The 56,746-nt window shown below is 72.8% G+C and carries 54 protein-coding genes, 2 pseudogenes and 1 riboswitch (1 of these 57 cut by a window edge); of the genes and pseudogenes, 14 read left to right on the plus strand and 42 right to left on the minus strand.

All coding sequences use genetic code 11. The features are described 5' to 3' along the window. A pseudogene (locus tag GA0115242_RS41255) lies at window positions 1-245 on the minus strand (hypothetical protein); the annotation flags it as partial. Between the two features lie 59 nt (window positions 246-304). Here GA0115242_RS41255 and GA0115242_RS12975 point away from each other — a divergent pair. Then, window positions 305-1,464: pseudogene (locus tag GA0115242_RS12975) on the plus strand (adenosine deaminase). 19 nt (window positions 1,465-1,483) lie between these two features. Continuing rightward, window positions 1,484-2,164 (plus strand): glycerophosphodiester phosphodiesterase, encoded by a 681-nt coding sequence (locus tag GA0115242_RS12980; RefSeq protein ID WP_093827834.1) that lies wholly within the window; start codon window positions 1,484-1,486, stop codon window positions 2,162-2,164. Window positions 2,165-2,269: 105 nt separating this feature from the next. Here the strand turns inward: GA0115242_RS12980 and GA0115242_RS12985 are convergent, their stop codons facing one another. The 7 genes from GA0115242_RS12985 to GA0115242_RS13015 all read right to left on the minus strand — a co-directional run bounded on the left by GA0115242_RS12985 (window position 2,270) and on the right by GA0115242_RS13015 (window position 7,558). Continuing rightward, window positions 2,270-2,800 carry a hypothetical protein gene (locus GA0115242_RS12985; RefSeq protein WP_176729805.1) on the minus strand — a complete coding sequence of 177 codons (531 nt, stop codon included), beginning with the start codon at window positions 2,798-2,800 and terminating at the stop codon, window positions 2,270-2,272. Then, window positions 2,784-3,275 (minus strand): RNA polymerase sigma factor, encoded by a 492-nt coding sequence (locus GA0115242_RS12990; protein WP_093827836.1) that lies wholly within the window; start codon window positions 3,273-3,275, stop codon window positions 2,784-2,786. The genes GA0115242_RS12985 and GA0115242_RS12990 overlap by 17 nt, the downstream gene beginning before the upstream one ends. 85 nt (window positions 3,276-3,360) lie before the next feature. Beyond that, entirely contained in the window at window positions 3,361-4,011 is a 651-nt protein-coding gene (locus tag GA0115242_RS12995; RefSeq protein WP_093827838.1) for a class F sortase, read from the minus strand. Continuing rightward, window positions 4,008-4,391 (minus strand): twin-arginine translocation signal domain-containing protein, encoded by a 384-nt coding sequence (locus GA0115242_RS13000; RefSeq protein ID WP_093827840.1) that lies wholly within the window; start codon window positions 4,389-4,391, stop codon window positions 4,008-4,010. Before GA0115242_RS13000 ends, GA0115242_RS12995 begins: the two co-directional genes overlap by 4 nt. A 107-nt stretch (window positions 4,392-4,498) precedes the next feature. Further along, the gene (locus GA0115242_RS13005; RefSeq protein ID WP_093827842.1) at window positions 4,499-5,494 is read right to left on the minus strand and encodes a TAXI family TRAP transporter solute-binding subunit; all 996 of its coding nucleotides are present in this window, start codon (window positions 5,492-5,494) and stop codon (window positions 4,499-4,501) included. Continuing rightward, complete coding sequence (locus tag GA0115242_RS13010) at window positions 5,491-6,891, minus strand: sensor histidine kinase (protein WP_093827843.1); 1,401 nt, start codon at window positions 6,889-6,891, stop codon at window positions 5,491-5,493. The genes GA0115242_RS13005 and GA0115242_RS13010 overlap by 4 nt, the downstream gene beginning before the upstream one ends. Window positions 6,892-6,898: 7 nt before the next feature. Next, entirely contained in the window at window positions 6,899-7,558 is a 660-nt protein-coding gene (locus GA0115242_RS13015; RefSeq protein WP_093827844.1) for a response regulator transcription factor, read from the minus strand. Between the two features lie 217 nt (window positions 7,559-7,775). Between GA0115242_RS13015 and GA0115242_RS13020 the strand changes: the two genes are divergently transcribed. From GA0115242_RS13020 to GA0115242_RS13030, 3 genes are all read left to right on the plus strand, one after another. Continuing rightward, window positions 7,776-8,801, plus strand: a complete 1,026-nt coding sequence (locus GA0115242_RS13020) for an amidohydrolase family protein (RefSeq protein WP_093827846.1) — start codon at window positions 7,776-7,778, stop codon at window positions 8,799-8,801. 265 nt (window positions 8,802-9,066) lie between these two features. Then, window positions 9,067-9,969 carry an amidohydrolase family protein gene (locus GA0115242_RS13025; protein WP_093827848.1) on the plus strand — a complete coding sequence of 301 codons (903 nt, stop codon included), beginning with the start codon at window positions 9,067-9,069 and terminating at the stop codon, window positions 9,967-9,969. A gap of 35 nt (window positions 9,970-10,004) precedes the next feature. Continuing rightward, the gene (locus GA0115242_RS13030; RefSeq protein ID WP_093827938.1) at window positions 10,005-11,363 is read left to right on the plus strand and encodes an MFS transporter; all 1,359 of its coding nucleotides are present in this window, start codon (window positions 10,005-10,007) and stop codon (window positions 11,361-11,363) included. A 19-nt stretch (window positions 11,364-11,382) separates the two neighbouring features. Here GA0115242_RS13030 and GA0115242_RS13035 read toward each other — a convergent pair whose 3' ends face one another. Together GA0115242_RS13035 and GA0115242_RS13040 are read right to left on the minus strand one after the other, a co-directional pair. Further along, entirely contained in the window at window positions 11,383-12,063 is a 681-nt protein-coding gene (locus GA0115242_RS13035) for a DUF6308 family protein (protein ID WP_256089422.1), read from the minus strand. 20 nt (window positions 12,064-12,083) lie between these two features. Further along, window positions 12,084-12,692 carry a TetR/AcrR family transcriptional regulator gene (locus tag GA0115242_RS13040; RefSeq protein ID WP_093827849.1) on the minus strand — a complete coding sequence of 203 codons (609 nt, stop codon included), beginning with the start codon at window positions 12,690-12,692 and terminating at the stop codon, window positions 12,084-12,086. Window positions 12,693-12,797: 105 nt separating this feature from the next. Here GA0115242_RS13040 and GA0115242_RS13045 point away from each other — a divergent pair, with 105 nt between their 5' ends. Then, window positions 12,798-13,580 (plus strand): SDR family NAD(P)-dependent oxidoreductase, encoded by a 783-nt coding sequence (locus GA0115242_RS13045; protein WP_093827942.1) that lies wholly within the window; start codon window positions 12,798-12,800, stop codon window positions 13,578-13,580. Window positions 13,581-13,608: 28 nt separating this feature from the next. Here GA0115242_RS13045 and GA0115242_RS13050 read toward each other — a convergent pair whose 3' ends face one another. Both GA0115242_RS13050 and GA0115242_RS13055 read right to left on the minus strand, forming a co-directional pair. After that, window positions 13,609-14,799: a polyamine ABC transporter substrate-binding protein gene (locus GA0115242_RS13050; protein ID WP_093827851.1), complete on the minus strand. Its 1,191-nt coding sequence runs from the start codon at window positions 14,797-14,799 to the stop codon at window positions 13,609-13,611. Between the two features lie 226 nt (window positions 14,800-15,025). After that, window positions 15,026-16,465 (minus strand): gamma-aminobutyraldehyde dehydrogenase, encoded by a 1,440-nt coding sequence (locus tag GA0115242_RS13055; protein ID WP_093827853.1) that lies wholly within the window; start codon window positions 16,463-16,465, stop codon window positions 15,026-15,028. Window positions 16,466-16,700: 235 nt separating this feature from the next. Here GA0115242_RS13055 and GA0115242_RS13060 point away from each other — a divergent pair, with 235 nt between their 5' ends. From GA0115242_RS13060 to GA0115242_RS13085, 6 genes are all read left to right on the plus strand, one after another. Next, window positions 16,701-17,216, plus strand: coding sequence for an Lrp/AsnC family transcriptional regulator (locus GA0115242_RS13060; protein WP_093827855.1), 516 nt, complete (start codon window positions 16,701-16,703; stop codon window positions 17,214-17,216). A gap of 2 nt (window positions 17,217-17,218) precedes the next feature. Then, complete coding sequence (locus GA0115242_RS13065; protein WP_093827857.1) at window positions 17,219-18,583, plus strand: aspartate aminotransferase family protein; 1,365 nt, start codon at window positions 17,219-17,221, stop codon at window positions 18,581-18,583. A gap of 216 nt (window positions 18,584-18,799) precedes the next feature. Then, a complete protein-coding gene (locus tag GA0115242_RS13070) occupies window positions 18,800-19,540 on the plus strand; it encodes an ABC transporter ATP-binding protein (RefSeq protein WP_093827859.1) in 741 nt (246 codons plus the stop codon). Further along, the gene (locus tag GA0115242_RS13075) at window positions 19,522-21,144 is read left to right on the plus strand and encodes a hypothetical protein (RefSeq protein WP_093827861.1); all 1,623 of its coding nucleotides are present in this window, start codon (window positions 19,522-19,524) and stop codon (window positions 21,142-21,144) included. The genes GA0115242_RS13070 and GA0115242_RS13075 overlap by 19 nt, the downstream gene beginning before the upstream one ends. Before the next feature lie 114 nt (window positions 21,145-21,258). Next, window positions 21,259-21,666, plus strand: a complete 408-nt coding sequence (locus tag GA0115242_RS13080) for a VOC family protein (RefSeq protein ID WP_093827863.1) — start codon at window positions 21,259-21,261, stop codon at window positions 21,664-21,666. A gap of 338 nt (window positions 21,667-22,004) precedes the next feature. Then, entirely contained in the window at window positions 22,005-22,694 is a 690-nt protein-coding gene (locus GA0115242_RS13085) for an LAETG motif-containing sortase-dependent surface protein (protein WP_093827865.1), read from the plus strand. A gap of 76 nt (window positions 22,695-22,770) precedes the next feature. Here GA0115242_RS13085 and GA0115242_RS13090 read toward each other — a convergent pair whose 3' ends face one another. From GA0115242_RS13090 to rpsB, 9 genes are all read right to left on the minus strand, one after another. Next, window positions 22,771-23,814, minus strand: a complete 1,044-nt coding sequence (locus GA0115242_RS13090; RefSeq protein ID WP_093827867.1) for an ABC transporter ATP-binding protein — start codon at window positions 23,812-23,814, stop codon at window positions 22,771-22,773. Next, window positions 23,814-25,415, minus strand: a complete 1,602-nt coding sequence (locus tag GA0115242_RS13095; RefSeq protein WP_093827944.1) for an ABC transporter permease — start codon at window positions 25,413-25,415, stop codon at window positions 23,814-23,816. The genes GA0115242_RS13090 and GA0115242_RS13095 overlap by 1 nt, the downstream gene beginning before the upstream one ends. A 50-nt stretch (window positions 25,416-25,465) precedes the next feature. Next, the gene (locus GA0115242_RS13100) at window positions 25,466-26,539 is read right to left on the minus strand and encodes a thiamine ABC transporter substrate-binding protein (protein ID WP_093827869.1); all 1,074 of its coding nucleotides are present in this window, start codon (window positions 26,537-26,539) and stop codon (window positions 25,466-25,468) included. Window positions 26,540-26,618: 79 nt separating this feature from the next. Further along, a riboswitch (TPP riboswitch) is annotated at window positions 26,619-26,726 on the minus strand. Between the two features lie 33 nt (window positions 26,727-26,759). Beyond that, on the minus strand, window positions 26,760-27,866 hold the full coding sequence (gene rlmN, locus GA0115242_RS13105) for a 23S rRNA (adenine(2503)-C(2))-methyltransferase RlmN (protein ID WP_093827871.1): 1,107 nt from the start codon (window positions 27,864-27,866) through the stop codon (window positions 26,760-26,762). A gap of 118 nt (window positions 27,867-27,984) precedes the next feature. After that, window positions 27,985-29,109 carry a phosphatidate cytidylyltransferase gene (locus GA0115242_RS13110; RefSeq protein WP_093827873.1) on the minus strand — a complete coding sequence of 375 codons (1,125 nt, stop codon included), beginning with the start codon at window positions 29,107-29,109 and terminating at the stop codon, window positions 27,985-27,987. Further along, entirely contained in the window at window positions 29,109-29,666 is a 558-nt protein-coding gene (gene frr / locus GA0115242_RS13115; protein WP_093827946.1) for a ribosome recycling factor, read from the minus strand. Before frr ends, GA0115242_RS13110 begins: the two co-directional genes overlap by 1 nt. Before the next feature lie 144 nt (window positions 29,667-29,810). Continuing rightward, window positions 29,811-30,569, minus strand: a complete 759-nt coding sequence (pyrH, locus tag GA0115242_RS13120) for a UMP kinase (RefSeq protein WP_093827875.1) — start codon at window positions 30,567-30,569, stop codon at window positions 29,811-29,813. A 166-nt stretch (window positions 30,570-30,735) separates the two neighbouring features. Then, complete coding sequence (gene tsf / locus GA0115242_RS13125) at window positions 30,736-31,572, minus strand: translation elongation factor Ts (protein WP_093827877.1); 837 nt, start codon at window positions 31,570-31,572, stop codon at window positions 30,736-30,738. A gap of 95 nt (window positions 31,573-31,667) precedes the next feature. Further along, window positions 31,668-32,585, minus strand: a complete 918-nt coding sequence (gene rpsB, locus GA0115242_RS13130; RefSeq protein ID WP_093827879.1) for a 30S ribosomal protein S2 — start codon at window positions 32,583-32,585, stop codon at window positions 31,668-31,670. A gap of 510 nt (window positions 32,586-33,095) precedes the next feature. On the opposite strand from rpsB, the gene GA0115242_RS13135 reads away from it, so the two are divergent. Next, complete coding sequence (locus tag GA0115242_RS13135; RefSeq protein WP_370672275.1) at window positions 33,096-33,737, plus strand: M23 family metallopeptidase; 642 nt, start codon at window positions 33,096-33,098, stop codon at window positions 33,735-33,737. Window positions 33,738-34,106: 369 nt separating this feature from the next. Here GA0115242_RS13135 and GA0115242_RS13140 read toward each other — a convergent pair whose 3' ends face one another. The 18 genes from GA0115242_RS13140 to proS all read right to left on the minus strand — a co-directional run bounded on the left by GA0115242_RS13140 (window position 34,107) and on the right by proS (window position 50,150). Continuing rightward, window positions 34,107-34,664, minus strand: coding sequence for a TetR/AcrR family transcriptional regulator (locus GA0115242_RS13140; RefSeq protein ID WP_093827881.1), 558 nt, complete (start codon window positions 34,662-34,664; stop codon window positions 34,107-34,109). Between the two features lie 94 nt (window positions 34,665-34,758). Further along, window positions 34,759-35,601: an RNA polymerase sigma factor WhiG gene (whiG, locus tag GA0115242_RS13145; RefSeq protein ID WP_093827883.1), complete on the minus strand. Its 843-nt coding sequence runs from the start codon at window positions 35,599-35,601 to the stop codon at window positions 34,759-34,761. 250 nt (window positions 35,602-35,851) lie between these two features. Then, the gene (gene dprA, locus GA0115242_RS13150) at window positions 35,852-37,129 is read right to left on the minus strand and encodes a DNA-processing protein DprA (RefSeq protein ID WP_093827885.1); all 1,278 of its coding nucleotides are present in this window, start codon (window positions 37,127-37,129) and stop codon (window positions 35,852-35,854) included. Window positions 37,130-37,449: 320 nt separating this feature from the next. Continuing rightward, window positions 37,450-39,066: a YifB family Mg chelatase-like AAA ATPase gene (locus GA0115242_RS13155; RefSeq protein WP_093827887.1), complete on the minus strand. Its 1,617-nt coding sequence runs from the start codon at window positions 39,064-39,066 to the stop codon at window positions 37,450-37,452. Window position 39,067: 1 nt separating this feature from the next. Next, entirely contained in the window at window positions 39,068-39,391 is a 324-nt protein-coding gene (locus GA0115242_RS13160) for a YraN family protein (protein WP_237549020.1), read from the minus strand. 591 nt (window positions 39,392-39,982) lie between these two features. Next, the gene (locus GA0115242_RS13170) at window positions 39,983-40,291 is read right to left on the minus strand and encodes a DUF2469 domain-containing protein (protein WP_003965949.1); all 309 of its coding nucleotides are present in this window, start codon (window positions 40,289-40,291) and stop codon (window positions 39,983-39,985) included. Between the two features lie 56 nt (window positions 40,292-40,347). Then, window positions 40,348-40,872 (minus strand): NUDIX hydrolase, encoded by a 525-nt coding sequence (locus tag GA0115242_RS13175; RefSeq protein ID WP_093827893.1) that lies wholly within the window; start codon window positions 40,870-40,872, stop codon window positions 40,348-40,350. Then, entirely contained in the window at window positions 40,862-41,644 is a 783-nt protein-coding gene (gene lepB / locus GA0115242_RS13180; RefSeq protein ID WP_093827895.1) for a signal peptidase I, read from the minus strand. The genes GA0115242_RS13175 and lepB (GA0115242_RS13180) overlap by 11 nt, the downstream gene beginning before the upstream one ends. 483 nt (window positions 41,645-42,127) lie before the next feature. Further along, window positions 42,128-43,114, minus strand: a complete 987-nt coding sequence (gene lepB / locus GA0115242_RS13185) for a signal peptidase I (protein WP_093827897.1) — start codon at window positions 43,112-43,114, stop codon at window positions 42,128-42,130. Then, a complete protein-coding gene (lepB, locus tag GA0115242_RS13190) occupies window positions 43,002-44,120 on the minus strand; it encodes a signal peptidase I (protein ID WP_093827899.1) in 1,119 nt (372 codons plus the stop codon). Before lepB (GA0115242_RS13190) ends, lepB (GA0115242_RS13185) begins: the two co-directional genes overlap by 113 nt. Next, window positions 44,113-44,832 (minus strand): signal peptidase I, encoded by a 720-nt coding sequence (lepB, locus tag GA0115242_RS13195; RefSeq protein WP_093827900.1) that lies wholly within the window; start codon window positions 44,830-44,832, stop codon window positions 44,113-44,115. Before lepB (GA0115242_RS13195) ends, lepB (GA0115242_RS13190) begins: the two co-directional genes overlap by 8 nt. A gap of 45 nt (window positions 44,833-44,877) precedes the next feature. Beyond that, window positions 44,878-45,228, minus strand: coding sequence for a 50S ribosomal protein L19 (gene rplS, locus GA0115242_RS13200; RefSeq protein ID WP_010353847.1), 351 nt, complete (start codon window positions 45,226-45,228; stop codon window positions 44,878-44,880). Window positions 45,229-45,366: 138 nt separating this feature from the next. After that, complete coding sequence (trmD, locus tag GA0115242_RS13205) at window positions 45,367-46,200, minus strand: tRNA (guanosine(37)-N1)-methyltransferase TrmD (RefSeq protein ID WP_093827902.1); 834 nt, start codon at window positions 46,198-46,200, stop codon at window positions 45,367-45,369. Then, window positions 46,200-46,742, minus strand: coding sequence for a ribosome maturation factor RimM (gene rimM / locus GA0115242_RS13210; RefSeq protein WP_093827904.1), 543 nt, complete (start codon window positions 46,740-46,742; stop codon window positions 46,200-46,202). The genes trmD and rimM overlap by 1 nt, the downstream gene beginning before the upstream one ends. An 86-nt stretch (window positions 46,743-46,828) precedes the next feature. After that, entirely contained in the window at window positions 46,829-47,068 is a 240-nt protein-coding gene (locus GA0115242_RS13215; RefSeq protein WP_093827906.1) for an RNA-binding protein, read from the minus strand. A gap of 2 nt (window positions 47,069-47,070) precedes the next feature. Further along, window positions 47,071-47,499, minus strand: a complete 429-nt coding sequence (gene rpsP, locus GA0115242_RS13220) for a 30S ribosomal protein S16 (RefSeq protein ID WP_093827908.1) — start codon at window positions 47,497-47,499, stop codon at window positions 47,071-47,073. Between the two features lie 379 nt (window positions 47,500-47,878). Then, a complete protein-coding gene (locus GA0115242_RS13225; RefSeq protein WP_093827910.1) occupies window positions 47,879-48,475 on the minus strand; it encodes a hypothetical protein in 597 nt (198 codons plus the stop codon). 259 nt (window positions 48,476-48,734) lie between these two features. Next, window positions 48,735-50,150 carry a proline--tRNA ligase gene (gene proS, locus GA0115242_RS13230; protein WP_093827912.1) on the minus strand — a complete coding sequence of 472 codons (1,416 nt, stop codon included), beginning with the start codon at window positions 50,148-50,150 and terminating at the stop codon, window positions 48,735-48,737. Between the two features lie 197 nt (window positions 50,151-50,347). Between proS and GA0115242_RS13235 the strand changes: the two genes are divergently transcribed. After that, window positions 50,348-51,238 (plus strand): SAM-dependent methyltransferase, encoded by an 891-nt coding sequence (locus GA0115242_RS13235; protein WP_093827914.1) that lies wholly within the window; start codon window positions 50,348-50,350, stop codon window positions 51,236-51,238. A 64-nt stretch (window positions 51,239-51,302) separates the two neighbouring features. Here GA0115242_RS13235 and ftsH read toward each other — a convergent pair whose 3' ends face one another. The 3 genes from ftsH to GA0115242_RS13250 form a co-directional block, all read right to left on the minus strand. Next, window positions 51,303-53,246 (minus strand): ATP-dependent zinc metalloprotease FtsH, encoded by a 1,944-nt coding sequence (ftsH, locus tag GA0115242_RS13240; RefSeq protein ID WP_093827916.1) that lies wholly within the window; start codon window positions 53,244-53,246, stop codon window positions 51,303-51,305. Window positions 53,247-53,386: 140 nt separating this feature from the next. Continuing rightward, the gene (gene ffh, locus GA0115242_RS13245; protein WP_093827918.1) at window positions 53,387-54,940 is read right to left on the minus strand and encodes a signal recognition particle protein; all 1,554 of its coding nucleotides are present in this window, start codon (window positions 54,938-54,940) and stop codon (window positions 53,387-53,389) included. Between the two features lie 84 nt (window positions 54,941-55,024). Beyond that, window positions 55,025-56,746, minus strand: the 3' portion of a protein-coding gene (locus tag GA0115242_RS13250) for a [protein-PII] uridylyltransferase (protein WP_093827920.1). Its footprint extends 726 nt past the window's final position; only the last 1,722 of its 2,448 coding nucleotides appear in the window; its start codon lies off the right edge, out of view; the stop codon is at window positions 55,025-55,027.

Below are 56,746 nucleotides of genomic sequence, written 5' to 3' on the forward strand. Positions count from 1 at the left end.
GGGGCGTCCGGGGCCGTGCGGTCCGCCGGGGGCGCCGCGTCCTCGGGCGTGCTCCACGGGTCCGGGGTCGTCCCGGTCCCGCCGGGTACCGCCCCGCTCACCTCGCGTCCGGCCCACGGGTCCGCCGTCGTACCGTCCGCCGCCGTGCCGGAGACGTCCCGGCCCGCCCAGGGGTCGGACCGGTGCCCCGGGGCCGCCGCGGCGCCGTTCTCCGGCGCTGCCGGCGTCTGCGCGTCGTCGGACATGCCAGGACCCCCCTCTGTCGAACGTCCCGTCATGCTACGGCCCCCGCCGAACCCACGTAATCCGGGCCTACGATGATCCCCGAGTCACCGATCAGCCGATCACCGCGTCCCGTCCGGCCGACATCGCCGGGGACGCCGTTCCGGGGAGGAACCCTTGACCGACCACCGCTTCGAGTCCGCCGCGGCCCCGCGGGACCTGCACGCGTTCATCGCCGGACTGCCCAAGGCCGAACTGCACGTCCACCACGTCGGCTCCGCCTCCCCGCGCATCGTGTCGGAACTCGCCGCCCGGCACGCCGACTCCAAGGTCCCCACCGACCCCGAGGCCCTCGCCGACTTCTTCACCTTCACCGACTTCGCGCACTTCATCGACGTCTACCTCTCCGTCGTCGACCTGATCCGCACCCCCGAGGACGTCCGGCTGCTCACCTACGAGGTGGCCAGGGACATGGCCCGCCAGCAGGTGCGGTACGCCGAACTGACCGTCACCCCCTGGTCGTCCACCCGCCGCAACATCGACGAGCGGGGGTTCATGGACGCGATCGAGGACGCCCGCAAGGCGGCCGAGGCCGACTTCGGGACCGTGCTGCGCTGGTGCTTCGACATCCCCGGCGAGGCGGGACTCGAAGCCGCCGAGGAGACCGTCCGGTTGGCCACCGACGACCGGCTGCGCCCGGAGGGACTGGTGTCGTTCGGGCTCGGCGGGCCCGAGATCGGCGTCCCGCGGCCGCAGTTCAAGCCGTACTTCGACCGGGCGGTCGCGGCCGGACTGCGGTCGGTGCCGCACGCCGGGGAGACGACCGGCCCCGAGACGGTCTGGGACGCGCTGACGCATCTGCGGGCCGAGCGCATCGGGCACGGCACCAACTCCTTCCGCGACCCGAAGCTCCTCGCGCACCTCGCCGAGCGCCGCGTCCCGCTGGAGGTGTGCCCCACGTCGAACATCGCCACCCGCGCCGTCGCCACCCTCGACGAGCACCCGGTCAGGCAGTTCGTCGAGGCGGGCGTGCTGGTGACGATCAACTCCGACGACCCGCCGATGTTCGGCACCGACCTGAACAACGAGTACGCGGTCGCCGCCCGGCTGCTCGACCTCGACGAGCGGGGCGTCGCCGAGCTGGCGAAGAACGCGGTCGAGGCGTCCTTCCTGGACGCGTCGGGCACGGCGCTGCTGGCCGCGGAGATCGACACGTACACCGCGCGGTGGCTCTCCTCCTGAAGCCCACCACAATGGGCCCATGCAGACTCTGACTGCCGTGGGCCATCGCGGCGCCCCCTACCACGCCCGTGAGAACACGCTCGACTCGCTGCGTTCCGCGCTCCGTCTGGGCGCGGACGCGGTCGAGATCGACGTACGCCTCACCAGAGACGGCGTGCCCGTCCTGCTGCACGACGAGACCCTCACCCGCCTCTGGGAGCACGACCGTCCGCTGCACGCCCTGTCCGCGGACGAGGTGCGCGGCGTGACCGGCGGCGGGGTGCCGACGCTGGCCGAGGCGCTGGCCGCGACCGGGGACGGCCGGGTGATGATCGACCTGCCGGGGCGGCCGGACGACCGCGCGGTGGCCACGATCGTGGCGGCGGCCCGGGAGTGCGGGGCCGGGGAGCGCGTCTACTGGACCGGGGACGCGCCGTCGATGCTCGCGGTGCGCGCCGCCGACCCGTCCGCGGAGATCGCGCTGACCCGTACGACGCTGGCCCCGGCCCGCGCCGGACTGCTGGACGCGGTCAGGCCGCGCTGGCTCAACTACCGTTTCGGGCTGGTCGATCACGCCCTGGCGGAGCGGGTCCACCGGGACGGCTACCTGCTGTCGGTGTGGACGCCGGACACCCGCCGCTCGATGCGCAGGCTGATCGACGCGGGCGTCGACTCGATCACCACCAACCGGGTCGGCACACTGCACACGCTGCGGAGTTGAGGCGACCCGGGCGGTGACCCTCGTCAACCGGCCTGTTCGGAAGGGACGTTGGCGCGCTGGTCGCCGTGGCCGGAACCCACGGCGACCGGCGCGCCCCTGCCCCGGCTACGAACTCCGCCCCGACGTGCGGAGTTCGCGGGACGGCGACGGGGTGGTGGGCGTGTCCTGGACGGGGCGGGTCGGTGCGACGGACGCGATCGAGGACGGCAAGGTCGCCTCGGACGCCTCCCTCCTCGGGACAGACGTCCTGGGCTCCTTCTCCGCGCGCCGGGACGGCGGCGAGGCCACCGGCGACCCGGTGGTGTCGCGGGGCTCGCTGCGCCGCTCGGGCGCCGGGGACGCGGGCGAGGGGGTCGGCACCGTGGACCCGCTGACCGGCGGCGGCGCCATCGGGACGACCGGCGCGTCGGGGGTGCCGGGCCCCGAGGTGCGCAGCGGCAGCGCGACGAGGACGGCGACCGCGCAGGTCACCCCGGCCGTGGTGAGCGCCCGCAGCGCCTTGCGGCGGCCCGCGGTGCGGCGGATCTCCCGGTAGCGGCCGACGGGCGGGCCGAGCAGGTCGTCCGGGGGACGCAGGATGACGGTCAGCGGGTCCTCGGGGTCGGGTCCGGCGCTGTCGTCAGGGTGTGTGGTCAAGGCTTCTCCTCAGGTGGACGCGGAGCAGTTCTCTGGCCGCGTGGAGGTCGGCCTTGACAGTTCCTTCCTTGCGGCCGGTCAGTGCGGACACCTCCCGGATCGGCATGTCAGCGTAGTAGTGCAGCAGGATCGGGACCCGCAGTCGCTCCGGCAGGGACTGCACCAGCAACCGGACCGACGGGTCGGCCTGTTCGGGGTGCGGGCGGACGGCGGCCTCCGTGGTGGCCCGGCGCATCGCCCGCCGCTCGCGCTCCGTCTTGCGCCAGTGGTCCCGGACCAGGTTGGCCGCGGTGACGTAGAGGAAGCCCCGGGGCTCCTCCACGGACGCCCAGCGGGCCCAGAGCCGGGTGAACGCCTCGCTGGCGATCTCGTGGGCCGTCCCGTCGTCGTCGACGAGCCGTCGGCACCAGCCGGCCAGGCGTGGGTAGAGGGCAGCGAACAGCTCGGACGCAGCCCTGTCACGGGACCGTTTCAACGCTCTCCATGGTCGTGGGGGCACGTGGGGAAGGATGCCGGGCCGACGGCGTACGTTCCGCGGCCCTGCATCCTTCCCCCGTGGATCAGGTGGGATCGGCGGCCGGCGCGGCGAACACGATCACGTTGTCGGCGTAGCCGTCACCGTCGTGGGCGCCGCCGCAGGTGATGAGCCGCAGCTCCGGCCGGTCGACGTCGCCGTACACCTCCTGGGTGGGGAAGGCGGACTTGGCGACCGTGCGGACGGCGGTGACCTCGAAGCGGGCCGGGCCGCCCTTCTCCAGGCGCGCCTCGATCGTGTCGCCCCGGCGCAGCTCGGAGAGGTGGCGGAAGACGCCGTCCCCGAAGGAGCCGACCGTGACATGGCCGAGGATCACCGACGGTCCGGTCTGACCCGGTGCCGGTGAGTGCCGGTACCAGCCGGCCCGGTCGTGCGCGGTGATCGGCGGCACCTGGACGGTGCCGTCGGCGGCGAGACCGAGCCGCAGCAGCGGGGTGTCGACGTGGATGGCGGGGATCAGCAGCCGTACCGGCGGCGAACCGGCCGTCGGAGGCGCCGATCCGGCGGGCGCGGACGGTGAGGTGCCGGAGTTCCCGGCGCCGCTGCCGTCGCCGCCCGTGCTTCCCGCGCCGCCCTCGCCCTCCGTGCGGACGCCGGTGCCGTCGCCCGGACCGCAGCCCGCGACGAGGGACACGGCGGCCGCACCGAGGAACGCGCGCCTGGAGAACGGACTCATGCCCCGGTCGCCCGGCGGCGGCGCACGACGACGAAACCGGCACCGGCCAGGAGCGCCGTGGCGGCGGCCCCGCCGATCGCGGCGGCCGGGGTGCCGGAGTCCTGCGCGGGGCCGGTGACCCCGGTGTCGGGCGCACCGGCCGGGACCACGGAGACCTGGTCGCGGGAGGCCGGACGCTTGGTCGGGGTGGTCGCGCGGGTCGGCTGGGTGCTCGGCACCGGCGACGCCTCGGACGCGCGGTCGGTCGGCCCGGTGGCGGGCACCGGGGACGCCTCGGCGGGGCGGGTGGTCGGGGTGGTCGAGTCGGCGAAGGCGGGGACGGTGCCCAGCACGACGGCGGCGCAACCGAGGGCCGCGGCACCGATGAAGGTTCGACGCATCAGGTGGCTCTCTCTCGTTGGCGGAAAGGAATCGAGCGGAGAGACGAGGCAGCACCGGGACAGGTTGTAAAGAGATGGCAAAGTCGCGCCGGGGGGTTTCGGCGGGGTCAGCCGTGCAGTGCCCGGTAGGCGCGCACCGCGCCCGGGTGCAGGGCGATCGCGCCGGTGCCGATGAGGCTGCGGACGTCGAGGAACTGCGTGCCGACGGCGTTGCCGGGCACCAGCGCGCCCGCGCGCAGCACCAGCAGCCGGGTGAGGGTCTCGGCGACCCTGCGGTCCAGGTCGGGACGGCAGACCAGCAGGTTGGAGACGCCGATGGTGGCGACGCCCGCCGCCGCCCGGTAGGCGCCCTGCGGCAGCGACACCTCCTCGAGCCCGGCCCCGGCCCGCCCGTCCGCGCCGCCGAGCCGGGCCAGCAGCCCGCCCAGCGGCAGGAACCGCAGCCCCGGCCTGACGTCGAGGTCGGAGAGGGTGGGCAGCGGGACGCCGCCCGCCACCAGCAGTCCCTCGATCGCGCCGGTGCGCATCGCGGCGGCGGCCGTCTCCAGCGGGAGGTGCCGGACGGGGACGTCCCCCGGGGCGAGACCGGCCGCGCGCAGCAGCCGTTCGCCGAGTTCGGCGGCGCCCGATCCGGTGGCGCCGAGCGAGACGGTGTGTCCGGCCAGGTCGGCCACCGTGCGCACCGGCGAGTCGGCCCGCACGGCGAACTGGAGGTACGTCTCGTAGACCCGGCCGATGGCCCGCAGCGGCACCGGCCCGGGGAGCGGTCCGGCCGCCTGGACGGCCCGCGCGGTGTCGGTGAGGACGAGGGCGAGGTCGGCGCGGCGGTCGCGCAGCAGCTCGATGTTGGTGAGGCTGCCCGGGGTGGTCCTGATCCGGCAGACCAGCCGGGGGTGGGCGGCCTCGATCTCGGCGGCCAGGAGCCGTCCGAACGCGGCGTAGAACGCGGTGGGTTCCCCGGTGGCGATCCGCAGCACGCCGCTGGGCCCGGGGTCCTGCCGCGACCCGTCCGCGGCGAGGGCGCCGCCCAGCAGACCCCCGAGGGCGGCGCCGAGCCCGGCCCGGAGCGCCCGGCGGCGGGCGGGGTGCGGGCCGCCGTTCACCGCGCTCCTCCGGGGTGGCGCGGCACCAGGGCCCTCGCCCGCAGGCCGCGGGGACGGGCGGAGGTCAGCTCCAGGCGTCCGCCGCGGGCGGCGAGGAGCTGTTCGGCGATGGCCAGGCCCAACCCGGTTCCCTTCGTGCGGGAGTTGTCGGCCGAGCGCCAGAACCTGGTGGTGGCCAGGGCGAGTTCAAAGGGGCGCAGGCCCGGTCCGTCGTCGGTCACGGTGAGGACCGCGTACCCGCCCTCGACGCCGTGGCCGAGCGTGATCCCGGCGCCGGGGCCCGCGTACTTGATCGCGTTGTCCAGCAGGACGGCGGCGACCTGGGCCAGTTCACCGTCGGTGCAGGCGGCGACCGCCGACGGCGGCCCGGCGGAGGACGTGATGCGCAGCCCGGCCCGCCGCGCCACCGGCTCCCACCGCGCACCCTGTTCCGCGACGACCGCCGCGACCTCGCAGCGCACGTCGGGCCCGTCGGTCACGGTCAGCTCCCCGGCCCGGTGCTCGGCGGCGGCCAGCGCGAGGAGGTCGTCGAGGAGGGTCTCCAGCCGGTCGAGTTCGGTGGTGACGCCGGTGTACGTGCGGTCGGCGGCGGGCGGCAGATGGGGGTGGAGGGCGTCGACGCGCAGCCGCAGCGCGGCCATCGGGTTGCGCATCTGGTGCGAGGTGTCGGCGACCAGCCGCCGCTGCTGTTCGAGGGCGGCCGTGACGGTCCTGGCCATGCGGTTGAACCCGGTGGCGAGCTGCCGCAGTTCGGGCGGCCCGCCGGCCCTGGTCTGCTCCGGCGGCAGCCCGGCCGCGAGCTGTCCGACGGCGCGGTCGAGGCGGCGCAGCGGGCTGACCACCCAGCCGGTCGCGGCGCGGGCGAGGACCGTGCAGGCCACCGCGACCAGGGCGGTCCCGGCGAGGACGGCGGCCCAGCGGCGGGCGATGTCGTGGGCGGCCGCGCCGGTCGAGGCGCGCAGCACGACGGCGCCGGAGACCCGGGTGCCCGATCCGGCCGGTTCGGCGAACGTGCGCGACCCGTGCGACCAGGGGCGCAGCGCGGCCGAGGGGTGGGCGGTCTGGTTGCGCAGGGCCGCGTCGAGGAGGCGGGCGACGGCCGGGTCGGCGGCCCGCACCCCGCCGGTCTCGACGACGGGTCTGCGCCGGGTGTCGGTGACCACCAGCCCCTCGCCGTAGAGCTGGGTGTAGCGGCGGGCCTCGGCGGTGAGCGCTGAGGTGTCGCCGGTGGCCGCGGCCTGGTCGGTGAGGGAGGCGAGGCGGTCGAGGTCGGAGCTGCGGGCGAGGACCCACTGCTGGGTGCGGTCGGAGGCGGTGAACAGCAGCAGCGGGACGGCGAAGGCGGCCACCGCCAGCACGACGAACATCAGCAGCGCGGCCTGGACCCGGGTGCGCACGCCGCCCTCACTCCCCGAGCCGGTAGCCGAAACCCCGGATGGTGGTGAGGAGTTCGGGGCGGCGCAGTTTGGCGCGCAGCTGGGTGAGGTGGACGTCGAGGGAGCGCGAGACGGCGTGGTAGGCGTCGCCCCACACCTCGTCGAGGAGCTGCTCCCGGCTGACGGCGGTGCCCGCGCGGGCGGCCAGGGCGGCGAGGACGTCGAACTCCTTGGTGGTCAGCCCGACCGGGTCGCCGCCGACGGTGACCCGGCGGACGTCGAGGTCGATCTCGACGTCGCCGACGCGCACCGGTCCTGTCCCGGTCCCGGCGCGGCCGCGGCTGCGCCGGGTGACGGCGTCGATGCGGGCGAGCAGCTCGGCCAGCCGGACCGGTTTGACCAGGTAGTCGTCGGCGCCGAGGTGCAGTCCGCGCACGACGGAGCGTTCGTCGCCGCGGGCGGTGAGCACCAGCACCGGCAGGTCGCTGACGGCCCGCAGGGCGCGCAGGACGTCGAGGCCGTCCAGGTCGGGCAGGCCGAGGTCGAGCAGGAGCAGGTCGGAGCTGCGGTGATAGGTGAGGACGTCCCGGCCGTGGCGCACCCGCCGGGTGACGTGCCCGTGGTCGTAGAGGACCTCCACCAGCGCCGCGGCGACGCCGTCGTCGTCCTCGGCCAGCAGTATCTGCACCCCGCGGCCTCCTGTCGTCCGTGCCTTCCCGTGCCCGCGCCGCCTTCGAATGTAGACCACGCGCACCCCCTACCACCTGCGACGATGCGCGCACGGACGGTCAGCGGGCGGCAATGTTAAGGGACGGTTAGTTCTGTGCCGGGGTGTCTCGTGCGGGGCTCCGGGGCGGCGCGAGGCTGCGGCGGTCGGCGGCAACCGCGCCCCGGGAAGGACCCTCATGATCATCGACTGTCACGGTCACTACACGACCGCACCGCCCGCCCTCGCCGCCTGGCGCGAGAGGCAGACGGCCGCGCTCGCCGACCCCGCGTCCGCCCCCTCCCGCGCCGAACTCGTCATCGGCGACGACGAACTGCGGGAGAGCGTCGAGCCGAACCAGCTCCGGATGATGGACGAACGGGGCATCGACCTGACGGTGTTCTCGCCCCGGGCGTCCTTCATGGCGCACCACGTGGGGGACTTCGCGACCTCCGCCGCATGGGCCGCGCTCTGCAACGACCTCTGCCACCGGGTCGCGGGGCTGTACCCGCGGCGGTTCGCGACGGCGGCGATGCTGCCGCAGTCCCCGGGCGTCGACCCGGCCACCTGTGTCCCCGAACTGACGCGCGCGGTAGAAGAGTTGGGGGCGGTTGCGGTGAACCTGAACCCCGACCCCTCGGGCGGCCACTGGAGCGCGCCGCCGCTGACGGACCGCTCCTGGTACCCGCTCTACGAGAAGCTCGTCGAGTACGACGTCCCGGCGATGATCCACGTCAGCACCAGCGTGAACCCGGCGTTCCACACCACCGGCGCGCACTACCTCAACGCCGACACCACGGCGTTCATGCAGCTCGTGCAGGGCGATCTGTTCGCGGACTTCCCCACCCTGCGGCTGGTGATCCCGCACGGCGGCGGGGCGGTGCCCTACCACTGGGGCCGCTTCCGCGGCCTGGCGATGGCGCTGGGCAGGCCGCCGCTGGAGGAACACGTCCTGGGCAACGTCTACTTCGACACCTGCGTGTACCACCAGCCGGGCGCCGACCTGCTCTTCGACGTCGTGCCGACCCGCAACATCCTGTTCGCCTCGGAGATGATCGGCGCCGTCCGGGACGTCGACCCGTGCAGCGGCCACCACTTCGACGACACCGGCCGGTACGCGGAGGCGGCGGGGCTGCCCGAGGCGGACCTGGCGGCGATCCGGGAGCACAACGCGCGCGCCGTCTACCCGCGCCTGGACGCGCTGCTGCGCCGCCAGAACCGCTGACCCGCGGGGGGCCGTCCCGGCGGTTCCCGGGAACGCGCTCGGACGCTCACCGGCGCCCAACGGCACAGCGCGCCCGCGCCGACGCGCACCACGGCCACGTCACGCCCACGCCGACCCGCACCCGCGCCCGCGCCCGCCGCCGCACCCCGACTGCACCCGTACCCACCGCCGCACCCGGACCCCGACTGCACCCGCACCCGCCGCCACCCCCACACCCCGACCGCACCCGCACCCGCCGCCGCACCCGCATCCCGAGAGGTCCGCCATGCCCGCCCCCAAGTCCCCCGGCTGGCTCGACTGGCATCCGAGCCCGTCCGTGCCCCGCTTCACCCTGCCCCCCGGCACGGTCGACACCCACTGCCATGTCTTCGGCCCGCAGGCCCGCTTCCCGTTCGCGCCGGAGCGCAAGTACACGCCCTGCGACGGCGGACGCGACGACCTCTTCGCCCTCCGCGACCACCTCGGCATCGCCCGGAACGTCATCGTGCAGGCCACCTGCCACGGCGCGGACAACTCGGCGATGCTGGACGCGGTCCGCGCCTCCGGCGGGCTGGCCCGGGGCGTCGCGACCGTCCGCCCCGACATCGGCGAGGACGAGCTGCGCGCCCTCGACGCGGCCGGTGTGCGCGGCGTCCGCTTCAACTTCGTGCGCCGGCTGGTCGACGCCTCGCCCGCGGCGGACCTGGCCGCCATCGCGCGGAAGATCGCCCCGCTGGGCTGGCACGTCGTCCTGTACTTCGAGAGCGCGGACCTGCCCGACCTGGAGGACTTCTTCGCCTCGCTGCCGACCCCGCTGGTGGTGGACCACATGGGCCGCCCCGACGTCACCCGCCCGGTCGGCGGCCCGGAGTTCACCCGCTTCCTGCGCTTCGTCGAGGCGAACGACGTGTGGGTGAAGGTGAGTTGCCCCGAGCGGCTCAGCGTCACCGGACCGCCCGCCCTCGACGGCGAGACCCGCGCCTACACCGACGTGGTGCCGTTCGCCCGCCGGGTGGTGACGGAGTTCCCCGACCGCGTCCTGTGGGGCACCGACTGGCCGCACCCCAACCTCACCGGCCACATGCCCGACGACGGCCTCCTGGTCGACCACGTCCCGCACCTCGCGCCGACGGCAGAGCAGCGCACGAAGCTGCTGGTCACCAACCCGATGGCCCTGTACTGGCCGTGATCCCCGACCGCCCCTCCGACCCGAAGGCCGTCCCCGTGCAGAACGCCAACGCGATGAACCGGATGAACCGCCTGCCGGTCTCCGGCTTCCACAAGACCATGCTGCTCGCCGTCTCCTTCGCGTACTTCTTCGAGTTCGCGGACATCAACAGCTTCGCCACCACCGCGCCCAAACTGATCGACCTGTGGGGCGTGACGGTCGACCACGTCGCCTATGTGACGTCCCTGTCGTTCGTCGGCATGTTCGTCGGCTCGCTCGCGGGCGGCGCCCTCGCCGACCGGTGGGGCCGCAAACTCGCCCTCGTCCGCACGACGGTGTTCTTCGGCTTCTTCTCCCTGGTCTCCGTCTTCTCCTGGGACCTGGTCTCGCTGGGCGCGTTCCGGGTGCTGACGTCGGCGGGCCTGTCGGCGATGACCGTCGTCGGCGTCGTCTACATCAACGAGATGTATCCGGCCGCCGTGCGCGGCAAGTACCAGGCGTACGCGATCGTCATCGGGATCTGCGGCACCCCGGTCACCAACCTCATCGCCAGCGCGGTCGTGCCGCTCAGCGACTGGTCGTGGCGGCTCGTCTACCTCTGGGGCTCGCTCGGCCTGCTGCTCGTCCTGTTCACCCGGCACCTCAAGGAGTCGCCGCGCTGGTACGAGAGCCGGGGCGACCACGCGAAGGCCGACGAGGTGCTGCGCGAGATCGAGGCCCGGGTGACGGCCGAGCTGGGCCCGCTGCCCGAACCGGCGCCGCCGGTGGCCGAGGCCCCGGTGACGAAGGCCCCGCTGCGCCTGCTCCTGCAGCGCAAGTACCTGCTGCCGACCCTGCTGCTCACGGTCGTCTGGGTGACCCAGACCATCGGTTTCTTCGGGTATTCGAGCTGGGCGCCGACGCTGCTGGCCAAGGAGGGCTTCAGCGTCGAGAAGTCGGTGTTCTACGTGGCCCTGACGACGGTGGGCGCCCCGCTGGGCTCCTATCTGGCGGCGCTGGTCACCGACCGCTTCGAACGCAAGTGGTGCCTGGTCGCGTTCGGCACGGTGATCGCGGTCTGCGGCCTGCTGTACGGGCTGACCTTCGACCCCGTCCTGATCATCGTCTTCGGCTTCCTGGTCAACCTCTTCGAACGCGGCTACACGGCCCTCGGCTACGCCTACTCCCCCGAGGTGTTCGACACCCGGGGCCGCTCGCTGGGCACCAGCGTCTCCTACGGCCTCGGCCGCCTCTCCAACGCGGCGGGCCCGCTGATCGTGGCGTCCCTGTACACCCACCACGGCTACCGCAGCGTCTTCTTCTTCATCGCGGGGAGCTGGCTGGTGGGCGCGGTCACCCTGGCCGTCTTCGGCCCCCGCACCCGCGCGGCCCGCCTGGCCCGGACGGCGCAGCAGGAGAAGGCGGCGACGGTCTGAGGGGCGGCGGGGGAAGCCGTCACACCCCGGGGCAGCCACGCTTGCGGTGGGTGTCCCGGTGGTGCTTCCAGATCAGCACGTCGCAGACCCGCAGCGCCCCGACCGTCCCGGGCACCCCGGCACGGTCCCGCAGCTCGAGCAACCCGGTGTGCAGGGCGCGCCCGTCGGCCCGCAGCGCCCCGTGCAGCCCGAGCCAGAACTCCCGCGGCGCCCCGAGGGCACACCGGACGACGCTGTCGTAGACGGGAACCAGCCGGGGCCGCTTCCGGGCGAGGATCTTGCCCGCGACGACCCAGCCGACCTTGTCCTGTCCGCGCAGCAGCTCCCAGGCGGCGTGGGCCGGGGAGTTGCGGTCCAGGTCCGTACGGGCGGCGTCGGCCATGTCGAGGTCGCGGGGGACGCGGCGCAGCAGTTCGCGGAGGTCGCGGCCGAGCCCGCCTTCCAGGAGGTCGAGGGCGACCCGCGAGGGGACGGACACCGACAGGGTCTGCACCGCGACGAGGTCGTCGGCGGTCACCGTGTCCGCGGTCTCCGGCCGGTCCCCTCCGCCGCCGAGCCGTTCGAAGCGGCTGCCGGTGTACCCGGCCGCCTCGCCCGGCGCGACGGCGCGGAAGTACTCCGCGAGGTGCCGCGGCGCCTGGTCCGAGGCGACGAGGCCGCTCAACCACGCGCCGGGGAAGGGCCGTCGGGCTGTCGTCACGGGCTGCTCCTCGGTCGCCTTCAGCCGGGCGGCCAGTTTCGCAGGGCGAGGGCGGCCACGCGGTGCAGTTCGTCGGAAGAGGCGCCGCCGACGGCCTGGACGGCGATGCCGTTGGCGACGGTCATCAGGTAGCGGGCCAGCAGCAGGGGGTCGGTGCCGGACGGCAGGTCGCCCTCGTCGACGGCGCGCGCGAACCGTTCGCCGAGCCGGGCCACGCCCTCGTCGCGCCAGGCGACGAGGGCGTCGCGGGCGGCGTGTCCCGACTCGCCCGCGGCGAGGGAGCCCTGGACCCCGAGGCAGCCGGCGGGGCAGCCGGGCCGGGTGGTGGCCCGCACCGAGCCGTCGAGGAAGGCGGTGGCGACCCGCTGCGCGGTCGGCTCCCGCAGCGCCCGGCCCACGTACGCGGCGGGACCCTCGGAGTACCGCTCCAGGGCCTTGCGGAACAGCTCCTCCTTGTTGCCGAAGGCCGCGTACATGCTGGTGCGGGTGATGCCCATGGCGCTGGTGAGGTCGGTGAGGCTGGCGCCCTCGTAGCCCTGTTCCCAGAAGACGTGGACGGCGCGTTCGAGCGCCTCGTCGGCGTCGAACCCCCGCGGCCGTCCGACCGGGGCCCTGCGATGCGTCTCCATGCGTTCATCCTACTCTTTCTGTACCGATCGGTTCGGAAGGTGCTACGGTCCTCCGTGTCAGCAATTGGTACCGATCGGTACCGAACTTTTGGGGAGGTCATGGACATGAGCACGCAGACAGCCGCCGCGGGGACCGGCACCGGGCAGCTCGAAGGAAGGACCGCCGTGGTCACCGGCGGCGGCACCGGCATCGGTCTGGCCTCCGCCGTCCGGCTGGCGGCCGAGGGCGCGCACGTCTTCGTCACCGGCAGGCGCGCGGCGGAGCTGGACGCGGCCGTCGCCGCCATCGGCCCCGACCGGGCCACCGCCGTGCCGGGCGACGTCACGGACCCGGCCGACCTGGACCGGCTCTACGACGCGGTCCGCGCCCGGGGCCGCGGCCTGGACGTCGTGTTCGCCAACGCGGCCTACGCGGACTTCGCCACCCTGGAGGAGGTCACCGAGGAGCACTTCGAGCGGACGTTCGCCGTCAACGTGCGCGGCACCGTCCTCACCGTCCAGAAGGCGCTGCCGCTGCTCAACGAGGGCGCGTCGGTGATCCTCAACGCCTCCACCGCCGCCGACAACGGCACCCGGGCGTTCGGCACCTACGCGGCGTCCAAGGCGGCCGTCCGCTCCTACGCGCGGACCTGGGCGGGTGAACTCGTCGGCCGGGGCGTCCGGGTCAACGCCATCTCGCCCGGCCCGGTGGACACCCCCGGGATCACGGCCCTCTTCGGCGAGGAGAACGCGGACGGCGCCAGGAAGAACCTCAGCGGCGCCATCGCCGCCGCCCGCATGGGCCGCCCCGAGGAGGTCGCCGCGGTGGTGGCGTTCCTCGCCTCGCCGCAGAGCAGCTTCGTCCTGGGCGCCAACCTGTACGTCGACGGCGGCGAGAACCAGGTCTGACCCCCGGCGGCGGGCGCGGGCGCCCCCGTCACAGCCCCACGATGCGGTTCCACCGCTTCGCGAACTCCACCCGCTCCCCCGAGGTGATGTCCCGCGCGATCACCAGCCGATCGCGCATCGCGCCGTCCGGGAAGATCAGGGGGTTCTCGGCGAGCCGGGCGGTGTCCTCGTCCTTGGACGCCGCCAGCACGTCCCGGGCGGCGGGGACCGGGCAGACGTAGTTGACCCAGGCCGCCAGCTCCGCCGCCACCTCCGGCTCGTAGTAGTAGTCGATCAGCCGCTCGGCGTTGCGCTTGTGCCGGGCGCGGTCGGGGATCATCAGCGAGTCCGACCACAGCTCCGCGCCCTCCTCCGGGACGACGAAGCGGATGTCGGGGTTGTCGGCCTGGAGCTGGATGACGTCGCCCGAGTACGCCTGGCAGGCCAGGACGTCCCCGCTGACCAGGTCCTTCGTGTAGTCGTTCCCGGTGAAGCGGCGGATCTGGCCGCGGGCGACCTGCCGCTGGACCAGGTCGCAGACCCGGTGGAAGTCGTCGGCCTTCCAGGTCCTGATGTCGACACCGTCGCCCTGCATCAGGAGCGCGAACGCCTCGTCGAGCCCGGAGAGCAGGGTCACCCGGCCCTTGAGGTCGTCGGCCCACAGGTCGGAGACGCCGCGGATCTCCCGGCCCACCCGGCGCCGGTCGTAGGCGATGCCGGTGATGCCCGACTGCCAGGGCACGGTGCAGCGGCGGCCGGGGTCGAAGGCGGGCGCGCTCAGCAGCGGGTCCAGGTACCGGGCGACGTGCGGCTGCCGGGACCGGTCCATCCGCTGGACCCAGCCGAGCCGCACGAACCGCGCGCACATCCAGTCGCTGATGACGATCAGATCCCGGCCGGTCTGCTGGTGGTTCATCAGCGCGGGGCTGATCTTGCCGAAGAACTCGTCGTTGTCGTTGATCTCCTCGACGTAGTCGACGGCGATCCCGGTCCGCTTCTCGAACGCGTCCAGCGACGGCCGCTCCGTCGGGTCGTCGTCGTCCGTGTCGACGTACAGCGGCCAGTTGGCGAACCGCAGCCGCCGGTCCCGGACGGAGACGTCGGCCGCCGCGCGGTCGCCGGGCGACACGTACGCGGCCGGCACCCCGCATCCGGCGAGGCCGCCGAGGACCGCACCCCCGCCCAGCGCGCGCAGCAGGGTCCGGCGGGAGGGCGGCGGGAGCTTCGGTGTCAGGGCCATTGCGGCAGCATGCCGCTCCCCCGCGGGGCCGGACAATCGACGCTGCGTCGAGCACGTCCCGGCAGGCGGGACACCTTGTCGACCTGCGCGGCGGGGCCGTCCGGCGCCGGTGGGGCCGGGGACGCGGGACGGCCCCGGACGGGCGTCTGCCGTCCGGGGCCGCGGGGGCCGTACCGGGAGGTCCCGCCCGGAACGGGCCGCGGGGGCCCGCCGGTCGGGTCCGCGCTCACGCGTCCAGGGACGTCATCACGTGCTTGATCCGAGTGTAGTCCTCGAACCCGTACCCGGAGAGGTCCTTGCCGTAGCCGGACTTCTTGAAGCCGCCGTGGGGCATCTCGGCGACCAGCGGGATGTGGGTGTTGATCCACACGCAGCCGAAGTCGAGCCGCTTGGACATCCGCATGGCGCGGCCGTGGTCCTTGGTCCACACCGAGGAGGCGAGCGCGTAGTCGACGCCGTTGGCCCACTCCACGGCCTGGTCCTCGTCCGTGAAGGACTGGACGGTGATGACAGGCCCGAAGACCTCGTTCTGGATGATCTCGTCGTCCTGCCGCAGCCCGGAGACCACGGTCGGCGCGTAGAAGTAGCCCTGCTCGCCGACCCGGTGGCCGCCCGCCTCCACCTTGGCGTGCGCGGGCAGCCGCTCCACGAAGCCGGAGACCTGCCGGAGCTGGTCCGGGTTGTTGAGCGGGCCGTACAGGACGTCCTCGTCGTCGGGCCGCCCGGTCTTCGTCTCGGCGGCCGCCTTGGCGAGCGCGGCCACGAACTCGTCGTGGACGGACTCCTGGACGAGGACGCGGGTGGCCGCCGTGCAGTCCTGCCCGGCGTTGAAGAAGCCCGCCACCGAGATGTCCTCGACGGCCTTGGCGATGTCGGTGTCGGCGAAGACCACGACCGGGGCCTTGCCGCCCAGCTCCAGATGGACCCGCTTGAGGTCGCGGGAGGCGGACTCGGCGACCGACATGCCCGCCCGGACCGAGCCGGTGATGGAGGCCATGGCCGGGGTCGGGTGCTCGACCATGAGACGGCCGGTGTCGCGGTCGCCGGTGACGACGTTGAAGACGCCCTTCGGCAGGATCCCGCCGATGATCTCGGCCATCAGGACGGTGGAGGCCGGGGTGGTGTCCGACGGCTTCAGCACGACCGTGTTCCCGGCCGCGACGGCGGGCGCGAACTTCCAGACGGCCATCATCATCGGGTAGTTCCAGGGCGCGACCTGCGCGCAGACGCCGACCGGCTCACGGCGCACGATCGACGTCATGCCGTCCATGTACTCGCCCGCCGAGCGCCCCTCCAGCATCCGGGCCGCGCCCGCGAAGAAGCGGATCTGGTCGACCATCGGCGGGATCTCCTCCGAGCGGGTCAGCCCGATCGGCTTGCCGGTGTTCTCCACCTCCGCCGCGATCAGCTCCTCGGCCCGCTCCTCGAACGCGTCCGCGATCTTGAGCAGGGCCCGCTGGCGTTCGGCCGGGGTGGTGTCGCGCCAGCCGGGGAAGGCCGCCGCGGCGGCGGACATCGCGGCGTCCACGTCGGCCGCGCCGGACAGCGGCGCGCTCGCGTACGCCTCGCCCGTCACGGGGTTGACGACCTCGGTGGTCCGTCCGTCGGCGGCGTCGCGGAACGCGCCGTCGATGTAGTTGCGCAGACGACGCAGCTCGCTGGTCACTGCCGGCCTCCTGGGGGTGAAGCGGTCGAATGGTCGGTCACCGGAAGCGGCGGCGGGCCGTCGCCCGGCATCGGGACCCCGGACCGCCGCCTGTCCAGTCACTGAGACGCCCACCCTAATCCGCCGACCCACGTTTTCAACACCCCCGATCCCGCCAACGCTGCGAAATCCGCAGGTCTCAGTCACATAGACAACGGATTTCATCGCTCCGCCCTTGCGGAACCGACGAGACGTCGTGCACAGTGAGGGCGTGGCCAGTCGAAGCGCAGAACCGAGGGACTCCCGGGAGTCCAGGAACGGCACCCCGCACCTGGATGCCGTCTCTCTCGCCATCATCGAGCAGCTCCAGGAGGACGGCCGCAGACCGTACGCCGCGATCGGCAAGGCCGTCGGGCTCTCCGAGGCGGCCGTGCGCCAGCGCGTCCAGAAGCTGCTCGACCAGGGCGTGATGCAGATCGTCGCCGTGACGGACCCGCTCACCGTGGGTTTCCGCAGGCAGGCGATGGTCGGCGTCAACGTCGAGGGAGACGTCGAGAAGATCGCCGACGCGCTGACGGCCATGTCGGAAGTCGAGTACGTGGTGATGACCGCGGGCTCGTTCGACCTCCTCGCGGAGATCGTCTGCGAGGACGACGACCACCTGCTGGACGTCATCAACAAACGCATCCGGACACTGCCCGGCGTGCGCTCCACCGAGAGTTTCGTCTACCTGAAGCTCAAGAAGCAGACCTACATGTGGGGAACCCGATAACCGTGAGCCAGAAGGATCTCAGCAAGACCGCGTACGACCACCTGTGGATGCACTTCACCCGCATGTCCTCGTACGAGAACGCCCCCGTGCCGACGATCGTGCGCGGCGAGGGCACCTACATCTACGACGACAAGGGCAGGCGCTACCTCGACGGTCTCGCGGGCCTGTTCGTGGTCCAGGCCGGTCACGGCCGCACCGAGCTGGCCGAGACCGCGTTCAAGCAGGCGCAGGAGCTGGCCTTCTTCCCGGTCTGGTCGTACGCCCACCCCAAGGCCGTCGAGCTGGCCGAGCGGCTCGCGCACCACGCACCGGGCGACCTGAACAAGGTCTTCTTCACCACCGGCGGCGGCGAGGCGGTCGAGACCGCCTGGAAGCTCGCCAAGCAGTACTTCAAGCTCACCGGCAAGCCCACCAAGTACAAGGTCATCTCGCGCGCGGTCGCCTACCACGGCACCCCGCAGGGCGCCCTGTCCATCACCGGCCTGCCGGCCCTCAAGGCCCCGTTCGAGCCGCTGGTGCCGGGCGCGCACAAGGTGCCCAACACCAACATCTACCGGGCCCCGATCCACGGCGACGACCCCGAGGCGTACGGGCGCTGGGCCGCCGACCAGATCGAGCAGCAGATCCTCTTCGAGGGCCCGGAGACGGTCGCCGCCGTCTTCCTCGAACCCGTGCAGAACGCCGGCGGCTGCTTCCCGCCGCCGCCCGGCTACTTCCAGCGGGTGCGCGAGATCTGCGACCAGTACGACGTGCTGCTCGTCTCCGACGAGGTGATCTGCGCCTTCGGCCGCCTGGGCACGATGTTCGCCTGCGACAAGTTCGACTACGTGCCGGACATGATCACCTGCGCCAAGGGCATGACCTCGGGCTACTCCCCGATCGGAGCCTGCATCGTCTCCGACCGGCTGGCCGAGCCCTTCTACCAGGGCGACAACACCTTCCTGCACGGCTACACCTTCGGCGGCCACCCGGTCTCCGCGGCGGTCGGCCTCGCCAACCTCGACCTGTTCGAGCGCGAGGGCCTCAACCAGCACGTGCTGGACAACGAGCACGCGTTCCGGGCCACCCTGGAGAAGCTGCACGACCTGCCGATCGTCGGCGACGTCCGCGGCAACGGCTTCTTCTACGGCATCGAACTCGTCAAGGACAAGCACACCAAGGAGTCCTTCGACGAGGAGGAGACGGAGCGCGTGCTGTACGGCTTCCTCTCCAAGGCGCTGTTCGAGAACGGCCTCTACTGCCGCGCCGACGACCGGGGCGACCCGGTAATCCAGCTCGCCCCGCCGCTGATCTCCCGCCAGGAGACCTTCGACGAGATCGAGCAGATCCTGCGCGCGACGCTCACCGAGGCGTGGACCAAGCTCTGACCGCCACCCCTCCGATCAGCTGATCAACACTGGCCCCGGTACCGCCCGTTCGAGTGAGAAACGGGCGCCCGGGGCCGTGTGCTGTCCGGCCTCCCGGCCGGGGCTGCCTAGCGTGCCAGTGTCCGATCGGCCCTGCCCCGGTCGCCTCCGTTCCCCCGCACGGGGGAATCCGCGAACCGCGCACGGCGTCTCTGATCCGAACCGAGGTGTACGCCCATGGTGGCCCCGCCCGACAGCGACGTGCTCTGGGCACGCGCCCTGTACTTCCGGCACAAGGACGGCTCACCCGCGCTCGGCGGCGTCTCGCTCGGCGTGAAGGAGGGCGAGATCCTGGCCGTCGTCGGCCCGCGGGGCAGCGGCAAGACGACCCTGCTGCGCTGCCTGTCCGGGCTGCTGGGCGCCGAGCGGGGCGAGGTCTGGTTCAACGGCGTGCCGGTCCACACCCTGGGCCGCGGCGCCAGGGAACGGCTGCGCCGCGACCGCTTCGGCTGGATCGACCCGGCGCCCTCGCTGGTCCCCGAGCTGACCGTCTGGGAGAACGCGGCGCTGCCCCTGATGCTGCGCGGCACCGGCCGCGGGCGCGCCAGGGCCGCCGCCATGGAGTGGCTCGACCGCCTCGACGTCGGCGACCGGGCCCGCAGACGGCCGCACGAGCTGACCCAGGCCGAACGCCAGCGGGTCTCCATCGCCCGCGCGCTCGCCCCCACCCCGAACGTCCTGTTCGCCGACGAGCCGACCGCCCCGCTGCACCGCGCCGACCGCGCCCACGTGCTGCGCACGCTCACCTCCGCGGCCCGCTCGCACGGCATCACGGTCGTGGTGGCGACCCACGACCCGGAGACGACGGCGCTCGCCGACCGCACGGTCCCGCTGCTCGACGGACGGCGCGTCACCACCGTCCACCTGCCCCCGGTCACCGAGTCGGAAGGTCGCACGGCGTGCTCGCTCTCCGTCTGAGCCGCGGCGCCCACCCGGCCGTCCAGCTCCGCCGCCTGCTGGTGGTGGCGGCCTCGGCGGGCACCGGCTTCCTGCTGCTGTGCACGATGGGCTACGCCATGGGCCACCCCGACGACGCCTCTTCGGCGGCCCTGCTGCGCCTCGCCTGGTGTCTGACGCCGCTGGCCGCGACCGTCTACCTCGCGGTCGCCGTGGCCCGCACCGACCCCGGCGCCCGGCCCCGCACCGGGCTCGCCGCGTTCGGCCTCGGACCGGCCCGGCTGATGGCCGTCTCGGCGATCACCACCGCCCTGTCCTGCGTGCTCGGTTCGCTGCTGGCGATGCTGCTGTTCCTGCATCTGCGCGGCGACCTGACCGGCATGCCCTTCGACGGCGCCGCGGCCCAGTTCCTCGCCGCGGGACGCCCGCTGCCGCTGCCCGCGGCCCTGACCCTGCTGGTCCTCGTCCCGGCGTCGGCGTCCCTGACGGTCGCGCTCGCGCTGCGTCCGCGAGAGGTCCGATCGCCCGCGCAGGCCCGGCCGTTCGGCCGCTTCGGCGCGTACGGCAGGCCGGACCGCAACGACACCTTCGGCGCGTACGGCCGCTTCGGCGCCCGCCGCCGGGGCCGGGGACCGGCCACGGACACGGACACGGACCTGGGCCCGGGTACGGGCACCGCGGCGGGAGCGGTGGCGACGGCGGGCCCGGGGACGGCGACCGCGACGGCGGTGGCGCCGGGCGGCACACGCACCGACCACCCCGTGAGCACCGTCGGGGCCAGGGACATCATCAGCGGCGCCGGTGTCACCGGCACCGCGGGCGGCCACGGCGGCGGAGGCACGAACGGCAGCCCCGGCACCTCCGACGCCGCTGTCCCCCACGGCACCAACGGCACCTCGGGTCACCAGGGGGCGCCGGACGCTCCGGACGCGCCGGGCGGGACGGAGGCCACCGGGTCCCCCGTCACCGGCGCTCTCCACGCCATCGCCGGGCTCGCCGACGCGCCGTCCTCCCCCCGCCCCGCGCCCTCCGGGCTGCCCTGGGGGATCGCCACGCTCGCCGCGGGGCTCGCCGTCGAGTCCTACGCGGGCCGCGCCGCCCAGGGGTCCGCGCTGCCGATGCCCGGCGGTCTGGCCGGTGGCGCCCCCGCCGTGCTCCTCGGCTGGGTCCTCACCGCGACGGGTCTCGCCCTCGCCGGACCCGGGCTCACCCATCTCTGCGGGCGGCTGCTCCAGGCGTTCCGTCCGGGGGCGCTGCGGCTGCTGGCGGGACGGGTGCTGATGGACGAGGCGACCAGGATCGGGCGCCCGCTGGGCGTCGTCTGCGCCGTCGCCTCCGGCGGGTACGCGATGAGCACCCTGTACGACCCGGACGGTCCCGCCTTCGGGCCGCTCACCCTCCTCGGCACCCTGCTGGTCGCCGGGTGCGCGGTGGCGACGCTGTGCACCGCCGCCGTCGAGGCGCGGCAGTCCCGCGCGGACACCACGGCCGCCCTGGTGCGGCTCGGCGCCCCGGCGGCCACCCTGCGCAGCGCGGCCGCCGTCCGGGCGGGCGCCCTGCTGGCCCTGTTCGGCCCGCTGACGCTGGCCGTCGCGCAGTTGGCCGCGATGCCGCTGACTCGCTGACCGGCCGGGTGCGCCGCACCCGGGGAGATCGAACGGGCCCGCGCCGATGAGTTCCGGTGCGGGCCCCGGTCATTCCCCTCGAACAGCACGACGGAGACGCCCGGAGGAGACCCGATGTACCAGCAGATGATTTTCGTGAACCTGCCCGTGACCGACCTCGACGCCTCGAAGACGTTCTTCACGACGCTCGGCTACTCGATCAACGCGCAGTTCAGCAACGACGAGGCGGCCTCGGTGGTGATCAGCGACACCATCGTGGCGATGCTGCTCACCAAGCCGTTCTACGCGACCTTCACCGACAAGGAGATCGCGGACGCGTCGAAGACCAGCGAGGTGCTGATCTGCCTGAGCGCCGAGAGCCGGGAGAAGGTCGACGAGCTGGTCGACCGGGCGGTCGCGGCGGGCGGCACGGACACCGGCCGCACCCAGGACCACGGCTTCATGTACGGCCGCGCCTTCGACGACCTGGACGGCCACACCTGGGAGATCACGTGGATGGACCCGACCGCCGTCCAGGACTGACGGCCCGTCAACTTCCGTCGCGGGGGCCGGAAGGCGTGCGTCCGGGCACCCCGGCCCCGGCGGCCTCCGCACCGGCACCTCTTGCCGCCACTCGCCCGGGAACGGCCGACGGCGTCCCCTATCGCCACCGGTGACCGGATCGAGAGCACTCCCAAGCCCTTGAAACGTCCCGGTGGTTAATAACCAGGCAAAGTCAACGGCTCGAACACGCATATGCGTTGACACTCCTTATCGAACGCTTATAGACCTGTGAGACTCCTGGGGAGCATGAAGGGCTCGTCACGCGATCGCCTCATCTCCCCCTCAGCCCCCCGCAGTTCTGCATGTAAAGGACAAACGTGTCCATAACTCGCCGCAGCGCACGCCGTACTGTGCGCGTTCTGGGTGTTGCCTCCGCCACCGTCGCGCTCGCTCTGGGCGTCACCAACACGGCGCTGGCCTGCAACATCCGCGAATTCTCGGCCGAAGCCAGCTGTGTCGGCGAAAAGGGTCAGATCGTCGTCACCGACAAGGACGCCTCGGGTCAGGCGGCCGTCATCACGGTCTTCCTGGAGAACAACGGCGCCGACGCCCACCAGGTCGGTGAGGCGCAGGAGATCAAGGGTTCCCGCCAGGGCACCACGGTGACCTTCACCGAGGACTGGAAGCCGAACGCCGAGTACCGCATCCACGTCAAGGCCGGGAACCTGGTCGACGAGGACATCAAGCCGAACCTGACCACCCCGTCCGAGGCCTGCAAGAAGGACGAGACCCCGGCGCCGTCGGAGACCCCGTCGGAGTCGGCCACCCCGCCGGCCGAGGAGTCGGAGTCCCCGTCTCCCTCGGAGACCCCGTCGGAGAGCACCACCGCCCCGGCGGGCACGGCGAGCAACGCGCCGTCCCCGGCCGTCGGTGACAGCAACCTCGCCGAGACCGGTGCCAACTCCAACACCGGCCTCATCGCCGGTGTCGCGGCCGCGCTGGTCGTCATCGGTGGCGGTGCCGTGTTCTTCGGCATGCGTCGTCGTGGGGCCAACAGCGGCAGCTGATCCCCCGCAGCGCGCGCGTGCGGCCCGTCCCCGACCGGGGGCGGGCCGCACGTGTGTCCGGGGCCGCCCGGCGCTCCTACGGCGTCCGGGGCGGCCGCCCCTGGCCCAGCACCAGGACCTCCGACGGGTCGAACTCCACGCCGACCGCCTCCCCGGTCTCCGGGGCCAGGCGCAGCGGGCAGGCCGCCTCCAGGAGCGGCCCGTCCTGCGGTCGCAGCCGGACGGCGACATGGGTGCCCCGGAAGGTGCGGGCGGCGACCGTGCAGCGCAGGCCCTCACCGGCCGGGACCAGCCGCACCCCGACCGGGCGCACCAGCAGGGTGCCGGGGCCCTGAGGGGCGCCCTCCGGGACCGGGAGCTTGCCCCAGGGGGTGACGGCGGCGCTCCCCGCGACGGTGGCCTCGACCACGTTCTCGAAGCCGAGGAACCGGGCCGTGAACGCGTCCGCCGGGTGCTGCCAGACCTCCAGCGGGGTGCCGGACTGGGCGATCGCGCCGTCCCGCATCACCACCACCCGGTCGGCGAGCGCGAACGCCTCGCCCTGGTCGTGCGTGACGGCGAGCACCGTCGTCCCCAACCGGTGGAAAAGCTCCCGCAGTTCGACGACGAGCCGCTCCCGCAGCGAGCGGTCGAGCTGACCGAGCGGCTCGTCCAGCATCAGCAGCCGGGGCCGGGGCGCGAGCGCGCGGGCCAGCGCCACCCGCTGCTGCTCACCGCCGGAGAGCGCGGAGACGGCCCGTCGGGCGGCGCCCGGCAGCCCGACCAGGTCGAGCAACTCCCCCACCCGCCGCTCCTGTTCGGCCCGGCCCGCGCCGCGCATCCGCAGCCCGAACGCGACGTTGCCGCCCACGTCCCGCTGCGGGAACAGCTGGTGGTCCTGGAACATGAGGCCGACCCCGCGCCGGTGCGCGGGCACCCCCGCCTGGTCCCGCCCGTCGAGGAACACCCGCCCGCCGGACAGGGGTTGGAGCCCGGCCACCGCCCGCAGCAGCGTGGACTTCCCGCTGCCGCTGGGCCCGAGCACACACACGATCTCGCGCTCGGCGACCTGCAGGCCGACGGCGTCGAGCGCCGCGCGGGCACCGAACCTGACGCTCGCGTCGTCGAGGCTGAGCAGCATCAGAACTCCCCGCTCCGGTCGGTGCGCAGGCGTTCCAGGAGCAGCAGGGACACCGCGCACACCACCATCAGAATCGTCGAGAGGGCCATCGCCTGGCCGTAGTTGAGATCACCGGGGCGGCCCAGCAGACGGGCCACCGCGACCGGCAGGGTCGGGTTGTCCGGCCGCGCGATGAACACCGTCGCCCCGAACTCGCCGAGCGAGACGGCGAACGCGAAACCGGCCGCGACCAGCAACGCCCGCCGCACCAGCGGCAGATCGACCTCCCGCCACACCCGCCACGGCGACGCCCCGAGGACCGCGGCCGCCTCCCGGAGCCTGCCGTCCACCGCGCGCAGCACCGGCAGCATGGTCCGCACCACGAAGGGCACGCCCACCAGGGCCTGCGCGAGGGGCACCAGGATCCACGAGGAACGCAGGTCGAGCGGCGGCTCGTCGAGGGCGATCAGGAACCCGAACCCGACCGTCACCGCGGACACCCCCAGGGGCAGCATCAGCAGCGCGTCGAAGCCGCGCACCAGCCGCCCGGCGTCCCGGCGGGCCAGCGCGGCGGCGGCCAGCGCGCCGACCAGCACGGCGATCGCGGTGGCGGCGAGGGCGTACTGGAGGGAGTTGCCGACCGCCTGGATCGGCGGCACCAGGAAGGTCCCGCCGTCCTCACGGGTCAGCGCCCGGTAGTAGCCGAACCCCGGCGCGTCGAGGGAGCGGCGCACGAGCACCGCGAGCGGCAGCACGACCAGCAGGGCGACGGTGGCGAGGACCGCGCCGAGCAGCGCCCACTGGCGGGCGCCGCGCGGACGGCGGGCGGTGAGCGCGGGGTCGACCAGCCGCAGGGCGCTCTCCCGCCGCCGTACCGTCCAGGCGTGCACGGCGAGGATCGCGCCGACCGCCGCGAACTGGACGAGGGTGAGCACGGCCGCCGTCGACAGGTCGAAGATCTCGGAGGTCTGCCGGTAGATCTCCACCTCCAGGGTGGAGAAGGCCGGGCCGCCGAGGATCTGCACGACCCCGAAGGAGGTGAAGGTGAACAGGAACACCATCAGGGTGGCGGCGGCCAGCGCGGGCCCCAGCGCGGGCAGCGTCACCTTGCGCCAGGCCGCGAGGGGCGAGGCGCCGAGCATCCGGGCCGCCTCCTCCTGCCGCGGGTCGAGCTGCGCCCACAGTCCGCCGACGGTCCGCACGACGACGGCGTAGTTGAAGAAGACGTGCGCCAGCAGGATCGCCCACACGGTGGTGTCCAGGCGCACCCCCCACAGCCCGTCGAGGAGTCCGCCGCGGCCGACGAGCGCCAGGAACGCCGTCCCGACGACGACCGTCGGCAGCACGAACGGGACCGTGACCACGGCCCGCACCAGATGGCGGCCGGGGAAGTCGTAGCGGGCCAGGACGTAGGCGCCGGGCAGCGCGACCAGCAGGGTCAGGGCGGTGGAGGCGAGCGCCTGCCAGGTGGTGAACCACAGGACGTGCCGGATGCCGGGCTCGCCGAGGACGTCCGCGATCCGCCCCAGCCGCCACACCCCGCCGTCCCGCAGCCCGCGCGCGACGATCGCCGCGACCGGGTAGGCGAAGAAGACCCCGAAGAACGCGACGGGCAGGGCCAGCAGGCCGAGCCGCGCCGCGTTCCCGCTCCGGGCGCGCCGGGGGGCGTCGGCTACTTCAGTACGAGTGACGTCCACGCCTTGACCCACTGGTCGCGGTTGGCGGCGATCCGGTCGGGCGCCAGCGTCTGCGGGTGCTCGGCCTGCGGACCGTACGCACGGAACACGGACGGCACCTCGGCGCCCTCGACGACCGGGTACACGAACATGTTCAGCGGCATGTCCTGCTGGAACTCCCTGCCGAGCAGGAAGTCGATCAGCGCCTTGCCGCCCGCGGGGTTGCGGGCGTTGCTGAGCAGGCCCGCGTACTCGGTCTGCCGGAAGCAGGTGCCGGTGGCGACGCCGGTGGGCGCGGTGCTCGGCCGGGGATCGGCGTAGACCACCTCGGCGGGCGGCGAGGAGGCGTACGAGACGACGAGCGGACGGTCGCCCTTGGCCTTCCTGCCGCCGGACGACCCGGAGAACTCCTCGTTGTACGCCTGCTCCCAGCCGTCGACGACCTTGACGCCGTTGTCCTTCAGCTTCTTCCAGTAGGCGGGCCAGCCGTTGTCGCCGTACCGCGCGGCGGTGCCGAGCAGGAAGCCGAGGCCGGGCGAGGAGGTCGAGGCGTTCTCGGTGACGAGCAGATCGCGGTAGGCGGGCTTCGTCAGGTCGTCGAAGGACACCGGCGGCTTCAGCTTGTGCGCGCTGAAGTACGCCTTGTCGTAGTTGACGCAGATGTCGCCCGAGTCGACGGGCGTGACCCGGTGCTTCGATCCGTCGACCCGGTAACGCGCCTCGACGGTGCCGGCGCCCTTCGCCGTGTACGGCTGGAACAGGCCGTTGTCGAGGGCCCGGGAGAGCAGGGTGTTGTCGACGCCGAAGAGGACGTCGCCCTGCGGGTTGTCCTTGGTGAGGATCGCCTTGTTGACGGCCTGGCCCGCGTCGCCGTCCTTGAGGACCTTGAGGGTGTACCCGGACCGCTTCTCGAAGTCGGCGACGACCTTCTTGGAGACGGCCCACGAGTCGTGGCTGACGAGTGTGACGGTCCGGTCACCGGCCGCGGTGCCGCCGCCCGACCCCGAGCACGCGGAGAGCGCGACGAGGCCGATGCCGACGGCGAGGGCCGTGAGCTTCGTGGTGTGCACTGGATTCCTCCTGGGGGTGACCAGGAAGAGACGCGGCCCCGCCCGGGTCCGCGGACGGATCCCGGGCAGGGCGCAACAGCATGAGTAGTGTCCGAACTTCCTACCCAGAATGACCTGGGCGAGGTTCAGAGGGTCTGCGGCCCGATTGCCGCACTCTCAGCGCTGTGGCGCTCCCCTGTCGGAATATGAAGATGTGATCTGGCTGGATTACGAGCCCAGGTTACCGCTCGGTGGCCGCGAGCTGACCACAGGCGCCGTCGATCTCCTGCCCCCGGGTGTCGCGGACGGTCACCGGCACCCCGTGGGCGGCGATGGCCTCCACGAACGCCTTCTCGTCCTCGGGCCGCGACGCGGTCCACTTCGACCCGGGCGTCGGGTTCAGCGGGATCAGGTTGACGTGCACGGGCCTGCCCCGGAGCATCCGCCCGAGCCGGTCACCGCGCCACGCCTGGTCGTTGATGTCCCGGATCAGCGCGTACTCGATGGAGAGCCGCCGCCCGGAACGCTCGACGTAGTCGAACCCGGCCTCCAGGACCTCGCGGACCTTCCAGCGGGTGTTGACCGGCACGAGGGTGTCGCGCAGCTCGTCGTCGGGCGCGTGCAGGGAGATCGCGAGCCGGCACTTGAAGCCCTCGTCGGCGAACCGGTTGATGGCCGGGACCAGACCGACCGTCGACACGGTGATCCCGCGCTGCGAGAGGCCGAGGCCGTCGGGGGCGGGGTCGGTGAGGGCCCGGATCGCCCCGACGACCCGCTTGTAGTTGGCGAGCGGCTCGCCCATGCCCATGAAGACGATGTTGGAGAGCCGCGTGGGCCCGCCCGGCACCTCGCCGTCGCGCAGCGCCCGCATGCCGTCGACGATCTGGTGCACGATCTCGCCGGTGGACAGGTTCCGGTCGAGCCCGGCCTGCCCGGTGGCGCAGAACGGGCAGTTCATCCCGCAGCCGGCCTGTGAGCTGATGCACATGGTGACCCGGTCCGGGTAGCGCATCAGCACCGACTCGACGAGCGTCCCGTCGAAGAGGCGCCACAGGGTCTTGCGGGTGGCGCCCTCGTCGGTCGACAGATGCCGGACGACGGTCATCAGCTCGGGCAGCAGCGCCTCGCGCAGCTTCTCGCGCGAGCCGGCGGGGATGTCCGTCCACTCGGCCGGGTCGTGGGCGTAGCGCGCGAAGTAGTGCTGCGATAGCTGCTTGGCTCGGAACGGCTTCTCCCCGATCTCGGCCACGGCGTCCTTGCGCTCGGCGGGCGAGAGATCAGCGAGATGCCGCGGCGGCTTCTTGGCGGCGCGGGGGGCGACGAATGTGAGTTCTCCGGGCTTGGGCATGGTTGTTCCAGTGTGGCAGATCCCGCCCGATGCCCCGCGCGCCCTGTGGACAACCCACCCCCGGCATGCGAGAGCCCCGGCGAGGATGGCTCGCCGGGGCTCTGGACGCGGGGGTGGGTCAGCCGGAGCCCACGAACAGGACCAGGAGCAGCCAGACCACCGGTGCCGTCGGCAGCAGGGAGTCCAGCCGGTCCATGATGCCGCCGTGGCCCGGCAGCAGCGTGCCCATGTCCTTGATGCCGAGGTCCCGCTTGATCATCGACTCGCCGAGGTCGCCCAGGGTCGCGGTGGCGGCGACCGCGAGGCCGATCACCAGACCCTGCCACCAGGTGCCGTCGTCGATCAGGAACTGCACGCAGAGCGCACCTGCGACCATGGCGAAGGCGACCGCGCCGACCAGGCCCTCGCGGGTCTTGCCGGGGCTGATCCGCGGGGCGAGCTTGTGGGTGCCGAAGCGCCAGCCGACCGCGTACGCGCCCGTGTCGCTGACCACCGTCAGCAGCAGGAACGTCAGCACCCGCCAGGGCCCGTCGTGGGCGGTGAGCATCATCGCGACGAACGTGGCCAGGAACGGCACGTAGAACGCGGCGAAGACACCGGCCGTGACGTCCTTGAGGTACCCCTCGGGGGGCTCCGTCATCCGCCAGACCAGGACGGCCAGCGCGGTGAGCGCCATGGCGACCCAGGCGCCCTCGGGACCCCGGGCGTACCCGGCGATCACCATCGCCGCGCCGCCGACCGCCAGCGGCACGAGCGGCGCCTTGATGCCCTTGCGCTCCTGGAGCCGACTGGTCAGCTCCCACAACCCGACGACCACAGCGACCGTTATGACACCGACGAACACGGCCTTGACGAAGAACAGGGAGGCGACGATCACCACACCGAGTCCGACACCGACCCCTATGGCCGCGCCCAGGTCGCGGCCCGCGGTCTTCTTCTGCGGTGCGGGCGCCGGCTGCGGGGCGTCGGGCATGGGCTCCGGATTCTGCTGGGCCGCCGGGTGGGGCGGCGCGTGCGGCGTGTCGTCGCGGAACGGGGGACCGCTCCAGCGAGCGGCCCCCCGGTCGTCATCCTGGTCTCCGCCGGACGCGGGTCCCTCGGGCACGATGGGCATGGGGCGAGTCTGCTGCGCCTGTGGCGCATCGTACGCGGGACCCGCCGGGGCAGCCCCCTGGACCGGCCGCCGGTCGGGCGGCCCCCAGTACCCGGTCTGCTGCGGCGCTCCCCAGGAAGAGTCGTTCATCAGACCTCGAGCAGCTCCGCTTCCTTGTGCTTGAGCAGCTCGTCCACCTGGGCGACGTACTTCGCGGTGGTGTCGTCGAGCTCCTTCTCCGCACGGCGGCCCTCGTCCTCGCCGACCTCGCCGTCCTTGACGAGCTTGTCGATGGCGTCCTTGGCCTTGCGGCGCACGGAGCGGATCGACACCTTGGAGTCCTCGGCCTTGCCCTTGGCGACCTTGATGTAGTCGCGGCGGCGCTCCTCGGTCAGCTCGGGGAACACCACGCGGATGATGTTGCCGTCGTTGCTGGGGTTGACGCCCAGGTCCGAGTCGCGGATGGCCTGCTCGATGTTGCGCAGGGCGGTCTTGTCGAACGGGGTCACGACGGCCATCCGCGGCTCCGGCACGGAGAACGAGGCCAGCTGGTTGATCGGCGTCGGTGCGCCGTAGTAGTCGGCCACGATCTTGTTGAACATCGCCGGGTGCGCCCTGCCGGTGCGGATCGCGGCGAAGTCCTCCTTGGCGACCACGACGGCCTTCTCCATCTTCTCCTCGGCCTCGAGGAGGGTCTCTTCGATCACCACTTGCTCCTGCGTGTCTTGAGTGAGGCCCGGCTGCGGTTCCTTGTCGGGGCGGCGGCCGGCTGCGTCGCGTCTTGTTCCTGCACGGTTCCCGACCGGCGGGACATTGTCCATCCCTTGGTCAGGCTCCGCGGGTGTTGCCCGTCAGTGCCGACCGTCCTGGTCACCCACAAGCGTGCCGATCTTCTCACCCTTGACGGCGCGGGCGATATTGCCCTCGGCCAGAAGCTCGAAAACGAGGATCGGCAGCTTGTTGTCGCGGCACAGCGTGACGGCGGTGGCGTCGGCGACCTTGAGGTCGCGGGTGATGACCTCGCCGTACCCGAGCGCGTCGAACTTGACCGCGTCCGGGTTGGTCTTGGGGTCGGAGTCGTAGACCCCGTCGACCCCGTTCTTGCCCATGAGCAGCGCCTCGGCGTCGATCTCCAGGGCGCGCTGGGCGGCGGTGGTGTCGGTGGAGAAGTACGGCATGCCCATGCCCGCGCCGAAGATGACCACGCGGCCCTTCTCCAGGTGGCGCACGGCACGCAGCGGGATGTAGGGCTCGGCGACCTGACCCATGGTGATGGCGGTCTGGACGCGGCTGTCGATGCCCTCCTTCTCCAGGAAGTCCTGGAGCGCGAGGCAGTTCATCACGGTGCCGAGCATGCCCATGTAGTCGGAGCGGGCGCGGTCCATGCCGCGCTGCTGGAGCTCCGCGCCGCGGAAGAAGTTGCCGCCGCCGATGACGACGGCGATCTCGGCGCCGTCGCGGACGACGGCCGCGATCTCACGGGCGATCTTGTGCACCACATCGGGGTCGACGCCAAGGCCGCCGCCGCCGGAGAAGGCCTCTCCTGACAGCTTCAGCAGAAACCGGCCGCGTACCTTGCCGTCGTCGCTCTTCTGGGGCTTGGTGGTCATCGAGATCCGCCTCTTTCAGGTGGTGCACATACCAAGAAGGCCATTGCCGCTGGGGTGTCGTTCGCATCCCATGCTCGGCAATGGCCTCCTCGTCAGATCTACTGGCGTCCGTCACACGCGCGTGCCCTCGACCCTATCGGGAGCGGGCGTCCGTCGCGGCACGGACTCAGATGCCGACCTTGATGCGCGAGAAGCGCTTCAGGGTGACACCGGCCTCGTCCAGAACCTTCTGGACCGACTTCTTGTTGTCGAGCGCGTACGGCTGACCGAGCAGCGTGGCGTCCTTGAAGAAGCCGTTCAGACGACCCTCGACGATCTTGGCGATCGCGGCCTCGGGCTTGCCCTCGGCGCGGGTGGTCTCCTCGGCGATGCGCCGCTCGGACTCGATGACGTCGGCCGGGACGTCGTCCTTGGCCAGGTACTTCGGCGCGAACGCGGCGATGTGCTGGGCGACGCCCTTGGCGACCTCGGCGTTGGGCTTGTCCAGCTCGACGAGGACACCGATCTGCGGGGGCAGGTCGGGCATCGTGCGGTGCATGTACGCGCTCACGAAACCGCCGGAGAACTGCGCGAAGCGGTCCAGGACGATCTTCTCGCCGAGGTTGGCGTTGGCCTCGTCGACGAACGCCTGGACGGTCTTGCCGGCCTCGATCTCGGAGGCGAGGAGCGCCTCCAGGTCGGCCGGGGAGGTCTTGGCGACGTGCTCGGCGATCTGCTGGGCGACGGCCTGGAACTTCGCACCCTTGGCGACGAAGTCCGTCTCGCACTTCAGCTCGACCAGGACGCCGGAGGTGTTGTCGTCGGCGATGAGGGAGACCACGGCGCCGTTCTCGGCGGAGCGGCCCTCGCGCTTGGCGACGCCCTTCTGGCCCTTGATCCGGAGCGCCTCGACGGCCTTGTCGACGTTGCCCTCGGCCTCGTCCAGCGCCTTCTTGCAGTCCATCATGCCGGCGCCCGTGAGCTCGCGGAGCTTCTTGACGTCGGCGGCGGTGTAGTTCGCCATGATTCCTGGAATCTCTCTCGAAGTCTGAAGATCTACGGGACGAACGGCGGGGGCTTCGCGGCCCCCGCCGTTCACAACCCGAAGGGGTGAGGGGGTCAGGCCTGCTCGGCGTCCGCGGCCGGGGCCTCGGCGGGGGCCGCGGGGGCCTCCTCGGCGGCCGGGGCGGCGGCCTCGGCCTGCTCGGCGTCGGCGACCTTCTCGGTCTCGGCGGAGGTCTGCACCTCGGCGTCGTCGGCCTTCTTCTCGCCCTCGAGCAGGTCGCGCTCCCACTCGGCCAGCGGCTCGCTCGCGGCCTTCTCGCCCTTGTCGCCGGTGGCGACACCGGAACGGGAGATGAGGCCCTCGGCGACGGCGTCGGCGATCACGCGGGTGAGCAGGGTGACGGAGCGGATCGCGTCGTCGTTGCCCGGGATCTTGTAGTCGACCTCGTCGGGGTCGCAGTTGGTGTCGAGGATGGCGACGACCGGGATGTTGAGCTTCCGGGCCTCGCCGACCGCGATGTGCTCCTTCTTGGTGTCCACGATCCAGACGGCGCTGGGCACCTTCTGCATCTCGCGGATACCGCCGAGGGTCTTCTCCAGCTTGGCCTTCTCGCGCGACAGCACGAGAAGCTCCTTCTTGGTGAGACCCGAGGCCGCGACGTCCTCGAAGTCGATCTGCTCCAGCTCCTTGAGGCGCTGGAGGCGCTTGTAGACGGTCGAGAAGTTGGTGAGCATGCCGCCCAGCCAGCGCTGGTTGACATAGGGCATGCCGACGCGGGTCGCCTGCTCGGCGATCGCCTCCTGCGCCTGCTTCTTCGTGCCGACGAACATGACCGTGCCGCCGTGGGCGACGGTCTCCTTGACGAACTCGTAGGCGCGGTCGATGTACGACAGCGACTGGAGCAGGTCGATGATGTAGATGCCGTTGCGCTCGGTGAAGATGAAGCGCTTCATCTTCGGGTTCCAGCGACGGGTCTGGTGACCGAAGTGGACGCCGCTCTCCAGCAGCTCCCGCATCGTGACGACGGCCATGGCCGTTCTCCTTGGATTTCTCGGTTGTGCCGCGGATGCCGGACGGCTTCCGCGCCTGACGCCCGCGTGCGCCCTGCCACGAAGGACCGAGGGGCGCTGACACGGGCCGGTGAGGGCCTCGTGCCGGGGCGTGCGAAGTCGACCCGGTGACCCGGATCGCCAGAAGAAGTGTACGGGACCCGCGAGGTACCGGGTGACGCCGTTGTCCACAACCGACGGGTACTCCACAGGACCGGGCCGCGATCGCCCGTTCCGGGTCACGGTACGGGCATGCGACGAACGAGACGGCACACGGACGGCACGGGACCCCGGTCACGGCACGAGGACGGCGACGGCGGTGGCGGTGGCGGTGGTGTCGCCGTCGGCGGTGGTGTCGGCGTCGGCCTCGGCGAGGGCATGGCGAGCGGGCCGATCCGCCCAGGCGTCCCACCGTTCCGACGGTTCCCACGGCCCTCACAGCTTCCGCGCTTCCCCGTGCGGCCTTGGCCCTCCCGACTTCCGCGGTTCCCTGTGCAGCCGTGGCCCTCACGGCTTCCGCGGTTTCCCGCGCACCCGCCGGCCCTGTTCTCCGTACTGCTGCCGCTGGCCCTGCTGCTCCTGGCCGCCGCGTTCCCGGCGCCGTCCCAGCCGGTGTCCGGTCCGCCGACCGCAGAGGCAGCAGTACCGGCCGCAGCCCCGCTGGTCCCGGCCCTGGCGACGGCCTGGCCGGTGGGAACGCGCCCCCGGGTGACGCGCGGCTGGGAACCCCCGGCGAGCGCCTACGGACCGGGGCACCGGGGTGTGGACCTGGCGACGGCTGCGGGGGCACCGGTGCGGGCGGTGGCGGCGGGCCGGGTCTCCTTCGCGGGGCGGGTGGCGGGCCGGGGCGTGGTCTCGGTGGCCCTGGCGGGCACGGCCCTGCGCACGACCTACGAGCCGGTCACGGGGACGGTCCGGGCGGGCGACGAGGTGGCCGCGGGCGACCGGGTCGGCACGGTGGAGGCGACGGGCGGGCACTGCGTGACGCCGTGCCTGCACTGGGGCCTGCTCAGCGGCGAGACCTACCTCGACCCCCTGTCCCTGCTCCCGCCCTGGCTGCGCTCCACGGGCCCGTCGAGACTCCTGCCGCTGACGGAACCGCCGCCGGGGAGGGGCACGGGACACCTCCGGTGAGACGAAGGGAACGGAGACGGGGCGTCCGACGACGGGGGCTCAGCGTCCGCGCAAAAGCAACGCGTGACACCGCAGGGGGCACCTGAACCCGGCCACGCATATGCACCGCAGCCGAAGCACCGCCCGCCAAAGCCGCGCACCCCGCGAAGGACCCCGCCCAGGTCAGCCGAGCCCACCCCGCGGGATCACCGCAGGTCAGCCACTCACGCCCCGAGGGGTCACGCCCGGGTCAGCCGTACCCACCCCGACGAGCCGCACCGCACCCAGGCCAGCCGGGCACATCCCGAGAGGTCACGCCCAGGCCAGCCGGGCATATCTCGCGAGGTCACGCCCAGGCCAGCCGCGCACGCCCAGCGGGGTCCGCCCGGGTCAGCCGCGTACGCCCCTCAGGGCCATCGCGACCGCCGCCTCCGTGATGGTGTCCGGCTCCTCCGCCGCGCCCAGTTCGATGCGGCGCACGGCCGCGTCCACGACGCCCTGGAGGAGCATCGCGGCGAGCCGGGGTTCGGCATGCCCCAGCTCTCCGAGGGCCTCGACGATCATCGCGACGAGTCCGCCGTGCGCGGCCCGGATCTTCTCCCGGGCACCGGCGTCCAGCTCGCTCGCGGAGATCGCGACGACGGCCCGGTGACGGCGGTCCCCGACCAGCGCGAGCTGCCGGCGCACATACGCCTCGACCTTGCCCTCCGGGGTGGCCGCCCGCTCCATCGCCAGCGAGACCTCGGCCGCCCACACGGGGAAGTCGACCTCGCACAGCTCCTCGACCACCGCCGCCCGCGAGCGGAAGTACTCGTACACGGACGACCGCGCGAGTCCCGTCCGCTCGGCCAGCGCGGGGAAGGTCAGCGCCTCCGTACCGCCCTCGGACAGGAGGGACCGCGCCGCGTCCAGCAGGGCGGCTCGCTGCATCGTCCGGTGCTCGGCCACGGAGGCCGCTCGAATCCTTGGCACGTCAACCACTCTACGGACGGACCGCCCCCGACGGGAGTCGCTGCACCGGCAAGGACCACGACCACGCTGGTCAGCGGCCGAAACTCGCCAGCTTCGCGCGCAGCTGGAGCACGGATTTGGTGTGGATCTGACTGACCCTGCTCTCGGTGACGCCGAGCACGTTGCCGATCTCCGCGAGGGTGAGCCCCTCGTAGTAGTAGAGGGTGACGACGGTCTTCTCCCGGTCCGGGAGCGTGTTGATCGCCCGCGCCAGGAACCGCCGCAGCTCCCGGTCCTCGGCGACCTCCACCGGGTTGTCCGCGGCGGTGTCCTCCAGGGTGTCCATGAGGCTGAGCCGGTCGCCGCTCTCGCCGCCCACGTGCAGCAGCTCCTCCAGCGCCACCACGTTGGCCAGCGACAACTGGCTGAACACCGCGTGCAGATCGTCGACGGCGATGCCCAGTTCGGCGGCCACCTCGCCCTCCGACGGGGTGCGCCTGAGCCGCGCCTCCAGGGTCGCGTACGCCCGCTCCACGTTCCGCGCCTTCTGCCGCACGGAGCGCGGGATCCAGTCCAGCGCGCGCAGCTCGTCGATCATCGCCCCGCGGATCCGGGTGATCGCGTACGTCTCGAACTTGATCTCCCGGTCGACGTCGAACTTCTCGATCGCGTCGATCAGTCCGAACACCCCGGAGGAGACGAAGTCGGCCTGCTCGACGTTGGGCGGCAGGCCCACGCTCACCCGGCCCGCGACGTACTTCACCAGCGGCGAGTAGTGCAGGATCAGCTGCTCCCGCAACCGCTCGTCGCCCGTCGTCTTGTACGAGCGCCACAGCTCGTCGAGCGTCGAGGGAGCGGGCGGCCGGACGGCGCCACCGTCGCGGGCGGCTGGGGGGATGGCCGCCCGGTCGGACCCGGAGGTGTGCTGAGGCATTCGTCGCCTTGTGCCGTTCTGCAGTGAAGTGGGGGTGCCTGGGCTCGGTGTCGGTCTGGTGTCGGTCTGGTGTCGAGTTGCCTGTCCAGGGAGCGGTCCTTGCGAGCGTAGCGTGACTGAACCGTCGCAGTGCGCGAAGGAGCCGTCGGGAGGCGTGCGCAGATACGTTCCTCTAGGCACCCCCGCCGGGTCGCGCCGATCCCTGCGCGCGTCCCCGGCCGGAGGTCAACTGCGGGCGTTTGCAACGGTGTCAGGCTTCCCCCGGACGGCCGAACCCGCTCGGACCGCGCCGACTTCGGCGATCGCGGACGGAGATCACCGCCTGGCGTGTCAACTTCCAGCCGTCGCCATGTCGTTCGACGTACCCGAGCGAGCGGAGTTCGTACAGTCTCGCGACCGCGTCGTCCGGGGTGGTCCGCGCCCCGCGAGCGATCTCCGCGACCGTCGCCGCACCCCGGCCCGGCAGCACGGCGAGCACCTGCCGGGCAGCGGGTTCGAGCAGGTCACGGGGGAGCACGGGCCCCTTGCCCACCGGGGCCAGCTCTCCCATCTCCCCGACCACCTCGACGACTTCCGCCGCGCCGGTGACCAGCACGGCCTCCCCGCGCAGCAGTTCGTGCACCCCGGCGGAGAGCCCGCTGGTGACGGGCCCCGGCACCCCCATGACATGCCGCCCGAGCCGCAGCGCGGACCGCGCGGTGGACAGGGAGCCGCTGCGGTGGGCGGCTTCCACGACGACGGTGCCCCTGGTCAGGGCGGCGATGACCCGGTTGCGGACGATGAATCTGCCGGCCGTCGGATGCTCGCCCGGCGGCAACTCGCCGATCACCAGTCCCTGTTCCGCGATCCTGGCGAACAACTCCGTGTGCCCCGGCGGATAAGGCCGGTCCACGCCGCTGGCCAGCACCGCGACGGTGGCCCCGCCCGCCCCGAGGGCGCCCCGGTGCGCGGCGCCGTCGACCCCGAAGGCACCGCCCGACACCACCACCCAGCCGCGTTCGGCGAGGCCCGCGGCGAGCGTGGCCGCGACATGGGCGCCGTACTCGGTGCAGGCGCGCGCTCCGACCACGGCGACGGATCTGAGCGCCCACATCCGCAGGTTGGGCAGCCCGCGCACCCACAGTCCGAGCGGCCGCCCGTCCCCGAGGTCGTCCAGTTGCCGGGGCCACTCGGCGCTCCCCGGGGACACGAACCGCATTCCGGCCTCACGGACGGCGTCGAGGTCCCGCCGGGTCCCGGCCTCCCGGGCCCGTGCCAGCAGCCCGGCCCACCGCCGGTCGGTCACCCCGGCGAGCTGCGGCCCGCCGTCCCGCAGCCGCCGGGCGACCTCGACGGCACCCCGCTCCCGCAGCCACCGCCCGCCCACCTCGTCCCCGGGTTCGAGCACCCGGCTCAGAAAGGCACGGGCCTCCCCATCCACCCCGAGCGCCTCGACCCCAGTCGCAGCCCCAGCCCCGGTCGCAGCCCCAGCCCCGATGCCTCCGACCAAGGCCCCACTCCCGTCGCCCCCAGCGCCACGACCCCCCATGCCCGCAACCTCCGGACCGCCCCCGGCACCGTCACTCGCGCGCCCAGGCCCTCCCCCGTCTCCCTCGCCTCGCGCATCCCCCCGGACGCTCACCCCTCCCCCGCGCTCCCCGACACCGTCAGCCCCCGAACCCCGCTCCCCGGCACCGCCCGCCTCCGGACCGCCCCTCCCAGCACCGCCCGCCTCCGGACCGCCCTGCCCGACACCGCCCGCCTCCGAACCACCCTCCCGGCCACCGCCCATCTCCACGCCACCATGCTCCGAGTCACCGTCCTCCGTACCACCGTCCTCCGCGCCGCCCCTCACCACGGCACCGTCCCTCACCGTGACCCCCCGATGGCCATGGGCACGCCCCGGGGCACGCCCGTGCGCAGTTGGAGCGCCAGGGCCACGTCCGTCGCGTCGGGCCGGTCGTGTCCTGCCAGGTCGGCGACGCTCCAGGCGACCCGCAGCACCCGGTCCAGCCCGCGGGCCGTGAGGACCCCCCTCTCCAGACCGCGTTCCGCCTCGTCCATGGCGCCGCGCTCCGCGTGCCACCGGCTGCGCAGCTCACGTCCGGGGATCTCGCTGTTGCTCCGCCAGGGGGTGTCCCCGAGACGGGCGGCGGCCCGCTCCCTGGCCGCTCCGACCCGGTCGGCCACGGTCGCCGTGGACTCGCCCCTGGCACCGCGCTCGGTGAGCTGCGCCCTGGTCACCCGGTCCACCTGGACCCGCAGGTCGACCCGGTCGAGCAGCGGCCCGGAGAGCCGCGCCTGGTAGCGGCGGATCGCGGACGGCGGGCACTCGCAGAAGTCGTCGGTGAGGGTGAACCGGCCGCACGGGCAGGGGTTGGCCGCGAGGACCATCAGGAATCTCGCGGGGAACCGCACCACCCCCGCGCTCCGCGCGATGACGACGTGTCCCGACTCCAGCGGCTGGCGCAGCGCGTCGAGCGCCTGGCCGCTGAACTCCGGGGTCTCGTCGAGGAAGAGCACGCCCCGGTGGGCGAGGGACACCGCGCCCGGCCGCGCGATCCCGTGACCGCCGCCCACCAGCGCCTGCATGGTGGCCGAGTGGTGGGGCGCGCAGTACGGGGCGGTGTCGATCATGGGCTTGCCCGCTGGCAGCAGCCCGGCCACCGAGTGGACGGCGGTGACCTCGAGGGACTCCTGGCGGCCGAGGGCGGGCAGGATCGCGGGCAGCCGCTCGGCGAGCATCGTCTTCCCGGCACCCGGGGGCCCTTCGAGGAACAGATGATGGCCTCCGGCGGCGGCGACCTCGACGGCCGTCCGCGCCGAGAGCTGTCCGACCACGTCGGCGAGGTCGTGACCCTGGTCGTGCGGGGCCGCGTGCATCCCGGTGGCCGCGCCCGTGCCCGGCACCCGCAGGCCCGCCATGAGCGGGTCGGGGCGGCTCAGGTCGTCGGGTTCCTCGTCGGGCACCGGCTCGTCGGCGAGGACGGCGATGAGCTGCCGCAGACTGCGCACCCCGAGCACCGACACCCCCGGCACCAGCGACGCCTCCGCGGCGGCGCACTCGGGCACGACGACCTGGTCGTACCCCGCGTCGGCGGCGGCGATCACCGCGGGCAGGATGCCCCGGACCGGCCGCACCCGCCCGTCGAGGCCCAGCTCCCCGATCATCACGAGGTCCACCATCACCCGGGGGTCGATCCGCTCGGCGGCCCCGAGGATCGCGCAGGCGACGGCGAGGTCGAACCCGGATCCGGCCTTGGGGACCGAGGCCGGGCTCAGCCCGACGGTGAGTTTCTTCGACGGCCAGGCCGTCCCGGAGTTGACGACCGCCGCCCGTACCCGGTCACGGCTCTCGCTCAGACTCTTGTCCGGGAGCCCCACCAGCGTGAACGCCGCCACGCCTGGCTCCAGGTCGGCCTGCACCTCGACGACGACGCCCTCGACGCCGACCAGCGCCACCGAGCACGTCCGCGCGAACCCCATCTCAGGCCACCCCCCGCGCGTGCTCGACCACGGGCGCGCCGCGGTCCGGGAGCAGGACGCCGACGAGGTCGATCCGGACACCGCCGGGCGGGGCTCCGCCGTGGGCGTGGACCCACTGCCCGGCCAGCTCCCGCAGCCGGCGCGCCTTCTCGGGGGTCACCGCGGCCATGGGGTGCTCGTAGCGGCCGCCCCTGCGGGTCTTGACCTCGCAGACGACGAGGACTTCCCCGTCACCGGCCACGATGTCGATCTCGCCGGTCCTGCCGCAGCGCCAGTTGCGGGCCAGGACCGTCATCCCGGCGTCGGTGAGCCACCGGGCCGCCAGATCCTCGCCGTACCGCCCGAGGGCACCGCGCCGCGCGTCACCGGTGCCACGCTCCCCGGCACCACCGGCACCACCGGCACCACCGGCACCACCGGCACCAAGCACACCACCGGCCCTGCGCCGATCCGCGCCCTGCCCCGAACTCCCACCCGGGACAGCAGCCCCCGGAAGCCCCGCGCCCCCGCGCCCGTCACCTTCCTGGCGCGCCCGCGTCTCCATACGCCCCCGCGCGCACTCAGAATCTCGCGCTGCACTCCCCTGGTCCCGCTGGTCCCGGATACTCCCCTGTTCCCAGGTGCTCCCCTGGTCCCGCTGTTCCCGGGCACCCCCCTGCTCCCAGGCGCCCCTCTGGTCCCGCTGGTCCCGGACACTCCCCTGGTCCCGGGCGCTCCCTCGGTCCCGCGCGTCCCCGCGCCCCCACGTGCTCCAGCACGTCGTCCTGCCGTATGTGCTCATCGGGCACCACCTCCGGCGCCCAATGTCACGTGCCCGCCCCCAAGAAGTGGATCTTGGTGGAGAGCCCGGTGGCTGTGGACAACTCCGTCACTCGCAGGAGTGACGGTCAGCCACGCACCGCCCCTCAGCCGCCCCTCAGCCGCCGGGCAGCTCCAAGTCGCTCTTGTTCAGCTCCTCGATGTTCACGTCCTTGAACGTGAGGACGCGCACCTGCTTCACGAAGCGGGCCGGTCGGTACATGTCCCACACCCAGGCGTCCGCCATCGACACCTCGAAGAACACCTCACCCTGGACCGAGTGCACCTGCATCTCGTAGTCGTTGGTGAGATAGAAACGCCGCTCGGTCTCGATCACGTATTTGAACAGACCGACGACATCGCGGTACTCCCGGTAGAGCTTCAGCTCCATCTCGGTCTCGTACTTTTCGAGGTCCTCGGCGCTCATGGCATGTTCCCCTTCAGCCGTGCGATCCCACCATTGTGCGCCAGTACCGGGAGCCTCTAGACGATTTCCGTGTCAAGGATCTCGGGTGTGGCCGGGGGACCGTCGCCGAGCAGTCTGGTCAGCAGCTCGGCGAGTCTGGTCGGATACACCGTCTCATGTGCCTGGCTCAGTTCCCGACACGTCCACCAGCGCGCTCCGGCGACACTGCGCCGTTCCAGTTCGGTGAGCCCGGCGGGCTCCGTCTCGGTCTGGTCCGTCCGGGCCAGGAAGTACCACTCGTCCTGGTCCCAGCGCCGCCCGGCGAAGGGGAAGGAGCAGCGGCGGCGCCACAGCAGCGGGCCGAGCGCGATGCCGGTGATCCCGGTCTCCTCGCGCACCTCGCGCCGGGCCGCCTCCTCCAGAGTCTCGTCGCCCTCGACACCGCCGCCCGGGGTGAACCACCAGTCGTCGGCGACGTCGTCCGGCTCATGGCCGTGCAGCAGCAGGATCCGGTCGTCGGGGTCGAGCAGGACCACTCGGGCGACCGTCCGCAGCCCCTCGGCCGGGATGTCGGCGGGGATGTCGGCGGGTTCAGCGGGCACCCGCGGGCTCCGTCCTGGTGCGGGCCGCGCCCCGGCGGGCGGCCAGCGCGGCGATCGGTCCGTAGGCGCCGCCGCCGAGCACCAGCACCGCGCCCGCGACGATCAGGGTGACGATCAGCCGCAGCGGTCCGGGCGAGGAGAGGGCGCCCAGGGTCGCGAAGCCGGTCGGCTCGGCGAGCATGCCGCCGCTGGGCCACGCCACGGCGTCGACCCGGGCCCGCACCGCGCCGCGCGCGACCGTGCCACCGGCGGCGTCGGTGAGATGGGCGGTGGAGTCGAGGGAGCCCTGGCGCTCGTCACCGAGCAGGAACAGCCGGCCTTCGGGGACCTTCACCGTGGGGAAGTCGGTGGTCTCGGCGAGGCTCCCGGCGGGCAGGTAGGGCTCGTCGATCCGCTTGCCGTCGACGGTCAGCTTGCCGTCGGTGCAGCAGGCGACCGTGTCGCCGCCGACCGCGACCACCCGCTTGACGACGGGCGCGTTGGTGACCCAGGACTTGTCGTCGAAGACCACGACGTCACCCCGGCGCACCTCGGAGCCGTCGATCCGCTCGGCGAGGACGCGGGCGCCCGCGGCGATGGTGGGCGACATGGAGCCGGTGGGCACGGTGTAGGGGCGGTAGACCACCGCGCCCCAGGCGAATCCGCCGAGGAACATCACGATGCCGAGGCCCACCGCCAGGCCCGACAGGCGCTGTCCGAGCCTGCTGCCCACCCGCGCGGTGCCGGTGCCTCCGCCGTGCGGGGCCGTACGTGTCGTGCTCTCGCCACCCATGGATCCGCACCCTACCCGGCGGTACCGGAGCCGGTCAGCCCTTCTCCCCCGGCCATGGTCAAAGTCCGCGCAAGGCTTTCACCCTCCCGAACGGGCCACCGGGCGGATCGGGACTGACCCGGCACGACGGGCACCGCAAACGGCCGGAACCCACCGGTCACGACCCCGCCCCGCCCTACCGGACCCGACGCGCACGCCTCCACCCGGCACACACCACACAGCCCCACACGCATCACCCGACCCGACGCACACGCGCCTCCTCCCGGCACACACCACCCCGCTCCGCGCGCGTCCCCCGACCCGGTCCGGCGGACGCCACCCGGCCCGGCAGACACCGCCGGCCCCGCCCGACCCCGCGCGCACCACCCGATCCCCCGCGCAGCACCCGCCCCCGCACATACGGAGGGGGAGCCACCTCTGAAGGTGCCTCCCCCACTGTCCGGCGTCCCGGCGTCCCAGCGTCCCGGCTTCCCGCCGTCCGCCCTACCGTGTCTCGACCGGTGCGATCCGGCGTCGGCGCCACAGTGCCACCGGTACCGCGCCGACCAGGGCGACGGCGTTCGGCGCGACCGTCAGGGCCGCGGCGGACGCCTTCTGGTCGTTCAGGCCGGGCTGGTCGAAGGTGTCGGGCACCGGCAGGGTGCTCCAGCGGTTGATCGGCCAGGCGATCACGATGGCGCGGCCGACGACGTCCTTCACCGGGACCATGCCGTGGTGGGAGTCGTCCTGGTTGTAACGGGAGTCGCGGGAGTTCTGGCGGTGGTCGCCCATCACCCAGAGGTAGCCCTTGGGGATCTTGACGGTGAACTGGCCGCCCTGGTCGTCCACGCTGCACGGGGTGTTGCCCGGGTAGACGAACGACGCGTCGTTGAGCGCCTTGCCGTTGACCTTCAGCGGGCCCGTGTTCTTGCAGGAGACGGTGTCGCCGCCGACGCCGATGACCCGCTTGATGAGGTCCTTCTCCTCGGCCGACGGCATCAGGCCGATCCAGCTGAGGACCTTCTGGAGGGCGTTCGGGTTGGCCGTGGGCTCGCCCGCCAGCCAGTTGTCGGGGTCGTGGAAGACGACGACCTCACCGCGCTCGGGCTCGGAGCCGAACCACGGGGTGAGCTTGTCCACCAGCACCCGGTCGCCCTGCTGGAGGGTGTTCTGCATCGAGTCCGACGGGATCGAGAACGCCTGCACCAGGAACGTCTTGATGAGCAGAGCGAGCACCAGAGCGATGCCGATCAGGATCGGCAGCTCCTTCCAGAAGGAGCGCTGCTGCCGCTGCCGGGGGGCGTCGTCACCCGGTCCCCGGCCGTCGGACCTGGTCTGCTCGTCGGGCCCGGGGACCTCGTCGGCAGGTCGTCCGGTGTCACTCCCGGAGTTCACGGCGCCGTCCGCGGCCGGGTCCGCTGCGTCCACGGGACGTCCGCGGTGCTCCTCGCCGTCGTGTCCGGACCGTGCGCCAACCGCCACATCCCCCACGCCAACTCCTTACTCTCCGCTGCCGCCTGCCCCATACACGGTGCAGGCCCACCACTCCCATAACGAGCGGGAGTTCCGCAGGGCTCGGGAGTGGAATAGATCCGTTCGGATCGTCGGAGGCAACCCTATGCGACACCCGGGGAGCGGCGGCCGCCCCCGACACGGAGTTGGAGACCGAGGAGAAAGTTTTAGGTTCCTGGAGGCTGTTCCAGTGGCCGAAAGGCCACGCGATGACCCGGGCCCGGCCGACCACCGAGTCCTCGGAGACGGTGCCGCCGTAGTCGGTGTCCTGATGGGCCCGGGAGTCCGCCGAGTTGGCGCGGTGGTCGCCCATCACCCACAGCCGCCCCTGCGGCACGGTGATGTCGAAGGCCTGCAGGGAGGGCGCGTTGCCGGGATACAGGTAGGCGCCCTCGTCGAGCGGGACGCCGTTGACGGTCACCCGGCCCTGTGTGTCACAGCACTTGACGCGGTCGCCGCCGACCCCGACGACCCGCTTGATGAGGTCCTTCTCGTCCTCGGAGGGCAGCAGGCCGATGAAGGTGAGCCCCTCCTTGACCTGCTTGACGACGATCGGGTCGTTCTTCTTGACGGTGCTCTGCTCGTCCTGGAGCCAGCCGCCGGGGTCCTTGAACACGACGACGTCGCCGCGCTCCGGCTTGGAGCCGAACCAGGGCGTGAGCTTGTCGACCAGGACGCGGTCGCCGATCTGGATGGTCTGCTCCATGGAGCCCGACGGGATCACGAACGCCTGGAGCAGGAACGTCTTCAGGACCAGCGCTATCAGCACCGCGACGCCGACCAGCAGCGGGATCTCCTTGACCGCGCTGCGCCTGCGCCGTCGCTTGACCTTGCGCTGGAGCCTGCGGCGCTCGGCGCGGGTGCGCCCGGCGCTGCTCTGCCCGCCGCCTCCGCCCGCCCCGCCGCCGGTCCGCCGGAGGCCGGTGGGCAGGAGGTTCTCCGCCGGGCTGTTCGGCTCGCCGCGCGGTCTGCCGCGGTTACCCATGGACACCGCCGACGGCGGCGGGCACGCGCGCGTAGGCGGCGGGACGGTGCAGGCGGGTCCAGTGGGCGCGCGGCCAGACGATCCAGTCGGCCCGCCCGACGACCGCGCTCAGCGGAACCATGCCGCCGCCCGGGGAGCCGAGGTGGTCGCGGGAGTCGCTGGAGTCGCCCCGGTGGTCGCCGAGCAGGAACAGGGTGCCGGACGGCACGACCACCTCGAAGGGGACCGAGGAGGGGCTGTCGCCCGGGAACAGGAACGTCGACTCGTCGACCGCCCGGCCGTTCACCTTGATCCTCCCGTCCTCGTCGCAGCAGACCACACGGTCTCCTCCCACACCCACGACGCGCTTGATGTAGTCGGCGTCCCCGAAGTAGCCGGTGCCGTCGAAGACGACGACGTCGCCGCGGCGCGGCTCGGCACCGAAACGGTACGCCACCTTGTTTACGAGAACGCGGTCCCCGATCCTCAATCCCTGTTCCATGGATCCGCTCGGAATCTGGAACGGTTGCACCACGAACGTGTTCAGCAACAGCAGAAACACCAGGCAGAGCAGCAGGGCGAGGCTGATCAGCCCGCCGGGGAGCCACGCGGAGATCCGGTCCGCCAACGAGAAACGCGACCGTTCCTCCGGTCCGGCCGCCGCCGAGGGATCCTCGGGTGCGGAAGGGCGGGAGGAGCGGTCGCGCTCCGTCGGCTGTTCTTCGGTGTCCATCGGGGACCGATGTTATCGGCCCCCGGCACGACTCCGGGAAAGCGCTCAGTTGTCGCGCTTCTCCTTGATCTTCGCGGCCTTGCCGCGCAGCTCGCGCAGGTAGTAGAGCTTGGCGCGACGCACGTCACCGCGGGTGACGAGCTCGATCTTCTCGACGATCGGGGTGTGCACCGGGAAGGTGCGCTCGACGCCGACGGAGAAGGAGACCTTGCGGACCGTGAAGGTCTCGCGCACACCGGCGCCCTGGCGGCGGATGACGACGCCCTTGAACTGCTGCACACGGGAGCGGTTGCCCTCGATGACGCGCACGTGGACGTTGACGGTGTCGCCGGGGCGGAACGCCGGGACGTCGCTGCGCAGCGACGCGGAGTCGACGGTGTCGAGCAGGTGAGACATTTTTCGTCTGCTTTCTTCGCTGATGCCACAGGTCATCAACGGCATCTGTAACGGTCGGGAGGGCTGTCGTACGGGTCGGGGCGGACGTCGTCTCCCCCTGTGGCAGGGGCGTTCACCGGACGGCCGGACGGCAGCGTCCTATTCTTCCACGGCCGGTGGCCTGCGCCAAAATCGGCCGTGGGCGGCGCCCTCGGGATCGGGCGCCCAGCCCAGGATGGAGAGCATTTCGCGGTCCTTCTTGTCGAAGGCGGCGGGGGCGCAGCGCTCGATCAGGTCGGGCCGGTGGGCGGAGGTGCGGGTGAGCGCCTGGTCGCGGCGCCAGCGGGCGATCTTCCCGTGGTGGCCGCTGAGCAGCACGTCGGGGATGTCCCGGCCGCGCCAGAGCGGCGGCTTGGTGTAGACGGGCCCTTCCAGCAGGTTCGCCATGGCGCCGGGCGCGAAGGAGTCGTCGCGGTGCGACTCGGCGTTGCCGAGGACGCCGGGCAGCAGCCGGGCGACGGCCTCGGTGACGACCAGGACGGCGGCCTCCCCGCCGGCTAGCACGTAGTCGCCGATGGACACCTCGTATACCGGCATCCGCGTCGCGTACTCGTCGACGACCCGCCGGTCGATGCCCTCGTAGCGGGCGGGGGCGAAGATCAGCCAGGGCCGTTCGGACAGTTCGACGGCGAGTTCCTGGGTGAACGGGCGTCCGCTGGGCGTCGGCACGATCAGCGCGGGTCGGCCGAAGCCCCGCTCGTAGCCGTCGGCGAGCGCGGAGTCGAGGGCGTCGCCCCACGGCCCGGTCTTCATGACCATGCCGGGGCCGCCGCCGTAGGGGGTGTCGTCGACCGTGTTGTGCCGGTCGTAGGTCCACTCCCGCAGGTCGTGCACCTGGACGTCGAGCCGTCCGCTCGCGCGGGCCTTGCCGACCAGCGAGACGTTCAGCGGGTCGAGGTACTCGGGGAAGATCGTGACGACGTCGAGCCGCATCAGTCGTCGTCCCGGGCGGAGGCGGTCTCGGCGCGGTCGTCGACCAGGCCGGGCGGCGGGGCGATGACGGCCTTCTGCTCGGCCAGGTCGATCTCGACGACGATCTCCTCGACGAAGGGGATCATCACCTCGCTGCCGTCGGGGCGCTCCACGATGAAGAGGTCCTGGGAGGGCAGGTGGGAGATCTCGGTGATGCGGCCGATCTCCTGGCCGTCCTCGGTGACCACGTCGAGGTCCATCAGCTGGTGGTCGTAGTACTCGTCGTCGCCGTCCGGGAGTTCCTCCGGGTCGATCTCGGCGATCAGCAGCGTGTTGCGCAGCGCGTCCGCGCCGGTGCGGTCGGTGACGCCCGCGAAGCGCAGCAGCAGACGGCCGCTGTGGACACGGCCGGTCTCGATGGTGAGCGGGCCCGTGGAGGCGGGCTCGGTGGTGAGGACGGCGCCGGGCCCGAGCCGCAGCTCCGGCTCGTCGGTGCGGACCTCGACGGTGACTTCGCCGCGCAGGCCGTGGGCACGGCCGATCCGTGCGACTACCAGCTGCACTTGTGACGTTCTCCTGTTCTGGAACGACTACGGGCCGGGGACGGCCAGTTGGCCCTCCCCGGCCCGTGCCGGTGCTGCGTTCGACGTCAGCGGACGTTGTCCACGTCGACCAGGTCGACCCGGACTCCGCGACCGCCGATGGCACCCACGACGGTGCGCAGGGCGCGCGCGGTGCGGCCGTTGCGGCCGATCACCTTGCCGAGGTCGTCGGGGTGGACCCGGACCTCGAGCACGCGCCCGCGACGCAGGGTGCGCGAGGCCACCTGCACTTCGTCGGGGTTGTCGACGATGCCCTTCACGAGGTGCTCGAGAGCCTCCTCGAGCATGCTCAGGCCTCGGTCGACTCGGAGGAAGAGGACTCAGCGGCGGCCTCGTCCTTCTTCTCGGCCTTCTTCTTCTGGGTGATGGCCTCACCCTTGCCGTCGTCGTCGCCGCCCAGGGCCTCGAACGACGGACGGACCGCCTTCGGGGCCGGCTGGAGCAGCGGCGCCGGGGCGGGCTCGCCCTTGAACTTCTGCCAGTCGCCGGTCTTCTTCAGGATGGCGAGGACGGGCTCGGTCGGCTGGGCGCCGACGGAGAGCCAGTACGCGGCGCGGTCGGCGTCGACCTCGATGCGCGACGGGTTCTGCACCGGGTGGTACAGGCCGATCTCCTCGATCGCCCGGCCGTCACGGCGGGTGCGGGAGTCGGCGACGACGATGCGGTAGTGAGGCGAACGGATCTTGCCCAGACGCTTCAGCTTGATCTTGACTGCCACGGGAGTGGGTTCTCCTGGATTGACGTGATGGGGCACGGCAGGTCGGCCGCGTGGGGTTGCGGTACCCGAGTGCCCGATGGACGCGTCAGCCGGAGGAGAGAGGGGTCCTGTTCGACTGTCGAGTACAGCTTGCCATTGTGCCACACACGGGCGACGCCCCTCACCGGAGGTGTCCGGGGCGGGTCAGGGCGGGGACGGGGGGGACGCGGGGACGGGCCGGAGCAGCGGGGCCGCGCGGCGGCGGGGAGCCGTCGCGCGGGCGGGGCGGGACATGCCTGGGGGGCACCCGACGTCTCGGGTGCCCGCAGGCCGTGCACGTCCTGAAGGCGGTGGGGTCACCGGGCCCGTGAGGAGGCGGCTGCCACGAACAGCCGCCTGCTCACGCCGCGCCCACGACCTCCGGGATCCGGAACGGCTTCCCGCACCCGCCGCACACGATCGGGGCTTGGGCCAGCACGGACGGGACGACCCGCACGTTGCGACCGCAGTCGCAGACGGCCTTGACCCGGACGCCGCCCCCGGAGGAGCCGTGCCGGGCGGCCGGGCCCCGGAAGGAGCGCCCGGTGTCGGAGGAGGTGGCCGCGGTGTGGGCCTTCAGCGCGCGCTGGAGGCGTTCGATGGTGGGCCGGTAGCGGCGCTTGGCCTCGGGGTTGAGCGTGACGAGGGAGAAGCCGCTGCTCGGATGCGGTTCCTCGGGGTGGTCGAGACCCAGTTCCTCGGCGATCGCGAGGAATCTGCGGTTGTGGTACCGGCCGGCCCGGGAGGTGTCGCGCACGCCGCGTGCGGCGGCGATGCCGTGGACTGCCTCATGGAGCAGTCGCTCGAAGGAGAGCTCGTGACCGCATGCGGACGAGGACTCGCCGATCAGGGACTCTGGCGCGGCTAGATCCGGCAGTTCGGGGTGGTACCGCTGAATGTCGGCCCACGCCTGTGCCAGCTCCGCGGCGAGAACAGGTGGTGTCTGTGTCGTGCTCACGTAATGACAACGAGCGGGGGTACCGCTGTGTTCCTATTCCGGGCCATCCCAAATATTTTGCACGTACCCGTCAGTTGCCGCTGATGCGTCCTGACGAGGGCGGGTGCGCTGATCTGCGGAGAAGCCTCACAGCTCGGCCCAAGCTGGTGCGTAGCCTGACGTACGCACCGGCGTGTAGACGGTGTCCACGCGCCGGTGCGATGCCGATCGGCCGGGGCGCAAGACGCCTTTCGGCCGCTCTCCCGCGCCCGGCGCCGGATCAGTAGGCGCGTGCCACGACCGCGACGTTACCGGGGGTGTCGTCGGCCGCGGGCACCGACCCGTCCTCGGCGACCAGACAGCGGACGGTCACGCCGTGCTCACCGAGCCTCGCCTCGCCCTCGGGGCCGAGCGCCGACCACGGGAGCCGGGCCCAGCCGCCGCCGGTGGCCACCTCGACGGCCTCGTCGAACGTCGTCACGTCGCTGGTCCCGGAGATCCTGCGGTCGCGGGACTGGGCCAGCAGCAGCGCCTGGTCCGCCTCCAGGATGCCGGGCAGCGCCCCCGGCAGGGACTCGATGGTCACCGGCTCCTTGCCGCCGGGGATGCGGCGCACCAGCATCGCGGTGCCGTTCTCCAGGTCGCGGGGCCCGATCTCGATCCGGACCGGCACGCCCTTCAGCTCCCAGTCGACGGCGCGGCGCCCGAACGGGGTGTCGGTGCGGACGTCCACCCGGGCGCGGATCCCGGCCGCCGTCAGCCTGTCGCCCAGTTCGCGGACCTTCGCCAGGACCGCCTCGTCCTCCTTGACGGCCACGACGACCGCCTGGACCGCGGCGAGCCGGGGCGGCACCCGCAGGCCGTGGTCGTCGCCGTGGGTCATCACCAGGGCGCCGATCATCCGGGTGGTGGAGCCCCAGGAGGTCTGCCAGACGTGCTCCTGGCCGCCGTCCTTCGAGAGGTAGCGGGTGTCGAAGGCCCTGGCGAAGTTCTGGCCCAACTCGTGGCTGGTGGCGAGCTGGAGCGCCTTGCCGTCGCCCATCATGCCTTCGAGGGTGAGGGTGTTGATCGCCCCGGCGAACCGCTCCCTGGCCGTCTTGCGGCCGGGCACGACGTCCATGGCGAGGACGTTCGCCATGAAGTCGGCGTAGACCTCGCGGTGGATGCGGGCCGCGTACTCCCGGGCGTCCTCACAGGTGGCGTGGGCGGTGTGGCCCTCCTGCCAGAGGAACTCGGTGGTGCGCAGGAAGACGCGCGGGCGCAGCTCCCAACGGACCACGTTGGCCCACTGGTTGATGAGCAGGGGCAGATCGCGGTAGCTCTGCACCCACTTGGCGAAGTACTCGTTGACGATGGTCTCGGAGGTCGGCCGGACCACGACCGGCTCCTCCAGCTCCTTGCCCCCGCCGTGCGTGACGACGGCCAGCTCCGGCGCGAACCCCTCGACGTGCTCGGCCTCCCGGGTCAGGTACGACTGCGGGATGAACAGCGGGAAGTAGGCGTTCTGGGCGCCGGCCTCCTTGATGCGCGCGTCCATCTCCTGCTGCATCCGCTCCCACAGGCCGTAGCCGTACGGTCGGATGACCATGGTGCCGCGCACCGGGCCGTTGTCGGCCAGCTCCGCCTTGTTGATCAGATCCTGGTACCAGCGCGGGAAGTCGTCGGCCCGCGGCGTGAGAACGGGGGGCTTTGCCATGGCGCGATGGTACGGGCCCACGTTGCCGGAACGTGAATTCTCGCCACTCCCGGCGACGGGCGGCAACGGGGTGCCACAAACCCTGGACGCGGCCGACCTCGCGGAGTTATCTGGCATACGGGGAGGGAGCGTGACCGTTTGTCAGGGGGGCGACCGGGACGAGCACAGCGACATCGCTGCGGATTGGGGCGCTTGAGATGACACCTACGCTCGTGCGTGAGCACCCGTCCCACGTGGGGCAGCGCGCCCGCGTGGACCTGTGCGGACGCGCGCGTGACTGGTCCGAGATCCAGGAGCGGATGCTGGTGCCGCTCTTCGAGGCCGTCCACGAGCGACTGGAAGTGGGGGCGGACACCCGCCTGCTGGGCCTCGGCTGCGGCTCGGGGCTGGCCCTGCTGATGGCGTCGGCCAGAGGCGCCCGGGTCACCGGCGTGGAGTGCGACTCCCCCGAACTGCTGGCCCTGGCGCGCGGGCGGCTGCTCCCGGACCGCGCGGCCCGCGCGCGGTCGACGGCCCGGCTGGTCCTCGGTTCGCCGCGGGACGCGGCCGACCCCGGGGCACCGGCGTTCACCGTGGTGACCGCGTTCGACGCGGTGGGCGGCCTCGCGGCCGACCCGCGGGTCCGCGGCGAACGGCTGCGGGCCGCGGTGGCGCTGGCCGCGCCCGGGGCGGCCGTGGTGCTGACCGGCTGGGGCCCGCCGGAGCGCTGCGCCACCTCGGCGGTGCTGCGGGCGGCGGGCGTCCCGGGCCGGGGCGCGGGGACCGGCCGGGACGATCTGGAGGAGGTCGCGCGCCGGGCCGGGCTGCGTCCCGACGGATCGGGGCGGGTCGCCTGCCCGTTCGGCTACGCGGACCGGGAGAGCGCGGTGCGCGGCCTGCTGTCGACCGGCCTGTTCGACGCGGCGGTCGCGGCGGCGGACCGGACGCAGGTGGTGAAGGAGCTGACGGAGTCGCTGCATCCGTATCGGCGCCGGGACGGCACGGTGTGGATGCCGAACGTCTTCCGCTACCTGATAGCGCGCGTGCCCCCGGGACCGGTCGGCGCCACGGCGCGGGGGACCGGGCACCCGCGGGAGGCCCGCGTCTAGAGGCAGGCACCGCGACCGCGCGGTGCCCGGCACCCCCCGGAGGAGCGCGCCCGGAGGTCTCCGCCTAGAGGTCGGTGTCGGTGTCCTTGGTCAGCCGGGTGATGCCCGCGATCCGGTAGGCGTCCGTCTCCTCCAGGGTCTCGCTCTCCAGCAGGGCGGCCGCGAGGGCGTCCAACTGGCCGCGGTGCTCGCGGAGTTTGCGGCAGGCCTCCTCGTAGCACGCGTCGACGACGCGGCGCATCTCCGCGTCGATCACGTCGAGCGTCTGCGGGGCGGCCGCGAGACCGTAGGCCTGCTGGACGTCGTTCGGGAGGGCGGAGAGGCGGCCGACGGCCTCGCTCATGCCCCACCGGGCGACCATGCCGCGGGCGATGCCGGTGACCTGCTCCAGGTCGCTCTCCGAGCCGGTCGTGACGACCCCGTAGACGACCTGTTCGGCGGCCATCCCGCCGAGGGCGCCGATGATCCGGCCGCGCAGGTACTCCTCGGTGTACGCGTACCTGTCGGCGTCCGGTGTGGAGAGGGTGACGCCGAGGGCCCGGCCGCGCGGCACGATGGTGATCTTGCGGACGGGGTCGGCGCCCGGCTGGAGCATGCCGAGCAGCGCGTGCCCGCTCTCGTGGAAGGCGGTGCGCCTGCGCTCCTCCTCGGGCATGACCAGCGGCCGTTCGGCGCCGAGCTGGACCTTCTCCAGCGCCTCCGAGAGGTCGGCCTGCGTCACCTGGTCCTGCTGGTGCTTGACGGCGAGCAGGGCGGCCTCGTTGGCGAGGTTGGCCAGGTCGGCGCCGGTCATGCCGGGGGTGGTGCGGGCGACCTGGGCGAGGTTGACGTCGGGGGCGAGCGGGATGGACCGGGTGTGGATCTCCAGGATGGCCTTGCGGCCGCCCCGGTCGGGCGGTGAGACGGTGACCACCCGGTCGAACCGGCCCGGCCTGGTCAGCGCGGGGTCGAGGACGTCGGCCCGGTTGGTCGCGGCGACGACGATGACGCCCTCGGAGCCGGAGAAGCCGTCCATCTCGGTGAGGATCTGGTTGAGGGTCTGTTCGCGCTCGTCGTGGCCGCCCATGCCGGAACCGCCGCCGCGGGCCCGGCCGATGGTGTCGATCTCGTCGATGAAGACGATCGACGGCGCGACCTTGCGCGCCTCGGCGAAGAGTTCGCGGACCCGGGAGGCGCCGACGCCGACGATCATCTCGATGAACTCGGAGGCGGAGGCGGAGAAGAACGGCACCCCGGCCTCCCCCGCGACGGCCCGCGCGAGCAGCGTCTTGCCGGTGCCGGGCGGTCCGGACAGCAGGACGCCGCGGGGCATCTTGGCGCCCATCCGCCGGTAGGCGTCGGGGTTCTTCAGGAAGTCGACGACGTCGTTCAGTTCGCCCTGCACCTCGTCGATGCCGGCCACGTCCTCGAAGGTGGTGCGGACCGCGCCGGGCTCCAGCTCGACCGGCTTGGGCGGCGCCTTGCGGCCGAGCATGCCGCCCGCTCCGCCGAGGCCCGCGCTCATCCGGCGGGCGATGAAGATCCAGAGCACCACCAGGAGCAGCATCGGGGCGAGCGCGATGAGCAGATTGGCCAGAAAGCTGCGGTGCTGGACGACCGGCTCGGCGGTGACGGTGACGTGGTGCGCGGTGAGGTCCTGCCAGAGCCGGTCGTCGGCGAAGGTCGGCCGCTCGGTCTTGAACTTGGTGTACTCGGCGCCGCCGTCGGGGTTCTTCTGCTTCTTCTTCAGCTCGCCCTGGATCGCGTCGCCCTTGGCGTAGATCTTGCTGACGTTCCCTGCGGTCACCTGCTTGCTGAACTCGGTGTAGGAGACCGTCCGCTCGTCGCCCTCGTTGAAGAACGACAGCACCAGGTTGGCGATCAGGTACACGACCAGCGCGGTGAGGATCAGGCTCCACCAGCCGCCGCGCATCCGCCGTCCCCCTGGCGGCTTCGGGGGCTCGTCGGGGGCGCCCTCGGTCCGCCAGGGCTGCTCGGGCGACCGGCGCGAGGGGGCGGGTGTGCTCATACCGGGACGTTACGACAGGAAAGCGGCACGGGCATGCGGATGGACGACGCCGGGGGCGCCCCTGGAGAGGGACGCCCCCGGCGTCGGTGGTCGCGGGAGGCGGTGCCCGAGGGCGCCGCCGTGCGCGGGTGGGGCGGGTGTCAGCCCATGAACTTCTTGAACTCGTCCGGCAGCTCGAAGTCCTGTCCGGCCTGCTGGCCCGGGAGCCCGAGGGCGTCGCCGCCCTGGGACGCGGCGGCGCGGCGGGCGGCGGCCTCGGCCTCCTGCTGCTGGCGCTTCATCGGGTTGCCGGAGCGCTGCTTGCCCTTGGCCTTCTTCTGCTGCTTCTTGGCCCGGCCGGGGCCACCCCCCATGCCCGGCATCCCCGGCATGCCGGGCATCCCGCCGCCCTGCGCCATCCGGGACATCATCTTGCGGGCCTCGAAGAACCGCTCGACCAGGCCCTTCACCGCGCTGACCTCGACGCCGGAGCCCTTGGCGATACGGGCGCGGCGGGAGCCGTTGATGATGTTCGGGTCCTGGCGCTCGCCGGGGGTCATCGACTTGATGATCGCGGCGGTGCGGTCGACGTCCCGCTCGTCCAGGTTGTTGATCTGGTCCTTGATCTGGCCCATGCCCGGGAGCATGCCGAGCAGCTTGCTGATGCTGCCCATCTTCCTGACCTGTTCCATCTGGGCCAGGAAGTCGTCCAGGGTGAAGTCCTGGCCCTTCTTGGACGCCAGCTTGGAGGCCATCTTCTCGGCCTCTTCCTGGCTGAACGTCTTCTCCGCCTGCTCGATCAGGGTGAGCAGGTCACCCATGTCGAGGATGCGGGAGGCCATCCGGTCAGGGTGGAAGGCGTCGAAGTCGTCGAGCTTCTCGCCGTTCGACGCGAACATGATCGGCTTGCCGGTGATCTGCCGGATCGACAGCGCGGCGCCACCGCGGGCGTCGCCGTCGAGCTTGGAGAGCACCACGCCGTCGAAGCCGACGCCGTCGCGGAAGGACTCGGCGGTGTTGACCGCGTCCTGGCCGATCATGGCGTCGACGACGAAGAGGATCTCGTCGGGCGAGACGGCGTCGCGGATGTCCGCGGCCTGCCGCATCAGCTCCTGGTCGATGCCGAGGCGTCCGGCGGTGTCCACGATCACGATGTCGTGGACCTTGGACTTGGCGAACTCGATGGAGTCCTCGGCGACCTTGACCGGGTCGCCGACGCCGTTGCCCGGCTCGGGCGCGTAGACGGCGACGCCCGCGCGCTCGGCGACGACGCTCAGCTGGTTGACCGCGTTCGGGCGCTGGAGGTCGCAGGCGACCAGCAGGGGCGAGTGGCCCTGGCCCTTGAGCCAGTGGCCGAGCTTGCCCGCGAGGGTGGTCTTGCCCGCGCCCTGGAGACCGGCGAGCATGATCACGGTCGGCGCGGTCTTGGCGAAGCGCAGCCGCCTGGTCTCGCCGCCGAGGATGGTCACCAGCTCGTCGTTGACGATCTTGAGGACCTGCTGGGCGGGGTTCAGCGCCTTGGAGACCTCGGCACCGAGCGCCCGCTCCTTCACGTTCTTGATGAACGTGCGGACCACGGGGAGGGCCACGTCGGCTTCGAGGAGCGCGATGCGGATCTCACGCGCCGTGGCGTCGATGTCCGCTTCGCTCAAGCGCCCCTTGCCGCGAAGGTTCTTGAAGGTCGCTGAGAGGCGATCGGAGAGAGTATCGAACACGGCGGCGTCGGTCCTCGGGGTCGGGGGCTGCTGATGAATCGCCCTCCAGGGTATCCCGGGTCGGCCCGGGGGCGGGATGCCGCGTCAGCCCCGGAGCATCTCCTCCAGCTTCCGCGCCACCGAGGCCGCCTCCTCGGCCGGGAGGGGGGCGCCCTCGGGGCCGGTCACGTAGAAGGCGTCGACCGCGTTGGCGCCCAGCGTGGACGCGTGCGCGCTGCGGACCCGGACGTCGGCGTCCTCCAGCGCCCGCCCGATGCGGAACAGCAGGCCGGGGGCGTCCTGGGCGCGGACCTCGATGACGGTGGCGAGCCGGGAGGCGGCCGGGTGGACGGAGACCCGGGGCGGCGGCGCCACCCAGCCGCGGCGGCGCGGATAGGCCGCGTCCCGCTCCGCGAGCCGGGAGGCGATGTCGAGGGAGCCGTCGAGCGCGCGGACCAGGTCGGCGCGGAGCCGGGCGGCCTGCGGCAGCGAGCCGTACTCGGCGGCGACCCGCCAGTCGAGCAGCAGGACCGTGCCGTCGACGCCGTCCGGCAGGTCGAGGGAGCGCAGTTCGGCGGTGCGCACGGTCAGCCGGTGGGTGGCGAGCACCCCGGCCACCGCGGGCAGCACGCCCGGCTGGTCGGGGACGGCGATGAGGAGTTCGACGCCGAGCGGCTCGGGGCCGCCCGGGGGCTGCTCACCGGCGGGCGGTTCGGTCTGCGCGCGCAGGGCGAGGACGGGGCTGCCGGTGGCGACCGCCTCGATGGCCAGCCGTTCCTGCTCGGCGGTGGGGGCGGCGGTCTCGGGCTCGTCCGGCTCGTCCCCGGCGAGGACCGCGGCGACGCGCCTGACCAGGTCGGCGACGAGCGAGCCGCGCCAGGACGACCAGGCGGCGGGCCCGGTGGCGAGCGCGTCGGCCTCGGTGAGGGCGTGCAGCAGGTGCAGGGTGCTCTGGCCGCCGACGGCGTCGGCGACCGCGCGGACGGTGGCCGGGTCGTCGAGGTCGCGCCGGGTGGCGGTCTCGACGAGCAGCAGATGGTGGCGGACGAGCGTGGACAGCACGGCGACGTCCGCGCGGTCGAAGCCGATCCGGGCGGCGACGTCCCTGACGATGATCTCGCCCGCCACCGAGTGGTCGCCGGGCCAGCCCTTGCCGATGTCGTGCAGCAGCGCGGCGACCAGCAGCAGGTCGGGGCGGCTGACCCGGCGGGTGAACTCGGAGGCGCGCACGGCGGTCTCGATGAGGTGCCGGTCGACGGTCCAGACGTGCACGGCGTTGCGCTGCGGGCGGCAGCGCACCCGCTCCCAGTCCGGCAGCAGCCGGGTGATCAGCCCCTCGGCCTCCAGCGCCTCCCAGACCTCGACGGTGGGGCGCCCCGAGCCGAGCAGGGTCACCAGTTCCTGGCGGGCCTCGGCAGGCCAGGGGGTGGGCAGCGGGCGCACCGATCCGGCCATCCGCCGCACGGCGTGCAGGGAGAGCGGCAGCCCCGCCTGGGCGGCCGCGGCGGCGGCGCGCAGCGGCAGGACGGGGTCGCGCTCGGGCCGGGCGGCGCGGGCGAGGACGACCTCGCCGTCCTGTTCGACGACGCCCTCGGCGAGCGGGGAGCGTTCGGCGACGGGTCTGCCGCCGCCGAGCATGGCGCGCAGCCGGGGCCGCACGGTGCGCGACCGCAGCACCCGCCCGACCTCGCGCCAGGTGACGTCGCTCGCGTAGGAGACGACGCGGGCGGCCTCGTAGACCTGGCGCAGCAGGGTGTCGGCGTCCAGCAGGCCGAGTCCGGCGGCGACCTGGTCCTGTTCCTGGAGGGCGAGGCGGTCGGTGGCGCG

This window comes from Streptomyces sp. SolWspMP-5a-2 (assembly GCF_900091845.1).
Lineage (GTDB): Bacteria > Actinomycetota > Actinomycetes > Streptomycetales > Streptomycetaceae > Streptomyces > Streptomyces doudnae.

Bases quoted from the DNA above. Each gene is read 5' to 3' on its own strand.
- GA0115242_RS13020 (WP_093827846.1), top strand. From the start codon at position 7,776: ATGATCATCGACTGTCACGGTCACTACACGACCGCACCGCCCGCCCTC.
- GA0115242_RS13235 (WP_093827914.1), top strand. From the start codon at position 50,348: ATGACACCTACGCTCGTGCGTGAGCACCCGTCCCACGTGGGGCAGCGC.
- ftsH (WP_093827916.1), bottom strand. From the start codon at position 53,246: ATGAGCACACCCGCCCCCTCGCGCCGGTCGCCCGAGCAGCCCTGGCGG.
- GA0115242_RS12995 (WP_093827838.1), bottom strand. From the start codon at position 4,011: ATGAGTCCGTTCTCCAGGCGCGCGTTCCTCGGTGCGGCCGCCGTGTCC.
- GA0115242_RS12980 (WP_093827834.1), top strand. From the start codon at position 1,484: ATGCAGACTCTGACTGCCGTGGGCCATCGCGGCGCCCCCTACCACGCC.
- GA0115242_RS13170 (WP_003965949.1), bottom strand. From the start codon at position 40,291: ATGAGCGCCGAGGACCTCGAAAAGTACGAGACCGAGATGGAGCTGAAG.
- GA0115242_RS13070 (WP_093827859.1), top strand. From the start codon at position 18,800: ATGGTGGCCCCGCCCGACAGCGACGTGCTCTGGGCACGCGCCCTGTAC.
- dprA (WP_093827885.1), bottom strand. From the start codon at position 37,129: ATGGGGGGTCGTGGCGCTGGGGGCGACGGGAGTGGGGCCTTGGTCGGA.
- proS (WP_093827912.1), bottom strand. From the start codon at position 50,150: ATGGCAAAGCCCCCCGTTCTCACGCCGCGGGCCGACGACTTCCCGCGC.
- GA0115242_RS13045 (WP_093827942.1), top strand. From the start codon at position 12,798: ATGAGCACGCAGACAGCCGCCGCGGGGACCGGCACCGGGCAGCTCGAA.
- GA0115242_RS13025 (WP_093827848.1), top strand. From the start codon at position 9,067: ATGCCCGCCCCCAAGTCCCCCGGCTGGCTCGACTGGCATCCGAGCCCG.
- GA0115242_RS13080 (WP_093827863.1), top strand. From the start codon at position 21,259: ATGTACCAGCAGATGATTTTCGTGAACCTGCCCGTGACCGACCTCGAC.
- pyrH (WP_093827875.1), bottom strand. From the start codon at position 30,569: ATGACCACCAAGCCCCAGAAGAGCGACGACGGCAAGGTACGCGGCCGG.
- rplS (WP_010353847.1), bottom strand. From the start codon at position 45,228: ATGTCTCACCTGCTCGACACCGTCGACTCCGCGTCGCTGCGCAGCGAC.
- GA0115242_RS13110 (WP_093827873.1), bottom strand. From the start codon at position 29,109: ATGAACGACTCTTCCTGGGGAGCGCCGCAGCAGACCGGGTACTGGGGG.
- lepB (WP_093827900.1), bottom strand. From the start codon at position 44,832: ATGGACACCGAAGAACAGCCGACGGAGCGCGACCGCTCCTCCCGCCCT.
- GA0115242_RS13000 (WP_093827840.1), bottom strand. From the start codon at position 4,391: ATGCGTCGAACCTTCATCGGTGCCGCGGCCCTCGGTTGCGCCGCCGTC.
- rlmN (WP_093827871.1), bottom strand. From the start codon at position 27,866: ATGCCCAAGCCCGGAGAACTCACATTCGTCGCCCCCCGCGCCGCCAAG.
- GA0115242_RS13040 (WP_093827849.1), bottom strand. From the start codon at position 12,692: ATGGAGACGCATCGCAGGGCCCCGGTCGGACGGCCGCGGGGGTTCGAC.
- GA0115242_RS13090 (WP_093827867.1), bottom strand. From the start codon at position 23,814: ATGCTGCTCAGCCTCGACGACGCGAGCGTCAGGTTCGGTGCCCGCGCG.
- GA0115242_RS13050 (WP_093827851.1), bottom strand. From the start codon at position 14,799: ATGGCCCTGACACCGAAGCTCCCGCCGCCCTCCCGCCGGACCCTGCTG.
- lepB (WP_093827899.1), bottom strand. From the start codon at position 44,120: ATGGGTAACCGCGGCAGACCGCGCGGCGAGCCGAACAGCCCGGCGGAG.
- tsf (WP_093827877.1), bottom strand. From the start codon at position 31,572: ATGGCGAACTACACCGCCGCCGACGTCAAGAAGCTCCGCGAGCTCACG.
- lepB (WP_093827895.1), bottom strand. From the start codon at position 41,644: ATGGGTGGCGAGAGCACGACACGTACGGCCCCGCACGGCGGAGGCACC.
- rpsB (WP_093827879.1), bottom strand. From the start codon at position 32,585: ATGGCCGTCGTCACGATGCGGGAGCTGCTGGAGAGCGGCGTCCACTTC.
- GA0115242_RS13215 (WP_093827906.1), bottom strand. From the start codon at position 47,068: ATGCTCGAGGAGGCTCTCGAGCACCTCGTGAAGGGCATCGTCGACAAC.
- GA0115242_RS13155 (WP_093827887.1), bottom strand. From the start codon at position 39,066: ATGGGGTTCGCGCGGACGTGCTCGGTGGCGCTGGTCGGCGTCGAGGGC.
- whiG (WP_093827883.1), bottom strand. From the start codon at position 35,601: ATGCCTCAGCACACCTCCGGGTCCGACCGGGCGGCCATCCCCCCAGCC.
- trmD (WP_093827902.1), bottom strand. From the start codon at position 46,200: ATGCGGCTCGACGTCGTCACGATCTTCCCCGAGTACCTCGACCCGCTG.